Consider the following 57671-nt stretch of genomic DNA (forward strand, 5'->3'; position numbering starts at 1 on the left):
CAACATGCGTCACTGCCACCACTTCAAGTTGCAGAAGATGTCTGGCGCCTACTGGCGTGGCGATTCCAACAACAAGATGCTGCAGCGCATCTACGGTACGGCCTGGGCTGACAAGAAGCAGCTCAAAGGCTACCTGCAGCGTCTGGAAGAGGCGTCCAAGCGCGACCACCGCAAGATAGGCAAGCAGCTCGACCTGTATCACATGCAGGAAGAAGCGCCTGGCATGGTGTTCTGGCACAACGATGGCTGGACCATCTTCCGTGAGCTGGAAACCTTCATCCGTGGCAAGCTCAAAGAGTACGACTATCAGGAAGTGAAGGGTCCCTTCATGATGGACAGGGTGCTGTGGGAGCGTTCAGGTCACTGGGAGAAGTATGCCCAGGCCATGTTCACCACCCAGTCCGAAAACCGCGAATACGCCATCAAGCCGATGAACTGCCCGGGTCATGTGCAGATCTTCAACCAGGGTCTGAAGTCTTACCGTGATCTGCCGCTGCGCATGGCCGAGTTCGGCTCCTGCCACCGCAACGAGCCGTCCGGTTCCCTGCACGGTCTGATGCGGGTGCGTGGTTTTACCCAGGATGACGCTCACATCTTCTGTACCGAAGAGCAGATCATGGAAGAGGTGTCCGCCTGTATCCGTATGGTCTATGACGTCTACGGCACCTTTGGCTTTGAAAATATCGTGGTCAAGCTCTCGACTCGTCCCGAGCAGCGTATTGGCTCCGATGAAGCCTGGGATCGCGCAGAGGCCGCCTTGGCCGAAGCTCTGGTGCTGAACGGCCTGAAGTACGATTTGCAGCCGGGTGAGGGCGCCTTCTACGGTCCCAAGATCGAATTTACCCTGCATGATTGCCTTGATCGTGCTTGGCAGTGTGGTACCGTGCAGCTCGACTTTGCCCTGCCTGGACGTCTGGGTGCCACTTATGTGGGTGAAGACAACGAACGCCACGTACCGGTGATGATCCACCGGGCCATTCTGGGTTCACTCGAGCGTTTCATCGGTATTCTGACCGAAGAGTACGCCGGACTGTTCCCGACTTGGTTGGCTCCGACTCAGGCTGTGGTCATGAATATCACAGATAATCAGGCCGATTATGCGGTAAAAGTAGCCAAAGCATTGAATGATGCGGGTCTTCGCGCAAAAGCGGACTTGAGAAATGAGAAGATTGGCTTTAAAATCCGCGAGCATACTTTGAAGCGAGTACCTTTCATGCTGGTCTGCGGCGATAAAGAAGTTGAAGCCGGTAAGATTGCAGTACGGACTCGTAAAGGGGCTGACCTGGGCACTTATCCTGTTGAAGAGCTAGTGGCTCTGTTGACCCAGGAAGTTCAGACCCGCGGACAAAAGAAAGTGGAGGAATAAGCTATAAAAGGCGGAAAAAAACTGGGCAAGCAACCGCAAGCCCGCGCTCACCGGATCAATACCGAGATTCGTCTGAAAGAAGTTCGTCTCACTGGTATTGACGGAGAGCCTTTGGGTGTCGTCGAGATCCATGATGCACTGAACTTGGCCCTTGAGGCTGGAGTAGATCTGGTCGAGATCAGCCCTAACGCTGAACCGCCCGTTTGCCGGATCATGGATTACGGCAAATTCCTCTACGAAAAGAGCAAAACAACCAAAGAACAGAAGAAAAAGCAGAAAGTCGTCCAGGTCAAGGAAATCAAATTCCGTCCTGGCACTGACGAAGGCGACTATCAGGTAAAACTACGCAACCTGGTTCGCTTTCTGGAAGACGGGGACAAGGCTAAGGTCACCCTGCGCTTCCGTGGTCGTGAAATGGCCCACCAGGATCTTGGTATCAAGGTTCTGGAGCGCGTCAAAAACGATCTGGAAGAGTTGGCCGTAGTAGAGTCGTTCCCGAAAGTCGAAGGCCGTCAAGCAGTGATGGTCCTCGCACCTAAGAAGAAATCTTAAGGCCCACAAGAAATTGACTCATGGGTTCGCCCATGAGTCAGTTCGCCTTGCGATTTTGTTGTCACTCACAATGCGGAGTATGAAATGCCGAAGATGAAAACCAACCGGGGTGCTGCAAAGCGCTTCAAGAAGACTGGCTCGGGTCGCTTCAAGTGCAAGCACAACCACCTGCGTCACATCCTGACCAAGAAGAGCAGTAAGCGTAAGCGCAAGCTGGGGCCGAAGTTCATGGTTTCTGCTGCCGACCACAAACGTGTTGTCGCTTGTCTGCCGTACGCATAAGGGGGATGTGAAAAATGCCAAGAGTTAAACGTGGTGTGACTGCTCGCGCTCGTCACAAGAAAGTAATGAAAGCCGCCAAAGGTTACTACGGCGCCCGTTCCCGAGTTTACCGCGTAGCGGTACAAGCGGTAACCAAAGCTGGTCAGTATGCCTATCGTGACCGTCGCCAGAAAAAGCGTCAGTTCCGTCAGCTGTGGATTGCGCGTATCAACGCTGCAGCCCGTCAGAATGGTCTGTCCTACAGCCGTCTGATCAACGGTCTGAAGAAGGCTTCTATCGAGATCGATCGCAAGATCCTGTCCGATATCGCCGTTCACGACAAGTTGGCTTTCACCGCCCTGGTTGAAAAGGCTAAAGCAGCGCTGGTTTAATCCGGTCCTGTTATGAAAGATAAAAGGAGGCTTCGGCCTCCTTTTTTGTTGCTCGTCTTTTGCTGCCCGTCATTCTTCTATCCTGTTGTTGTGCTCACCCAGTGCGCTTCATCCCTGCAACAAGTCCCTTCATATGCCAACAAACTAGTGTTCTTTCCCCATATTTAATGCAAGTAGGGGGCAGGATAGGCTGCTTACCCGATAACAAAATGATTTCTAGGGAGAAAAGCCCACCATAACTATGGTCAGCCAAGGGGCTTTTTTTGTATTATTCTCCTCTTGACCTTATTTAGCCTAACAGGCTCCTGTTTCGGGAGTGGTGACGAGGAAGACATGCAACAGCTTGAAGAAGTAGTCGGCCAGGCCAAGGCCGAGATTGAGGGCGTCAATGACGTTGCGACCCTTGACGAGATCCGGGTCAAATATCTGGGTAAAAAGGGCTTTTTTACCGAGCAGATGAAGACATTGGGCACCTTGTCCGTCGAAGAGCGTCCCGCTGCGGGTGCCGTGATCAACCAGGCCAAGCAGCAGGTTCAGGATGCGTTGAACGAGCGTCGTGAGACCCTCGAAGTGGCTGTTCTGAACCAGAAGCTGGCAGCCGAGACCATCGACATCAGCCTGCCGGGCCGTCGTATCGAGAACGGTGGTCTGCACCCAGTGACTCGCACTGTCGAGCGCATCGAACGCCTGTTTGGCGAGATGGGTTTCAAAGTGGAGTGCGGTCCCGAGATTGAAGATGGCTTCCACAACTTCGATGCGCTGAACATTCCGGCTCACCACCCGGCGCGTACCGATCACGATACCTTCTACTTCAATCCCGATCTGATGCTGCGTACCCACACCTCCGGTGTGCAGATCCGCACCATGCAGCAGCAACAGCCGCCGATCCGCATCATCGCGCCGGGCCGCGTCTATCGTAATGACTACGACATGACTCACACCCCGATGTTCCATCAGGTTGAAGGCCTGCTGGTTGACGAGCATGCCAGCTTTACCGAGCTGAAGGGCATTCTGCACGACTTCCTGCGCAACTACTTCGAGGAAGACTTGACCATTCGCTTCCGTCCTTCCTATTTTCCGTTCACCGAGCCGAGCGCTGAAGTGGACGTGATGGGCAAGAACGGTAAGTGGCTGGAAGTGCTGGGCTGCGGCATGGTGCACCCGAACGTACTGCGTTCGGTCGGTATTGATCCGGAAAAATACTCCGGCTTTGCCTTCGGCATGGGCGTTGAGCGCCTGACCATGCTGCGTTACGGGGTCAACGACCTGCGTGCCTTCTTCGAAAACGATCTGCGCTTCCTCAAGCAGTTCAAGTAAGGGCGAGAGAACATGAAATTCAGTAAATCCTGGGTGATGGAGTGGGTCCGCACCGAGTTGAGTGACAATGCACTGGCTGAGCAGATCACCATGGCCGGTCTGGAAGTGGACGCCGTGGAAGCGGTGGCTGGCCAGTTCAACAATGTGGTCGTGGGTGAGGTGGTTGAGTGTGCCCAGCATCCGGACGCCGACAAGCTGCGGGTGACCAAGGTCAACGTGGGCGAGGCCGAGTTGCTGGATATCGTCTGCGGCGCGCCGAACTGCCGCGCTGGCCTGAAAGTGTGCGTGGCCAAAGTAGGGGCGACCCTGCCGGGTGATTTCACCATCAAGAAAGCCAAGCTGCGTGGCCAGCCGTCTCACGGCATGCTCTGCTCTTTCAGTGAGCTGGGTATCGACGTCGAAGCTGATGGCATCATCGAGCTGCCGGCCGATGCACCCATTGGCACCGATATTCGCGACTACCTCGATCTTAATGATGTGGCGATCGACGTGGACCTGACCCCGAACCGTGCCGATTGCCTCGGCATCGCGGGGCTCGCCCGCGAGATCGGCGTGCTCAACAGCGTGGACGTGGTCGAGCCGACCTGGACGCCAGCTGCTGCCACCTGTGATGCGACCTTCCCGATCCGGGTTGAGGCACCGACCGATTGCCCCCGTTATCTGGGTCGCGTCATCAAGGGGCTGAACCTGCAGGCCCAGAGCCCGCTCTGGATGCAAGAGAAGCTTCGCCGTGGCGGTATTCGCTCCATCGACGCCATCGTCGATATCACCAATTACCTGCTGCTGGAATACGGTCAGCCGATGCACGCCTTCGATCTGGCTCGGCTTGACGGGGAACTGGTGGTGCGTCGCGCCCACGCTGACGAGCCGATGACCCTGCTCGATGGCAATGAAGTGAAGCTCAAAGAGACCACCCTGGTGATTGCCGATGCCAAAGGCCCTGCCTGCATGGCCGGTATCTTCGGCGGTAATCGCACTGGCGTCTCTGAGACCACCACCGACATCCTGCTGGAGTGCGCTTTCTTTGCGCCGCTCTCCATCACAGGTCGTGCTCGTGCCTATGGTCTGCACACCGACTCTTCCCATCGCTTCGAGCGCGGTGTTGATCCCGAGCTGCAAGCCAAGGTGATGGATCGTGCCACCCGCCTGTTGCTGGATATCTGCGGCGGCGAAGCGGGCCCGGTCATCGAGGTCAAATCCGATGCCCATCTACCGAAAGCGGCCCCTATCCGCTTGCGTCGCACCAAGCTCGACAAAGTGATCGGTATCAGCGTGGCTGATGCTCAGGTGGTCGAGATCCTGACCCGCCTCGGCATGCAGGTGACGGTTGATGCTGACGGCTGGACTGCGCTGGCACCCTCCTGGCGTTTCGATATCGCCATCGAGGAAGACCTCATCGAGGAAGTGGCCCGCATCTACGGCTACAACAACATCCCGAACCTCAAACCTGCCGCCTCTCTGGCGATGGTTGAGCAGGCAGAAGGGCAGGTGACCTTGAAGCGCGTGCGTGACCTGCTGGTTGATCGCGGTTTCCAGGAAGCGATCACCTACAGCTTCGTCGATCCCAAGACCCAGCAAACCCTGTTCCCGCAGAGTGATGCTATCGTGCTGCCGAACCCGATTTCGGTCGAGATGTCCGCCATGCGCGTCTCTCTGTTCCCTGGTCTGGTACAGGCGGTGGTCTACAACCAGAACCGCCAGCAGCCGCGCGTGCGCCTGTTCGAGCAGGGTCTGCGTTTCATCCAGGATGAAAGCGCCGAGAATGGCATCCGTCAGGAGCCGATGCTGGCCGGTATCATCATTGGCAACCAGAGTGATGAACACTGGGACATCAAGAGCCGTGGTGCCGACTTCTTTGATTTGAAAGGAGACTTGGAAGCGATACTGGATCTCACCGCCGAAGGGGCCACCTTTAGCTTCGAGCGTACCGAGCACAGCGCCCTGCATCCGGGCCAGAGCGCAGCCATCTTGCGTAATGGCGAGGTCATCGGCCATATCGGCGTGATCCACCCGAGCCTCGAGAAGAAGCTGGGTCTCAAGAGCCGCGCCGTCATGTTTGAACTGGAGCTGGACAAGCTGACGCCTGCCAAGGTGCCGGTTGCAACCGAGGTCTCTCGCTTCCCTGCCAACCGTCGCGATATCGCAGTGGTGGTCGACGTTGCGGTTCTGGCTGGCGATGTCCTTGCAGTAATTAAAAAAGTTGGCGGAAATCAGGTAGTTGGAATAAACTTGTTTGACGTATACCAGGGTGCTGGTATGGCAGAGGACAAGAAGAGCCTGGCCATCAGTCTTGTATTGCAAGACACCCAGCGCACCCTGGAGGAGAAAGAGATTGCCGAGACCGTAGACAATGTCGTGCGGGCCCTTGGTGAAGAGTTGAATGCATCCTTGAGGGATTGATCTATGGCGCTTACCAAAGCCGACATTGCAGAGCACCTGTTCACCCAGCTGGGGATGAGCAAGCGTGAAGCCAAAGATATGGTGGAAGCCTTCTTTGAGGAAATCAGACAGGCGCTAGAGCGTGGTGAACAAGTCAAGATTTCAGGCTTCGGTAACTTTGACCTTCGTGAGAAGAATCAGCGTCCCGGACGCAACCCCAAAACGGGCGAGGATATTCCTATCAGCGCTCGTCGTGTGGTGACCTTCCGGCCTGGCCAGAAGCTCAAGGCCAGGGTAGAAAATGTTGAACCCAACGAGTGATAAAAAGCCAGGCAACCGCCTGGCTTTTACTTTTTCATGATAAAAAACCACCTTTTACTCACACTGCTGCTGGCAATGCCGGTGCAGGCTATGACCTTGCCTCTGTCGCCGGCCACCCAGGCCTATACCGACGCACTCAAGCCGCTGACCATCTGCTATCCGGCCCTGATCCTGCCACCCTATCTCGAAGAGTCGGGGGGCTTGCTGATCGATCAGCTGGAGCGGCTGGCCGAGCAGCTGCCGGTGCCATTGCTGCACGAAAAATTGCCAAACTGGTCCGCCGTGCAGCAGGGGCTGCTAGCGGGACGCTGTGATCTCATCCCGTATGTCGGCTCTTCACTGCAGGTATTGCCTGGCATGGCCCTGAGCCGCGCCCTGCTGGAGGCGGAATCCGCCATTGTCTATCGCGGTGAGCTGGAACGCGGCACCTTTCTGGTGTCGCCCGTCAGGCAGGCAAGCGAGGTGCTCAAGTCGCTCTATCCCCATGCAACCCAGTTGGCCCTGACCGATGTTGACAACTGGCATGCGGCGTTGGTGGCAGGCAAGGGGACTGCCTATCTCGGTGACTACCTGCAACTGCGTTACCTGATGCGCGAATACCCGGATGAGGGATTGCGGTTGCGCCGGCTGCGCAACGATGAGCTGGTGATCAGCTATCGCCTTATGATGCGGGACAAACCGGAGCTCAGGGAGCTAGTCGACACGGCGATCCGCTACATGCCCCCCGGTAGCCTCTACAAGGATCTGGGTCGCTATTTAGAACAGGGAGAGCAGGACATCAACCCACTGTACTTCACCGATGAAGAACAGGCCTTGCTGGTCGGCACCTCCCGTACCATCAAGCTGGTGGTGGATCCTGCGTTTATGCCTTATAGCGGCATCGACGAGCAGGGGCAGCTAACGGGCTGGAGCGCCGATGTGCTGCGCCGGATTAGCCTGCAGACCGGACTGAACTTTCATGTGGTGCCAGCCCGGGACAAGGAGGAGGCACTGGTCAAGCTGCGCAGTGGCGAGGCGGATATGATGGCGGGCCTGCTGGAGACCCCGGCCCTGACCCGCGAGTTCGACTTTACCCGCATCATGGTCGTGAGTCGTTACGCTCTGGTCAGCCGCAAGTCCCAGTCGTTCGAACGACTGGAAGCACTCAAGGGGGCGGTGGTGGTGCCTGCCAGCCTCTATGATCCCGACATGCTGGCACATTTTGGCCAACATGAGTGGCGCAAGAGCGAGACGATTGAGTCTGGCATTGCGAAGGTGCGGGCAGGCAAAGCCGATGCCATGCTGGCCGAGCTGTACCAGCTGCAATATCCGCTGCGCAACAACCAGTTGGATGGCCTGGACATCAAGGAGTTGCCGATCCGCTTCGGGCTTGGCTTTGCCATAGCCTCCCGCAGCCCCAAACTGGTTGGGGTGATGGAGCAGAGCCTGATGACCCTCACCGGCAGGCAGAATGATCAACTCAACCAGCGCTGGCAGCGGCTGGTGCTGACCCCGCAGGCGGGGGTCAGTTACGGTATCTGGCTGGGCTCCATATTACTGGCGCTACTGATCAGCACCAGCATCATCTGGCTGATCTGGCGCTCCCGCCAGCAGCTGGCGCGGGAGGTGAATCAGCGCCACGAGATGGAACAGATCTTGGCGCTGGAGAGCCAGTTCAGGGAGTCCCTGTTCCAGGCGCTGCCGGCCCCCGTCTTCCTGCGGAACAATCAGGGTGAGATCATCAAGCGCAACAAGCAGGCCAAACGGCTGGAGGCCCGTTATCTGACCGAACTCAGCCTGCCATCGCCCCAGTTACAGGGGACGGAAGGAACCTTGTCCCTCGGGGATCAGGTGTTCTCCTACGCCCAGATCCCGCTGCAGCTGGGCAAGCCGACACAGGCAGGGGATCTGATCGCACTGTCCGATATCAGCGCTCTGCGCGAGCGCACCCGTTTGCTGCATCAGGCCGAGCGTCGCCTGCGTGCCCTCACCAATACAGTGCCCGGGGTCGTCATTCAGTTCATTCTGCAGCAGGGCGGCATAACGCAGGTCGAGTTCATCAGCCGCGGCAGTTACGAGCTGCTGGGGTTGGCCAGCCAGCAGATCCGCCGCGATCCCGACAGCGTACTCAGCCGGTTGCTGCATCAGGACAGGCGCGAGATGCGGATGCCTATGCTGGCCATGCTGCAGGCAGGGCAACCCTTCTCCTATGCGCTGCGTTATGCCCATCCGGGCAAAGGAACGCGGTGGTTGCAGTTCTATGGTCGGGGTCGCAGCCAGCCGGAAGGGGGGTGGCGCGTTTACGGCGTGGTGCAGGATGTGACCGCCAGAATCGAGCAGGAGCATGCCCTGCAAGCCTCCCACGAGCGGGCCGAGCAAGCTGTGTTGGCCAAGGGACGCTTTCTCGCGGCGGTGAGCCATGAGATCCGTACCCCCATGAATGCCATTCTGGGGCTGCTGGAGTGGCTCGATCAAACCCCCTTATCGGCAGAGCAGCGCTCTGCGCTCTCCCATGTGAGACAAGCGGGGGACGAGCTGCTCGGCTTGCTCAACGATGTGCTCGATTTCAGTCGCAACGAGAACCGGCAGCTGGCGCTCTCTCCCCAGCCGACCGATCTGGTGGACTTGTGTGAGCATATAGCGGCGGTGCACTGGTCCAAGGCCCGCTCCAAACGGTTGCAACTGCGACTGGATATCGATCATCACTTGCCGGCACAGGTTGAGCTGGATCCCCATAGGGTGCAGCAGGTGCTGCATAATCTGCTCGCCAACGCCATCAAGTTCAGCCCTGCCGGTGAGGTGGTGCTGTGGGCCCGGCGTGAAGAGAACTGCCTGCTGTGTGGGGTGGATGATGAGGGGCCCGGCATCAGCGACGATCTGCTGCCTCGCCTGTTCCTACCCTTCGAGCAGGGAGGAGAGGAGGGCCAGCCCAGAGCTCAGGGCACCGGACTGGGGCTGGCCATCAGCCATCAGCTGATGGAGCAGATGGGCGGCGAGATCCGGGTCGAGCCGCGTCCCCTCGGGGGCAGCCGTTTCACCTGCACCTTGCCGTTGGTGTTGTTGCACGAGGCGCCGCGCTGGCAACCGAAAGTGGCCTGCGTCAATATCCAGTTGAACGATACGGAGCGTGCTTATCTCTTGCCCTGGCTTGGCGAGCTCGGCCTGAGCGAGGATCCCACCGGTCCCCTGTTGCGCGCCGCCGACGATGATCAGGGACTGCGTTACTGGGACTGGCAGGGCGAACCCTGGGTACCCGGCGCTGTGGTCAGCTTGTTGCAGCCCAGGCTGGTGTCCTCTGCTCAAGAGGAGATGAGTCTGCCGGGACAGGGGATGCGGGTGCTGCTGGTCGAAGATCACGAGGTGAATCGGGTGTTGATCAGCATGCAGCTGACCCAGCTGGGGGCCCAGGTACTGAGTGCGGCCAATGGCCAGCTGGCGCTCGACATTTTGCAGCACGAGACGGTGGATCTGGTGCTGACCGATCTGCAGATGCCAGTGATGGATGGTGCCCAGCTGTGTCAGCAGTTGCGTGACTCGGTGCGCTGGCAGCATCTGCCAGCCTACGTGATCACCGCCGATCTCAGCGAGCAGGCGGCCCAGCGATTGGCCAGTTGCGGTTGCCGGGGACATCTGGACAAGCCCCTGCTACTCAAGGATTTGGCCAACTTGCTGCGCAGCCTGCCGACGTCAGGTGACACAGTCCCGCCCCCGCTCAAGGCATCAGACGAGGATCTGGCGCCGGAATGGCCGGCACAGGCGCTGCCGCTGATGAGCGCTGAACTTGTCACCCTCTATCTGGAGGCCACTCGCCAAGATCTGGCCGACATTGATCACTACATCACACAAGGGGATGAGATGGCGCTCGATGCAGCTTTACACAAGGTGAAGGGGGCCGCCAAAATGGTCGGGGCCACCCCGCTGATCCAGGTGATCGAGCAGTGGAAACAAGACCCACGGCAACCCCTGATATCCCCACTGCGGCGCGCTCTGGATGAGGTCTGCCGGCGATTAGGTGAGAGAGTCTGACATGATCATCACAGATGAAGAGTTATTGGCGTTACTGGATTCGGAAGGAACACAAGAGCGTTTCTTCTATCCCGTGACCATCTATGCGCTGGATGGGATTGCCTATCGAGCGGCCCAGGCGGCCAGTCTGCCCGAGTTTGCGACCCTGCGCCGCACCAGGCCAGACGCCTGCTGGCACTGGGAGGGGGTGTTTGCCGCCGGTGCCATCGCCCTGTTTGACCCAGCCTCGCACGCTGGCGCCGACTACCTGCCGCAACTGGTGGCGCAGGGTGAGGGCATCTATCGGCTCTCGGATGACTGGCTAGCGGGCGTGCATGACCGTTATCAGCAGTGGCGGCAGTGGTTGGCCGGGACACAGATCTTGTTGCTGGAGGATCACCCGTTTCAGGGTGCTCACATTCAGCAAGAGATCCAGGGGTTGGGACTCTCCTGTCAATGGGTGCAGGATGGCAATGCCTGTATCCAGGTGCTGGCGGAGGGGAAGGTCACACTGCTCATCAGCGATCTCAGTCTGGTGGAGCAGGATGCCATCAGCCTGTTGATGAGCCAGCCCCAGTACCGGCAAAGCGGCCTGCCTATTATCTTGCTGTCTGCGCATGACCAGACCCTGATCGACGGTGCCCGGCGCCTGTTGCATGACGCCGGTTTCAACGTGGTGGCGGCGCTGGCCAAGCCCCTGTTGACCGACGATCTGCTGCGCTTGCTCAAAGTGCTTTACCTGGGGCCGCAGCGGCAACAGCGGCTCAGTGGCCAGCGCCGCACCATTCGTACCTGGCAGGGGGCGGAGAAGGGGCTGCTGGGGCTTATCTCGGATCCCCCCTCCAAGTTGCCTGTCTGGTTGGCGGTGACCGGCTTGCCACCACACTGGGAGCTGGTGCGGGAGTGGTTGGGCAAGCAGGGGCGAGACGCCAGTGAGCTGACGCTGGTCATTCACCGCCGTGACCACCTGCTCAGTCAGGCGGAGCGGTTTGCCCTGGTGCTACAGGCGAGTCTGGCCGGGGCCAGGCTCGCCTTGCTGCTTGACAATGATCAGCATATGCCGTTCGATCTGCTGGAACGTATGCCCCTGCAGCATCTGCTGCTGGGACAGAGCCTGCTGCCCGGGCTGGAGGCCATGACGCCGGACTCCCTGCTCGGGCGTTTCATCAACCGCGCTAGGGAGCTCGGCATCGCCCTCTATCTGGATGACCCCTTCAACCTGCTCGATAACGAGCTGTGGCGCGATCGCGGCATGACAGGGCGCTGGTAACCCGTGCCCCGCTACTTGTGTTGGCCTCCCGATAAAGCGCGCTTGCGCCACAGCCTGGCTGGCTGGCTGCATCCCACCTCGCGGGCATCCTTGCCCCTGATGATGGAAGTGGGGGGCATCCCCTGCCGGTTGCAAGAGCTGGCGGGGGCCGATCCCGAGTGTATCAAGGCGGCTTATGAAGCACTGAGCGAGCAGAGCATTTACTTGCGCTTCATGCGGGCCAAACAGCCCCCCACCGCCGATCAGCTCGCTTTTTTTCTCGATTATCCCAGAGCGCCCCAGATAGGCTTGTTGCTCACCGATGGTCTGGGGCGGCCGCTGGCCCAGGCCCAGTCCATCCGGCGGCGGCTGCACCCGGATCGAGCCGAGTTCTCCTGCCTGGTGGCGGATCACTTCCAGCACAGGGGGGCGGGCAGGCGCATCTTGTTGGCACTGGCGCTGCTGGCGCGCGCCGAAGGCATTCGTGAATGGACGGCAGAGGTGCTGGCCCAGAATCGCCCCATGCTGGCACTCCTGCGTGGGCTGGGGCTGCCGCTCACCCTGGTGACGGGGCGGGAGCTGGTGTTTGTTCGGCTTGATTTGAGCGTGCTTGATACCCTGTGACGCGGGTATCCTCATAAGACCAAGGGCGAATAGGCCTGTTTTTCACCCTGTGCTAAGGTCAGCCTTGTATGCGGTTAGAGGAAAATCATCATGGTGCAGTCAGCTAAACACATCGTCATCCTTACCGGCGCCGGGATCTCTGCTGAATCCGGCATCAAGACCTTCCGTGCCTGCGATGGTTTGTGGGAAGAGCACAGGGTGGAGGATGTGGCGACCCCGGAAGGGTACGCGCGGGATCCCACCCTGGTACAAGGCTTCTACAACGCGCGCCGCCATCAGTTGCAACAGCCGCAGATCCACCCCAACCCGGCCCACTATGCGCTGGCTCGCCTCGAGCGCCTGCTGCCGGGCACAGTCACCCTGGTGACCCAGAATATCGACAACCTGCACGAGAGTGCGGGTAGCACTAACCTCATCCACATGCACGGGGAGCTGCTCAAGGCCCGTTGTCCCGAGTCGGGCCAGGTGATCGAGTGGCGTGGCGATCTGCATCAGGATGAGCTCTGCTCCTGCTGCCAGTTTCCTCAGCCATTGCGCCCGCACGTGGTCTGGTTTGGCGAAATGCCGCTGGGGCTGGATCGCATCTACGGCGCGTTGGCCCAGTGCGATCTCTTCATTTCCATCGGCACCTCGGGGGCTGTCTATCCCGCCGCCGGTTTCGTGCATGAGGCCGGGCTGAATGGTGCCCATACCATAGAGCTCAATCTGGAGCCGAGTGAGGTGGGCAGCCAGTTTGACGAGAAGCGCTACGGACCGGCGTCCTTGCTGGTACCCGCCTTCGTTGACGAGCTGCTGCAACATTGTGGTGTGCATCAACCCAAGCAGATCGACGGTCACAACTGGATGGAGATGCGCGGTTCCTGAGCTACTGTGTCATGCCACCGCTGCAATGACCTGGTGAAATCGCCACACTGGCAACCCAAACGTGGGACTTTTTTGGCACAAATAGTCATATAACCTGCTGCTGGAACCGTTGTTGTACGCTTGGCACCGGGTGCGCAGTGAGCTGCAGGCCTTATTGGCTGCGATAAAAAGGGCGAATCAGGGGTTAATGCCAGTAAATTAAGCATTTTTGTGACTAAATATTCGAAATTTCGAATAACAGAAGCGGTACCATGGTTAAAGTGTCAATGTGGCTGACACCTTTGCCCTGACTGGCATCCAATAAAAAGAGGGAGGCATCATGCCTCCCTCACTCTTTAGCCTTATACCTCGTGGGTTGGTAATCAAACTCTCTTAACTGCCTTGCGTTAGACCCAGGGGAGACCTTTTGCATGCTGTGTTTAGAAAATCAGGGGGCGGGGAAGGGGGCGCAGGATTGTCTGATCACCAGGTCAGGATCGACAGTGATCAGGTGATTGTCCACCCTCACCCCGTTGATCCGCGCTAGCAGCCGGGTGACGGCGAGGCGTCCCAGATCCTCTTTGGGCTGATTGATGGTAGTGAGCGGTGGCGAGAGGTATTGCGCCAGCGCCACGTTGTCATAGCCGACGATGGAGATATCCTGCGGTATGTTCAATCCCGCCTGATGGGCGGCGCTGATGGCTCCCATGGCCATCATGTCGTTGAAGATGAAGAGGGCGCTCGGCCGTTTGGGCTGGGCCAGCAGCCGCTGCATGGCACTGAAACCACTGGCGCAATCAAAGTCCCCTTCCTGGATCCACTCCTGATTGACCGTGAGACCCGCCTCCTGCAACGCCTGTTCAAAACCTGCCTGCCGCTGGTTGGCGGGGGCGCGGCTGTGGGGGCCCGTAATGCAGCCGATGTCGGTATGGCCCAGTTCAATCAGATGGCGGGTGGCCAGATAGCCGCCGCGATGGGAGTTGTCGGCGATAAGATCCACGTCCTTGCTCTCCATGCCCCAGTCCATCACCACCACCGGCAGGTTCTTGAGCCAGTCGAGCTGGTTGAACACCTCTTGCTGCCCCTCGCTGCACATGATCAGCAGGCCGTCGACCCGCTTGCGCAGCATCATTTTGAGGTAGGAAAGCGCCGTCTCGGCCTGACCTTCGGTGTTGCCCAGCATCAGGTTGTAGCCCTGTTCGAAGCAGTAGCGCTCCACCCCGCGCACTACCTCGGCGAAGAAGGGGTTGCTGGAGGTGGTGACCAGCATGCCGATGCTGTTGGTCTCTTTCACCTTGAGGCTGCGGGCCACCAGGCTGGGGGCGTAGTTGAGATCGCGCATGGCGGCAAAGACCCGCTCCCGGGTCTCCTCTGCCACGAAGCGGGTTTCGTTGATGACGTGGGAGACGGTGGTGGTAGAGACACCGGCCAGCGCCGCCACCTCCTTGATGTTGGCCATCAGTGCCCCTGCGCAGTCTGGGCAAGCAGGAAGGCGTCGACTTCACCCTTCTCCGGGATCGAGCTCTGGGCCCCGAAGCGGGTCACGGAGAGGGCTGCCGCACCATGGGCAAAGAGCACAGCTGCCTTGAAATCGACTCCGGCCAGCTCGGCAGCCAGCAGGGCGCCGTTGAAGGTATCGCCCGCAGCTGTGGTGTCTACCGCTTCGACCCGAAAACCCGGGATGAGCTGTTGCTGTTGCTCGTTGCTGCAATAGACCCCTTGCGATCCCAGGGTGATCATCACATCGCTTATTCCCATCTGGTGGAAGCGGGCAGCCGCCTCGCGGGCGCTGGCCTCGTCGCACACCTTGACGCCGGTCAGCAGCTCGGCTTCGGTCTGATTGGGGGTGATGAGATCCACCAGCGCCAGCAGGTCGCCCGAGAGCGGGCGGGCGGGCGCCGGGTTGAGCACTACCCGGGTGCCGTGGGCGCGGGCCAGACGGGCCGCTTCGAATACGCTCTCGAGCGGCACTTCCAGTTGCAACAGCAGGGTATGAGCATCGGCAATCAGGACTTCGTGGCGCTTCACTATGGCAGGGGAGAGGGCACCGTTGGCCTCGGCGGAGATGCCTATGCTGTTCTCCCCCTCATCGCTCACATAGATGATGGCGATACCGGTGGGCAGGGTGTCGTCGAGCTCAACGGCACTGACGTTGATGCCATCCTGGGCAAAACCAGCTTTCATCTGGTGGCCGATGGCGTCATCACCGATACGGGCGATAAAGGAGACGGGAGCGCCGAGCCGCGCGGCGGCGACCGCCTGATTGGCCCCCTTGCCACCGGGGACAACCTGATAGCTGTGACCGGTCAGGGTTTCACCCGGACGGGGAAAGTGGGGTACGCGCAGCACATGGTCTGCATTGACACTGCCCAGAACGACGAGACGATTCATGTTGATTACTCCTGATGCATCTTGGCTTGAACACTTGGTAGGGTGAATCCAAGCCGGGAGGCACCGCGATTGAAAGGAAAAAGGGGAGGCGAACCTCCCCCGTCACCTTACTTGCTGACCACTTGCAGCGGTACCGGGATGGATTTTTCTACCGGTTGACCCTTGAGCACCTTGTCGGCGGTCTCGACGCCAATAGCACCGATCAGGGCTGGTTGCTGGGCCACGGTGGCGGCCAGTTTACCTCTGGCCACGGCGGCCTTGCCATCGTCAGTGCCGTCGAAGCCGACGATCATCACCTCTTTACCGGCGGCTTGCACGGCGCGGATGGCACCCAATGCCATTTCGTCGTTTTGGGCGAACACGGCCTGTACGGTCGGGTGGGCCGCCAGCAGGTTTTCCATCACGTTCAGACCCTTGGTGCGGTCAAAGTCGGCAGGTTGGGAAGCCAGCACTTGCAGCTTGTTGGCGGCCACGGCCAGGGCGAAACCTTCGCCACGATCACGGGCGGCGGAGGTACCGGCGATCCCCTCGAGTTGAATGACCTTGGCACCGGCACCCAGTTTCTGGGTGATGAAGTCGCCAGCCAGCTTGCCGCCGGCTACGTTGTCGGAGGCAATGTGGGCCTTGACCTCACCCTGCGCCGCGCCACGGTCCAGGGTCAGCACCGGAATGTTGGCCTTGTTGGCCAGGCGGATGGCGTTGCCCACAGCCTCGGAGTCGGTCGGGTTGATCAGGATGGCATTGACCTTGCGCACGGTGAGATCTTCCATGTTGGAGAGCTCCTTGGCCGGATCATTCTGGGAGTCCAGTACTACCAGTTGGTAGCCAAGCTCCTTGGCCTTGGCTTCAGCCCCCTCTTTCATGGTGACGAAGAAGGGGTTGTTAAGGGTGGAAACTACCATGGCCAGGGTGTGATCGGCGGCCTGGGCTGTGCCCAGCACGGACATGATGGCGGCAGCGAGCAGGGTATTGAGCTTTTTCATCATTTCATTCCTTGTGTGTGCTTACTTGCTTTTGTTATCGATCATCACGGCGAGCAAAATCACGCTGGCCTTGGCGATCATCTGGTAATAGGACGAGACGTCGAGCAGGTTGAGGGCGTTGTTAAGGAAGCCGATGATGAGTGCCCCGATCAGGGTTCCCATGATGCGACCCTTGCCACCCATCAGACTGGTGCCACCCAGCACCACGGCGGCGATGGCATCCAGCTCGTAACCCATGCCTGCAGTCGGCTGGGCCGAGGAGAGGCGGGAGGTAACGATGAGCCCGGCCAGTGCCGACAACATACCGCACAAACCATACACCGCCAGTTTCACCCTGGCCACATTGATGCCGGAGAGGCGGGTGGCCGATTCGTTGCCGCCCAGGGCGTAGATGTAACGGCCGAGGCGAGTGTGGTTGAGCATGAACCAGGCTAGCAGGAAGACGATGGCCATCAGCCAGATGGGCACTGGCAGACCGAACAGGTAACCGGTACCGAGCCAGGCGAAGTGATCGGCACCCTCACTGAAGCCGGTGGAGATGGGGCGCCCTTCGGTATAGACCATGGTCACGCCGCGCAGGGCGGTCATGGTGACCAGTGTGGCGATGAAAGCTTGCACCTTGCCTTTGGCAATGATGAGGCCGCTGACGCCGCCCAGCAGGGCTCCTGCTCCCAGAGTGAGGGGCACCACCAGCGCGATGGGCAGCTCCATGGCGACCATGGTGGCTGCCAGCGCGCCGCACAGGGCCAGCACAGATCCGACCGAGAGATCGATACCGGCGGTGAGGATGACCAGCGTCATGCCAACCGCCATGATGGCATTGACCGAGGTCTGGCGTAGTATGTTGAGCAGGTTGTCGGCGGTGAAGAAGTTGGGGCTTAAGGCCGAGACCACACCGATCAGCACCAGCAGGGCGATCAGGGATTTGTTCTCGATCCACCAGGCCTTGCTCATGATGCCGCGGCGGGAAAGGGGTTGGGTTGTCATTGGGATGCCTCTTGCTCTGCTTGCCACTGTTTACCGACTGCCGCCGCCATCAGTTTCTCCTGATTGGCGTCACGGGTGTTGAACTCTGCGCTGATGCGCCCTTCGTGCATCACCATGATGCGATCGCTCATGCCGAGCACTTCCGGCATTTCGGAGGAGACCAGGATGATGCTCATCCCCTCCTTCTTGAACTGGTTGATGAGCTGATAGATCTCCTTCTTGGCACCCACGTCGACGCCGCGGGTCGGCTCGTCCAGGATCAACACCTTGGGCCGGGTCAGCAGCCCCTTGGCGATAGCGACCTTCTGCTGGTTGCCGCCGGAGAGCAGTTTTATCAGCTGATCCTGACTCGGGGTCTTGATATTGAACAGGCGCACATAGTCGCTCACCGCCTGGCGTTCGGCCTTGCCGTCAATCTTGCCGTGGCTAATGAACTCGCCAAGGGCACAGAGACTCATGTTTTCGCGCACCGAGAGCTCCAGCACCAGCCCGTCGCCCTTGCGATCTTCGGAGATATAGGCGATGCCCGCAGCCAGCCCATCGGCCGGGCTGCGTGGTACCAGGGCGTGACCGTCAACTTCCACTTCACCGGCGCTGATGGGGCTGGCACCGTAGATGAGCTTCATCAGCTCGGTGCGCCCTGACCCCATCAGGCCGCTAAAGCCCAGAATTTCCCTCTGATGCAGGGAGAAGCTCACCCCGCGCACACCGGGACCGGCCAGTGCTTTCACTTGCAGGCTGACGGGGCCAAGCTCGCGCGCAAGGCGCGGATACTGCTCTTCCAGCCGCCGACCCACCATCATCTCGATGATCTTGTCTTCATCGAGATCGCTTACCGCCTTCTCGCCGATCCACTTGCCGTCGCGCAGCACGGTGACCCGATCGCAGATCTGGAAGATCTCTTTGAGGCGGTGGGAGATGTAGACGATGCCGCAACCCTGCTGGCGCAGCTCGCGGATCACCACAAACAGCTGCTCGGTTTCGGTGTCGGTCAGCGCATCGGTCGGTTCATCCATGATGATGACGCTGGCATCGAACGACAGTGCCTTGGCGATTTCCACCATCTGCTGTTCGCCAATCGACAGATCCCCAAGCCTTGTATCCGGCCCGTGCTTGACGCCGAGTCGGCCCAGCAGGCTGCTGGCGCGCTCGCGCAACTGCGGGTGATCGATGTTGCCAAAACGGGTACGGGGTTCGCGGCCGAGGAAGATGTTGGCGGCAATCGACAGTTCCGGCAGCAGGTTCAGCTCCTGGTGGATGATGCTGATCCCCTGATCCTGGGAGTCGCGGGGGCCCTTGAAATGGACCGGCTGGCCACGATAACTGACGCTGCCCGCATCGGCCTGATAGATGCCGGTCAGCACCTTCATCAGGGTGGATTTGCCAGCGCCATTTTCGCCGAGCAGGGCCATCACTTGACCGGGATAGACCCGCAGACCCGCTTCGTCGAGGGCGCGCACACCGGGGAAGGTCTTGACGATCCCGGTGAGCTCCAGAATGGGAGAAAGGGGCGAGGAGGAGGTTGTGCTCATTTGCAGCTTCCTTGACGAGGCTTAAAACGCCACACCGGCGCAGAGAATAATATTAGCGTAGGGGGTGACCTCGCCGCTGCGCACGATCGCCTTGCTCTGACGGGAGCGGGTCTTGAACGCCTCGTGCAGGCAGTATTCGATGGTGATGGGCTTGCCTTGGGCAGCGGCGTGCGCCTCTATCTGCTCGACCAGTGCCTGATGGGCGGCGGGGCTGATCTGCTTGATCTCGCTCGCCATGATCACCTTCTCCACCACCAGATCGGTGAGCAGGGCGGTCAGCACGGTTGCAAGGCTGGGGGTGCCCGCCATCAGCGCCAGATCGATCCGCTCAGGGCCTGCCGGAATGGGCAAGCCTGCATCGCAGACCGTGATCTCGTCGGTGTGGCCCAGCTTTGCCACCAGTGCGCTCAGGGGAGCATTGAGCAATACGCCTCGTTTCATACAGCACCTCGGCAGACTCGCGTCCGCATATCTGATGTTCATCCAGGCAACCGGTTACGCAACCGGTTGCGTCATGTGAAAAAGATAGGCCCTAAGGCGCGATCGATCCACTGTGAGAGGGTAGAAATGTGAAAACGATCTCAATGCAGAGGATAGGGAAGGGGAAAAGGGTGCCAGACAGAGCACTTGCACCCACAGGTCGCGGGATCAGAGGGCTTGCTGCACACCGGGGCGTGCCCGCATCTGTTGATAGTGGGTCGCCCCCTTGGGGAACTCGCCGATGGCCACGCCATCGCGCATGTGTTTGCGGCACCTTCTAGCATCCAACGCTCATCGCCGCGGCGGGCCAAGGCAGAGAGGTCACCCCCACGACTGCACCAGACGGCTGATGCAGATGGGAAGCATCATACTGGCGTGGTGATCAGATCCGGACGGAAGCTGTGCAGACTGCGATGGTGGCCCCTTATGAAATCAAAGACTTTTTGGCCAGCAGATAAGGGGAAAAACGGCTACGCATGCCGGGTCAAATCGCTATAATGTGCTCCCTGAATAGTGATTTCTCTGATGTTGGATAGTCAATTGAGTAATAAAATGCGGATCGGTGGTTCCCTCGAACAGTCCCTGAGTCAGGGATATCGTCTCGACCTCAAGGGGGTATTGCAGGAGAGTTGGCAACAGACGCGGCGCACCGGTTTCGGCCTGCTGCTGGCCATCGTCGGTGTCACAGCCATCTGGATATTGCTGAGCAATACCCTGCTGGCCCCCCACCTCAATCAGGAGGGGGGAATGGACATAGCCCTGGTGCTGAGCCTGCTTATCACCATCATGATGTCGCCCATGACCTCGTCCCTCGACATGCTGGGATTGCAGCAGTCGGTCGGTGTGCGTGCCCGCCCGAGCCAGGTTTTCGATTTCTTTCGCCACTTCCTGCGTCTCGGCAGCCTGAGTCTGCTCGGCAGTATGCTCACCAGCCTGTTTGGCCCCCTGTTTGAACTGGTGGGCCTGCCGGTGGTGCTGGCCTTCATCCCGTCTGCGTTGATCGGCATGGGATTGGTATTCTCGGTTCCGCTGGTGCTGGAGCGCGGCCTGTCGCCGGTGCAGGCCATTCTGGTGTCGCTCAAGCTGTTTGCCCGCGGCTGGCCCAGCATAGTGTTGCTGCACGGTGCCATGCTGGTACTGTTTTTCCTGGCGCTGATCCCCATGGGATTGGGCCTTATCTGGGTGGCCCCCCTCTACTTCAACTGCAAGGGGATCCTCTATCGGGATCTGTGCGGGGTCGCGGTCGAAGTGACGGAAGTGAGCGAAGGCCCCGATCATTTCAATGCCTAGCGAGTCTGAGGCCAGACGATGGCAAAGGCATATTTCAGCGCATCATGAGTGCGCAATGCAAAAGGATGGCATATGAAGAGGACTCGACTTGGCGCGGCGGCAGGCTTGTTGCTGTTGCCCACCCTGGGGTTGGCGCAGCCTTCACTGGATCTGCAGTACAGCACCTTCTACAGCCAGATGAAGACCTTCGCCAAGGGGGAGTTTGGTCACGCCAGGCTGGGCTTTTACCTGACCGATCAGCAAAATGGCCAGCACTGCCTGCTCACTTCGGCTCGGGTCTTTACCCTGGATCGGGACGTGGCCGCCGAGGTGACGGTAGACAGCGAGCTGCGGCTGCCCTACGACGACGATCTCAATCTGGACAAGGCGACCGTGGTGGTGGGGTTGACCGACGAACACACGGCCTGCGATCTGTCAGTGCAAGTGATGGCCGATGTGCAGCCCGTGTCAGGCAGCCAGTGGGATCTCAAGGTAGCTGAGGTGGTCAGGCGTCAGCAGGATATGCAAGCCCTGTTGAGTAAGCTGGCTGGCATGGTCGGCAAGTATTTCCTGCCCGAGATGGCGGGCGTGCGGGTGACTCTGATACAGCCGACTGGCACCGCCTATCTCGTCGACGGTGCCCGCCAGCAACCGCTCTCCTGGCAAGGGGGGCAGCTGCTGCTCAGCAACGCGCAACTGGCGGATTTCGCCGCGGGCACGCTGCAACTGCAGGGTGACATACTGCGCTTGACCCCCTGGCTGCACAAGGAGTGAGCCAGCCGCTTGCCTGTGAGATAAAAAAAGGAGCGCCAGGCGCTCCTTTTTTGTTGCTGCGGGCGTGTGTCTATCGTGCTTAGCGCACCTCAATCACATCCAGCATGTCCATCTCGTCGATGTCCAGCAGCGGTGCCTTGGGCAGTTCAGGTGGATCAAACGCCTTGTCACCACCATCAATGATGCCTGAGTCACGGTTGATGCTCTTGAAGTCGAACAGATTGTGATCGAGCAGGTGGCTCGGGATCACGTCCTGAATGGCGGTGAACATGGTCTCGATCCGGCCGGGGAAGCGGCGATCCCAATCCTGCATCATCTGCTTGATGGCCTGACGCTGCAGGTTCTCCTGCGAGCCGCACAGGTTGCAGGGGATGATGGGGAAGGCCTTGACCTCGGCATAGCGCACCAGGTCTTTCTCCTTGCAGTAGGCCAGCGGGCGGATCACCACGTTCTTGCCATCATCGCTCACCAGCTTGGGCGGCATGGATTTGAGCTTGCCACCGTAGAACATGTTGAGGAACAGGGTCTCCAGTATGTCGTCCCTGTGATGGCCGAGGGCAATCTTGGTGCAACCCAGTTCCTGGGCGGTGCGATAGAGAATGCCACGGCGCAGACGGGAGCAGAGGGCGCAGGTGGTCTTGCCTTCCGGCACCTTGTCCTTGACGATGGAATAGGTGTCTTCCTCGACGATCTTGAAGTCAACGCCCAAGGTGGCCAGGTACTCTGGCAGCACGTGTTCGGGGAAACCGGGTTGTTTCTGATCCAGGTTGACGGCCACCAGATCAAAATGGATGGGGGCGCTTGCCTTGAGGCTCATCAGGATGTCGAGCATGGCGAAGCTGTCCTTGCCACCGGACAGGCACACCATGATCTTGTCGCCCTCTTCAATCATGTTGAAGTCGGCAATGGCCTGACCTACGTTGCGCCGCAGGCGCTTCTGCAGTTTGTTGAAACTGTATTTATCTTTGGCGTTCAGCTCTTCTAGCATGCTCGTAAAACCCGGGACACAAATAAGCGCGTTATTATAGCCATGTCCCGGGGGAGGGCAAGATGCCAGGATGAAAGGCGTCTTATGATTGACTGCGCCGGCGGTCTACCGGGCTGCTGTAATCGGCGGGTTTGAGGATCAGCATGTCGCAGGCGAGACGATCCACCACATGTTCGGCGGTATTGCCGAGCAAGGCGGCAGAGAGGCCGGTGCGACCGACGCAGCCCATGATCATCAGAGTGGCCTGCAGGCTATCGGCCAGATCGGGCAACACCTCTTCCGGGAGACCTTCCGCCACCCGAGTCCACAGATGACTGATCCCATATTTGTCGGCATGGCTCAGCAGCAGACTTTCATGGTGCTTGCGAATGGCATCGTTATAGGCGTTGGGATCGAACTCGGGCAGCTCGATGGCTACGTTGACCGGGGTGCCGGGATAGGTGTTGACCAAGTAGAGGTTGGAGCCGAGCAGCTCGGCGATGGCGATCCCTTCCTCCGTGATCCGCTCGTTCAGCAGTTTCTGCTCCTGATCGTCACTGGAACAATTGATGGCAGCTATGATGTTGCCGCCCCGTTGCCAGTGGCCCTCCTTGACCAGCAGGACGGGACAGGGACACTTGCGCAGCAGGTGCCAATCGGTCGGAGTGAAGATGAAGGTTTGCAGAAACGAGTGATGGTGAGTCGCCTTGACCACCAGATCGTGGCGGTTCTCCAGCACTTCCTGAATGATGCATTCGAAGGGACGATTGTGCCAGACCACCTTGATCTCGCAGTCCAGCCCCTTGGCACGGTAGGGTGTCAGAATATCGTCGAGCCATTCACGGCGCTGGGCGATCACGCCGTGGCGCATCTCTTCCCGTTCGTCCACCGACAGCATGGCGGTCATCTCGTACGAGAAGTCGTAAATGGTGAGCAACAGGGTCAGTTGAGCGCCTTCATCCAGCTCAGCCACCTTGACCGCACGTTCGAGGGCAATTTGCCGCTCTTCTTCCGGGTTGATAACGACCAGGATTTTTCGGTACTTGACCATGTTCTCCTCCTCCTTGGCAAAAATACCAATTATGGCAGACCTTTAGCCATTACAGCTTAGCTCAGGAGGAGGGAAGGAGACGTGTGCCGGATCAAAATTCAGCGTAAACCGATCCGGCAACAAAGGGAGATTAACCGCTGGGAGGACGGGTGGCGCCAGCCATGATACCGAGGGCCACATGATCCAGCACGGTAATGTACTTGCCCTTGACGCTGATGAGCTCGGACTTTTGGAAGCGGCCAAGCAGACGGCTGATGGTCTCGACGGTGAGGCCGAGGTAGTTGCCAATATCACCGCGGGTCATTGAGAGGCGAAACTCCTTGGCGGAGAAGCCACGCTCGGAGAAACGCACCGACAGATTGTGCAGGAAGGCGGCGAGGCGCTCTTCGGCATTTTTCTTGGAGAGCAGCAGTATCATCTCCTGATCGCCCATGATCTCGTTGCTCATCAGTCGCATGATCTGCTGACGTAACTTGGGCATCTTGCCGGAGAGCTCGTCGAGCACGTCGAACGGGATCTCGCACACCATGGCCGTTTCCAGCGCCTGGGCGAAGGAGGGATGGGCATGCTTATGAATAGCATCGAAACCAACCAGATCACCGGCGAGGTGGAAGGCGGTGATCTGCTCATCGCCTTGTTCCGTGATGGTGTATGACTTGATGGTCCCGGAACGGATCGCGTAGAGCGATTTCAGCTCATCGCCTGCTTTGAACAGCTCCTCACCCTTCTGGATCGGCTTCTTTCGCTCAATGATGCTGTCGAGCTGATCGAGTTCGCTGTCGTTCAGGGTGAAGGGAATGCAGAGCTGGCTGATGCTGCAATCCTGGCAATGAATTGCACAGCCACCGCTCTGAATACGTCTGCCAGGTTTCTTTTCCGGGATCATAGGCTCATACGAATAATTGATTTATATCAAACAAGTTTACCATCAACTCATCCGTTTTGGATAGGGTTTCAAAAGGACGCAATCCCTATCCAGAGCGTATGAAGCCCATACGCGATGAGCAAAACTGCGCCGCCCTGGCGCAAACTGCGCAGTGTCAGCCAGTAGCGCAGGCGGTCTGCCAGCCCCCCCAGTGCAAACAGTGTCGGCAGGGTCCCGATACCGAAACTGAGCATGATGAGTGCACCGCTACCGGCGGAACCCGCCGCCGCACTCCAGGTCAGCATGGAGTAGACCAGGCCACAGGGCAGCCAGCCCCACACCATACCAAAGGGAAAGGCCTGCCAGGCCGAGGTGAAGGGGAGAAACTTGCCCGCCAGCGGTTTGATGCGAGGCCAGAGTCGGGCGCCGATGCGCTCAAGCAGCAATATGCCCTGCCACCAGCCGGCGAGGTAGAGACCGAGCGCTATCATCAAGAGCGCGGCCACCAGCCGCAAGCCGGCGATAGCGTGCTTGCCTGCACCCAGTTCGCTGGTCGTGGCCAGCAGGCCTCCCACCAGAGCTCCGGCTAACACATAGCTGAGGATCCGGCCCAGGTTGTAGTTGAGCAGGTAACCGAGCCGGCCCCAGAAGTGCTGCTGCTCGGGGGGGATGGCCATGGAGAGGGCGGCCGAGACGCCGCCACACATGCCGATGCAGTGGCCTGAACCCGCCAGCCCCACCAGCAGGGCCCCGATAAGATCAAGGCTGGCGGTCATCGGATGTATGCTTGCTGGTTTTCTGGGCGGGGCAGTCTTCATCGAACAGGATATTGGAGCCCTGGCGGTCGAGATCTTCAAACTGCTCGGAGCGAATGGCCCAGAAGAAGAGGGCGCCGGCGATGATGACAAACAGGATGGCGATGGGGATAAGGACGAAGATGATGTTCATGGTGCAAGCCTTGCGATGAGAGTGGTCATGATATATCCGTTGGTGGCCTGGGGCCCGGCGAGCCCGGCAAACGCGGGCTCCTTTTTATCGTGCGTATGCATGCGCCCATGGCTCAGCGATTGAGCCGCATGGAGTTGGTGACCACGATGAGGGAGCTCAGAGACATGCCCGCCGCCGCCACATAGGGTGGCAACCAGCCGCTGGCCGCGAGCGGCAGCACCAGCAGGTTGTAGCCGATGGACCAGGCGAAGTTCTCCTGGATGATCTTGCGGGTGCGAATGGCCAGGGTGCGCGCTTCCAGCAGGCGGGAGAGATCGTCGGCCAGCAGTATGGCATCGGCGCTGTTCTTGGCCAGATCCGTGCCGCCTGCCATGGCGAAGGAGGCGTGGGCACCGGCCAGCACGGGGGCATCGTTGATGCCATCCCCCACCATGATGTTGATATCGCCGCGGGCCTCATGTTCCTTGAGATAGGCCAGCTTGCCATCCGGCGTGACCCCTTTCACCAGTTCATCGACCCCGAGTTCGCGGGCCACCTCGTCGGCCTGGGCCGAGCTGTCACCCGTGAGTATGGTGGTCTGCAGACCGGCGGCCTTGAAAGCCTGGATCAGCGCCCTGGCATCCGGGCGCAATGTATCTGCCAGGATGAAACGGGCCAGCAGCCTGGATTCATCGGCCAGATAGATGGCAAGGCCCTGGCTGGCCGTCTGCCCGGCGGGCAGGGACAGCCAGCGTGCGCTGCCGATACGGTAATGCTGGCCTGCGATCTTGCCCTGAATGCCGTGACCTATGACGGGCGTCACCTCACTTGCCGCCAGCAACACAGCTTCGTCCGCCGCCTTGCTGCGAAAGGCGCGAGCGATGGGATGTTCTGAGTAGGCTTCCAGCGCGCGGGCGATGGAGAGGCACTGGGCCTCGCTCAGCTCGGCCAGCGCCGTGGTGCTGATCAGGCTGATGTTGCCTGTGGTCAGGGTGCCTGTTTTGTCCATCACGATCCGGTTAGCCTTGGTCAGCACGTCCAGCACATGGCCACGGCGCAGCAGAATGCCGTTGCGGGTCAGATTGGCGGTGGCCGAAGTGAGCGCAGTCGGCGTGGCCAGCGACAGGGCGCAGGGGCAGGTGGCAACCAGCACGGCCAGGGTGACCCAGAAGGCCTGCTCCGGCTGATGGAAGTGCCAGAAGGTCCAGACCGCAGCGGCAATGATCAGCAGCACCAGAATAAAGTGGCGCGACAGCTGATCCGCCATCTGTGCGATGGCCGGTTTGTCATCGAGGGCATGATCCTGCAGTCGCATGATCTGGGCGATGCGCGACTCCTCGATACGGTGGCTGACCCGGATCTGGAGCGGTGCATCCGTGTTGATGGTACCGGCATAAACGCTGTCACCCACCTGCTTGAGCAGCGGCAACTGTTCACCGGTCAGCATGGATTCATTAAGGCTTGCCTGTCCCTCGACGATGAGACCATCGGCCGGCAGGGTGGCGCCGGCCAGTACCCGTATCCTGTCTCCTACCTGCAGCATCTTGGCTGCCACCTCATGCTCGCCATCTTCATCGATGCGCGTGGCCATGATGGGCACCAGCCGCGCCAGGTTGGAGCTGGACTCGGACGCCTTGCGCCGGGCCCGTAACTCCAGAAAACGTCCCAGCAGCAAGAAGAAGACGAACATGGTGATGGAGTCGAAATAGACCTCGCCGGTGTTGAAGACGGTGGCCCACATGGAGGCGACGAAGGCGCCAATCAGTGCCAGCGATACCGACACGTCCATGGAGAGGTGGCCCTGTTTCAGGCTGCGCCAGGCTCCCACGTAAAATGGCTGGGCCGAATAGATCATGATGGGGGTGGAGAGCAGCAGGCTTATCCACTTGAAGTAGACCATGAACTCATCCTCGACGCTGATGAAGAGATCCATGTAGAGCGCCACGGCGCACATCATCACCTGCATTGACCCCAAGCCCGCCAGTGCCAGCCGGAACATGTAGCTGCGCACTTCTTTGGCGTAGAGCGCTTCCTGGGTGTGGGTCTGGAATGGGTAGGCACGATAGCCTATTTTGGCGAACCCCTTGAGGATGTCGCTCAAGGCAAGCCTGTCCGGATCCCACTTGATGCGCGCACGGTGAGTGGTGGTATTGACGTTGATGTAATGCAGGCCGGCAAGGCCTGTCAGATGACGCTCGATGAGCCAGGCGCAGGCGGCGCAAGTTAGCCCTTCCACGCTGAGCAGGATCTCGCGCATCCTGTGGCTGCCCGTGCCGCTGTCGGTGACGAAATCCTGCTGTACCTCGGTCAGATCGTAGTGGGTGAGGGCAGCCAGCTCTTGCGGGACCAGTTCACCCTTGATACCGGGCGCTGTGCGGTGCTCGTAATAGCTGGAGAGGCCACACTCCATGATGGTTTCTGCCACCGCCTGACAGCCGGGGCAGCACATGGGTTGGACTATGCCCTTGATCTCGAGTGCATAGCGACTGCCGGCGGGTACCGGCTCACCGCAATGGAAACAAGCGTTGATGGCGTCTTGCCCTGGGAGGCAAGGTAAGCGATCTAGGCATGGGGCGTGCTGGCGGGAAGCTGCGTCGCCAGGGTGAAAACCGCCAGTCATGGCTTAACGTCCTTTGGGATCGAGTTCTACGGGCGCCTTGGTCGGGAGCTGGACTGTCTCTTGCAGACGCCATTCGTGATTGAGGGCATCGACCCGGATATGCCATTTCCCATTCAATGGTTTATCGAGCGGCAGGCGATAGACGCCGCTGGCGTCAGCCGTCACCATGTGCTCGCTGTCCATGCCGGCCAGGGTCGGATGGAATAGGGAAAGGTAGAGGGCCTGACCGGGGGCAATCTCTCCCGAGAGGGGTTTGAGGGTCAGCTCCTTGTCATTCACTTCCAGCGCGATGTGAATGTTGAGGGCTTCGGAGCGACGGAACTTGCTCAGGTCCTGATTAATCTCTTTGCCTTGCTTGTAATAGTCTTCGGCGACCAGGTTGACGCCATCCTTGCTGGCGATGATGCCAGTGCTGATGCTGGCGATCACGGCGGCGGCCGGGAGGGTGATGATGAACCAGGGCCAAAATTGGCGATACCAGGGTTGGGACATAGTGAGTGCTACCGAAACGTATGATTAACAGAATGGAGGCTTTCCAGCCAACACAAGATAACAAAAAGCCTCGAAGAGTCGAGGCTTTTTGCTGAGTAATCACGTGCTTATCACATGTTACTGCTTATTTTACATGTTGTTGTGGGACAAACTATAAACGTAGGAGGCGAGCAGGTGCACCTTGTCTTCGCCCAGAATATCCCTCCAGGCTGGCATGACGCCGTGACGACCGTGGGTGATGGTCTGCTCGACCACCTGACGGGAACCGCCATACAGCCAGATATTGTTGGTCAGATCCGGTGCCCCGACGGCGATACCGCCCTTGGCATCGGCCCCGTGGCAGGCTGCGCAGATAGCAAAGCGGGCTTCACCTTTCTTCGCTTCCACCAGATCGACCTTGCGACCGGAGAGGCTCAACACATAGGAGGCCACTTCCTGAACGCCGTCCTTGCCGAGGATTTCACCCCAGGCAGCCATCACACCATGACGACCGTCCATGATGGTGGTCTTGATCTGATCCGGTTGACCACCCCATTGCCATTCGCTGTCGGTCAGGTTCGGGAAACCGCGACCGCCGCGGGCATCGGAACCGTGGCACTGGGAGCAGTTCTGCAGGAACAGACGCTGACCCACCTTGCGCGCTTCTGGATCGGCGGCGATCTCTTCAATGGCGCGATAGGTCTTGCCATCGGCCTGATAGGCCAGCTCTCGGAACTTGGCGCCGTAGATCTCGTCAGCCTTGACCAGTTCGCGGTCAAACTCCACCGCCCGACCTTCAGCCTTGGCGGAGGCCGCCGCAGCCTTGGACTCGGCCAGCGAGCGAACATCCTGGTTGGAGCTCTGCCAGGCCAGCAGACCCTTCCAGTTACCCAGCCCCGGGAAGGCCAGCAGATAGAGCAGACCGGTGACGATGAAGAAGAAGAACATGTAGGTCCACCACTTCGGCAGCGGGTTGTTCATCTCTTCGATACCGTCGAAGGAGTGTCCCATGGACTTGCCCTCCTCCACGCCCATTTTGTCGCGCAAGCACCACACCAGCAGCAAGAAGCAGCCAAGTATGGTCCCCAGGCTGAGGACGGTCACAAAAATGCTAAACAAAGTGCTCATTATTGTTTCGCTCCTGCGTTCTTGTTATCAGCACCGGGTTGCTCGTCGTCGGCAAACACCAAGTTGGCAGCCTCGTCGAAAGAGGCCTTGCGGCGCTTGCTGTATGCCCAGACGATGATGCCGATCATGATGGCCATCAACAGCAGGGTATAAAGGCCGCGAAATGTGCCGTAATCCATATCCTGACTCCTTTATTTCAGGGCATGACCCAGTGATTGCAGATAGGCTACCAGTGCATCCAGTTCGGTTTTACCCTTAACGGCTTCAGCTGCACCCTGGATGTCAGCGTCGCTGTAAGGCACGCCGAAGTGATCCCGGAACAGCGCCAGTTTCTTCCCGGTCAGTTCACCGGTCAGGACATTGGTGTCGAGCCAGGGGAAGGACGGCATGTTGGACTCGGGTACCACATCGCGCGGGTTGATCAGGTGAGCGCGGTGCCAGTCGTCTGAATAGCGACCGCCCACACGGGCCAGATCCGGGCCGGTACGCTTGGAGCCCCAAAGGAAGGGGTGCTCCCACACGCTTTCACCCGCGACCGAGTAGTGGCCGTAACGCTCAATTTCAGCGCGAAGCGGACGGATCATCTGGCTGTGACAAACGGAGCAGCCTTCGCGGATAAAGATATCGCGGCCTTCCATCTGCAGGGCAGAGTAGGGCAGGAGGCCCTCTACCGGCTCAGTGGTCTGCTTTTGGAAGAACAGGGGGGTGATTTCGACCAGGCCCCCCAGGCTGATGGCAAATATGATGCCGACCACCAGCATGGGAACGCTCTTTTCAAAGATCTCGTGACGGTTTTTGTTGCTCATGCGTTGACCTCTTCAATCATGCTGGCTGTGCGACAGGTTCCAGGGAACCCTTGGGCGCAGTGATGGTGCGATAGGCGTTGTAGGCCATCAGCAACATACCGGTGACAAAGAAGCAGCCACCCAGGAAGCGCACGAAGTAGAAGGGATAAGAGGCCTGCAGCGATTCCACGAAGCTGTAGGTCAGGGTGCCGTCGTCGTTGACCGCACGCCACATCAGACCCTGCATCACGCCGGAAATCCACATGGATACGATGTAGAGCACTGTGCCCACGGTGGCCAGCCAGAAGTGCACGTTGATCAAGCGGATGCTGTACATGCGACCCTGATCGAACAGGTTCGGGATCAGGTGATACACGGCGCCGATGGATACCATGGCAACCCAACCCAGTGCGCCTGAGTGGACGTGACCTACGGTCCAGTCGGTGTAGTGGGAGAGGGCGTTGACCGTCTTGATCGCCATCATGGGGCCTTCGAAGGTGGACATGCCGTAGAACGACAGGGACACGACCAGGAAGCGCAGAATGGGGTCATAACGCAGTTTGTGCCAGGCGCCGGAGAGGGTCATGATGCCGTTGATCATGCCACCCCAGGAGGGGACGAACAGGATCAGGGACATGACCATGCCCAGCGACTGGGCCCAGTCAGGCAGCGCGGTATAGTGCAGGTGGTGCGGACCGGCCCATATATAGAGGGAGATCAGCGCCCAGAAGTGCACGATGGAGAGGCGGTAGGAGTAAACCGGACGACCCGCCTGCTTGGGCACGAAGTAGTACATCATCCCGAGGAAGCCGGCGGTCAGCAGGAAGCCTACCGCGTTGTGGCCATACCACCACTGCACCATGGCATCCATGACACCGGAATACATGGAGTAGGACTTCATGCCGGAAAGCGGCACGGCCATGCTATTGACGATGTGGAGCACGGCCACCGTGATGATGAAGGCGCCAAAGAACCAGTTCGCCACATAGATGTGGGAGGTGGTACGTTTGACCAGGGTGCCGAAGAAAACGACGGCGTAGGCGACCCAGACGATGGCGATGGCGATATCGATCGGCCATTCCAGCTCTGCGTACTCCTTGGAGGTGGTGTATCCCAGCGGCAGCGAAATGGCGGCAGACAGGATGATTGCCTGCCAGCCCCAGAAAACGAAGGTCGCCAGGGGGCCACAAAACAGTCTGGTTTGACAGGTGCGTTGCACCACGTAAAACGAGGTGGCCATCAGTGCGCTGACGCCGAAGGCGAAGATCACTGCGTTGGTATGGAGGGGCCGCAGACGACTGTAAGTCAGCCACGGGGTCTCGAAGTTGAGGGCAGGCCAGATCAACTGGGCTGCGATCAGTACGCCAACCGACATGCCGACAATTCCCCAGACAATCGTCATGACGGTGAACTGGCGAACAACGGTGTAGTTGTACTCAGGATGGTTAGTTATATGGCTCATCGTTGTATTCCGCTTCCGATGCTGCTGTTGTTTGATTTTTTGTCCAGTGACATGGACCGACATCATTGGCTACTGCCAACCTTCTGTTAACAACTGTTAATAAAAGGAAAAGCAAAAAGTAGCTAAATGAAAATTCGTTGGGAATGATACTGAAGTGACAGGTAAAATAACAGTATAAACAGTGATATATTTGGCTCCGACTGGTCTCGCCTGCTCAATTATTTACCTTGCGCGAGATCACGAAAATGTCATTTTTAAGGCATCTTAAAAGGTTGTTTTTTCATGAAAGAGAGACTCACTTCACGCAAAATTGCCCATTTGGCGATCGTTCTGGCCATTTTGCTCGGATTGGTTGCTTATCGAACCTGGTTTGGCGGGGGGCAGACGGCGGTGGCAGGGGCAGAAAAAGATCAGATTTGTGATCTGTCCCACGCCTCCTGCAGCCTGTTGGTGGGCGACAAACCGATGACCGTCAGCGTCGCCTCCTTGCCGGTGCAGGCCGAACATGACTTCGTGATACTGCTTCAGGGGGGGGATCCCGCCTTGAAACCGGTGAAAGCCTGGCTGGAGGGGCGAGACATGTTCATGGGTACCATACCGGTCAGTTTCGAGCCTGCAGATCGCGGCTGGCAGGGGTCGGCCCTGGTGGGTTCCTGCACCTCGGCAGTGATGGTCTGGCTGCTCAATATCGAGTGGAACAATGGCCAGCGCCAGCAGTTGGAACTCTCGGTCAGTCGTTGAATGGCTGCCTTTATGAAGAAAAGGAGGGGGGTGAAGGTGAAAATAGATTTGAAATTTTCAGGCAGGGCGTTACCTTGCACAGATTATCAGGGAGTGAAGTTCATTTAATCATGATTGAAAAACAACCGTTTTATCGCACCCTCAACCAGCAGGCCAAGGCGTTGCTGGAGGGGGAAACCGATCTGATTGCCAATCTGGCCAACCTGTCCGCGCTGCTTAATCAGGAGCTGGCCGAGATCAACTGGGTGGGTTTTTACCTGTTGCAGGGAGATACCCTGGTGCTCGGTCCGTTCCAGGGCAAACCGGCCTGCGTACGTATTCCGGTCGGCCGTGGGGTATGCGGCACTGCGGTTGCTGAGGGGCAAACCCAGCTCATTGACGATGTGCATCAATTTGAAGGGCATATCGCTTGCGATGGCGCCAGCAACTCGGAAATCGTGATCCCGGTGCGCCGTGGTGGCGAGATCATTGGCGTGCTGGATATCGATAGCCCAATTTTCAACCGTTTTGACGCAGAAGACCGGATTGGGTTGGAAGAAACAGTGCAAATTTTGGAAAGCATGCTCTAAGTCATTGCTTGATGGTTCGCAAAAGGCCCCAAGCTCTCTATAATGGGGCCTTTGTTGTGCTCGGGCGTGCCCGCGCGTTTATATGAAAGCCAAGGTTATACATGGAAAACACTGAGAAGCTGAAGAACAGTAAAGAGATCGTTGCCTACCTGGTCGAGAAATTCCCGGCCTGCTTCATCGCTGAAGGAGAGGCCAAGCCACTCAAGATTGGCATCTTCCAGGATTTGGCCGAGCGTCTTGCTGACGACGCCAGAGTATCCAAGACCATGCTGCGCTCTGCACTGCGTCAATACACCTCCAGCTGGCGTTACCTGCATGGCCTTAAGGCTGGCCAGGCCCGTGTCGATCTGGACGGAAATCCGGGTGAACTGCTCACCGAAGAGCACATCGAACATGCCAAGCAAGCCCTGAAAGAGAGCAAAGAACGCGTCTTTGCCAGCCGTCGTACCAATACTAAAGAAGAGAAGGCCAAGCAGCCCCGTCGTCCTGCCCCGCGCAAGGCTGATGCTGTCGCCAAATCTGACAAGCCCAAAGCCGCACCCAAGGCCCCCGTTGCCGATGCGCCGCTGGTGAAGGTCGATGCTGCTAATCTGAAAGTGGATCAAGGCGTCAGGGTCGTGCTGGGCAAGTCTCCTGTACCGGCGACCATCAAGGAAGTGACCAAGGATGACGTTCAGGTCCAACTGCAGACCGGCATGATGCTGCGGGTCAAATTTGAGCATCTGGTTCTCTAAGGAGACAAATGTTGAAGCATGGCGTAATTCGTTTTTCCCTCGTTGCCTGTAGCCTGGCGCTTGCCGGGCTTGCACAGGCCATCGAGCCGGTGCTCAAGGAAAGTGATTTGCCTGTGTTGGCTCAAGAGAGCCAACATGCTACGGCTAGCAAGCGAATTGCCAATCTGTTTACCCGCTCGCATTACAAGCAGTTCAAGCTGGACGATACCTTTTCCTCCGTGATTTACGACAAGTATCTGGAGAATCTGGACTACAGCAGAAACCTGTTTTTGGCCTCTGATATCAGCCGCTTTGAAAAGTACCGTAACGGTTTTGACACCGACTTCGAAAGAGGACGGCTGGCACCTGCCTACGAGATGTTCAATCTGAGTCAGCAGCGGCGTTATGAGCGGTTCGAATACGCCCTCAAACTGCTCGATACTCCTTTCGATTTTACCCAGCCCGACAATTACATCTTTGATCGGGAAGGGGTGGCTTGGCCCAAAGACGAAGCAGAACTCAACGAGTTGTGGCGTCAGCGTGTCAAGTTCGATGCCCTGAGCCTCAAGCTCAGTGGCAAGGAGTGGCCCGAGATCAAGGAGTTGCTTGGCAAGCGTTACAACAATGCCATCAAGCGGATGTCCCAGACCGAGAGCGAGGACGTGTTCCAGCTATTCATGAACTCCTTCGCCCGTGCCATCGAGCCGCACACCAGTTATCTATCCCCGCGTAATGCCGATCGCTTCAACACCGAGATGAACCTCTCGCTGGAAGGCATAGGTGCCGTGTTGCAGGCGGATGATGATTTCACCGTGATTCGCTCCCTGGTACCGGGTGGCCCGGCCGCCAAGTCCAATCACCTCAAGCCCGATGACAAGATAACCGGGGTAGGGCAGGACGATGGCAAGATTGTCGATGTGATCGGCTGGCGTCTCGATGACGTGGTCGAACTCATCAAGGGGCCAAAAGGCAGCAAGGTGAAGCTGGAGATCCAGCGCGGTAAAGGCGCGACCGTCAAGACCGAGCAGATTGAGCTGACCCGCGACAAGGTGCGCCTGGAAGACAGAGCCGCCAAGTCCAAGGTGATTAACGCCGAAGGCAAGAAGATTGGCGTCATCGAGATCCCGAGTTTCTACGTCAATCTGCACGACGACGTGATCAAGGAGCTCTCCAGCCTGAACAAGCAGAATATCGATGGTCTGATCATCGATCTGCGCGGTAACGGCGGTGGTGCGCTGACCGAAGCCTCCGCCCTGAGCGGTCTCTTCTTCGCCAGCGGTCCCGTGGTGCAAATTCGTGATCACATGGGCCGCATCACGGTCAATGGCGATGACGATGGCAACGTCTACTACGGCGGCCCCATGTCGGTGATGATTGACCGCTACAGTGCCTCGGCCTCCGAGATTTTCGCAGCTGCCATGCAGGATTATGGCCGCGCCCTGATCCTGGGTGAAAACTCGTTCGGCAAGGGCACAGTGCAGCAGCATCGCAGCCTCGCCAAGGTCTATGACTTCTACGAGCAGCCACTGGGTCACGTGCAGTACACCATCGCCAAGTTTTACCGGATCGACGGTGGCAGCACCCAGAACAAGGGCGTGGCACCTGACATCCGCTTCCCCACCGCGGTCGCCCCGGAAGAGACGGGCGAGAGCCGTGAGTTCAACGCGCTGCCGTGGGACAAGATAGCCTCGGCCAGCTACGAGAAGCTCGGTAACTTCGTCAGTGTGTTGCCCAAGCTACAGTCGGCGCACGATGCGCGGATCACCAAGGATCCCGAGTTTGCCTATGTGATGCAGGACATCGCCGACTACAAGGAGGAGAAGGACAAGAAGTCGGTCTCCCTCAACGAGGCGGAGCGTCTGGCTGATCAGGCCAAACAGGACGAGAAGGCGCTGACGCGCACCAATGAGCGCCTGGCTCGCCTTGGCAAGCCTGCGGTGAAGAGTCTCGACGAGTTGCCGGCGGATTTTGAAGCCCCCGACGAGTATCTGGTTGAGGCTGCCAATATCACGGCGGATCTGGCCAGACTCAGCAAGCAGGGCTGACGTTGGTTTGTGAAAAAGCATGTATACAAGGGCGACTCAGGTCGCCCTTTCTTTTGGCTGAATGCAAACTATTTGACCCTGCCAACCGGTTGTGACAGCCTCTGACACGTCAATTACAAGCGTGGAAGCAAACAATAATGACCGATCACTCCCAGGCCATGACGGCCAAATATCGCCAGGATTATCAGGCTCCGCTCTACTGGATCGACAGCATAGATCTCGATTTTCAACTGCAGGAGCCGCTGACCCAGGTCACCGCCATCTCCCGTCTGCGTCGCAACGGTGAACACAATGCGCCGCTGGTACTGGATGGGGAGGGACTCTCCCTGCACAGCGTCAGTGTGGATGGCGTGCCTTATCAAGAGTATGAGCAGGGGGAGAGCAGCCTGACGCTGTTCAACCTGCCGGCCGAATGCGTGCTGACAGTCGTTACCCTGCTGGATCCTGCCGCCAACACTGCCCTGGAAGGGCTTTACAAGTCTGGCGATGCCTACTGCACCCAGTGTGAGGCCGAAGGATTCCGCCGGATCACCTATTACCTGGACAGGCCCGACATCCTGGCGCGCTACAGCACCCGCATCACTGCCGACAAGGCCAAATATCCCTTCCTGCTCTCCAATGGCAACAAGGTCGACAGCGGTGAGCTCGATGGCGGCCGCCATTTCGTGCAGTGGCAGGATCCCTTCCCCAAACCGAGCTACCTGTTTGCGCTGGTGGCCGGTGATTTCGATGTAGAGCGTAGCCACTACACCACCAAAAGCGGCCGCAAGGTCGCCCTCGAGATCTTCGTCGACAAGGGCAATCTGGACCGTGCCGGCTTTGCCATGGAGAGCCTTATCCACTCCATGCGCTGGGACGAACAGCGCTTCGGCCTCGAATATGACCTCGACATCTACATGATCGTGGCGGTGGATTTTTTCAACATGGGCGCCATGGAGAACAAGGGACTCAACATCTTCAACTCCAGGTTCGTGCTGGCCAATCCGGCTACCGCTACCGACGTCGACTACCACGGTATCGAGCGGGTGATCGGCCACGAATACTTTCACAACTGGACCGGCAACCGCGTTACCTGCCGTGACTGGTTCCAACTCAGCCTCAAAGAGGGGCTGACCGTGTTCCGGGATCAGGAGTTTTCCTCCGATCTGGGTTCACGCGGGGTCAACCGCATCAACAATGTGCGTACCGTGCGTGGTCCGCAGTTTGCCGAGGACGCCGGTCCCATGGCACACCCCATCCGCCCGGATGGGGTGATAGAGATGAACAACTTCTACACCCTGACCGTTTACGAGAAAGGCTCGGAAGTGATCCGCATGCTGCACACCCTGCTGGGGGAAGCCAACTTCCAAGCCGGGATGAAGCTCTACTTCGAGCGCCACGATGGCCAGGCGGTCACCTGCGATGATTTCGTGCAGGCGATGGAGGATGCTTCCGGTGTGGATCTCGGCCGTTTCCGCCGCTGGTACAGCCAGTCCGGCACGCCGGAGCTGACCGTCACTGACGAGTACGATGCCGCCAGCGGCGTTTATCGCCTCCATGTGAGCCAGCACACCCCGCCGACCCAGGATCAGCCGCAAAAACTGCCGTTGCACATCCCGCTGGACATCGAGCTCTATGACGAACAAGGTGCCGTCATTGCGCTGCAATATCAGGGCAAGGCCATCGGTAACGTGCTCGACGTGCTGGACGAGGTGCAGACCTTCGTGTTCGATCAGGTGCCGGTCAAGCCGGTTCCCTCCCTGCTGCGGGACTTCTCCGCACCGGTCAAGCTGCACTACGACTACAGCGATGAAGCGCTCGCCTTTCTGATGCGCTTTGCCCGCAACGAGTTTGCCCGCTGGGATGCAGCCCAGATGCTGTTCAACAAGGCGGTCATCGACGGGGTGGCACGGGTCCAGCACGGGCAGGGGGTTGAGCTCTCCCAGACCCTGCTGGCAGCTTTTGTCGCCATTTTGGACGATGACGAGCTGGACCCGGCTCTCAAGGCGGAGATCCTGGCGCTGCCGGGGGAGGCTACCCTAGCCGAGTTGTTCGAGGTGGCCGATATCGATGCCATCCATCAGGCGCGGGATACCATTCACACCTCGCTGGCGCAGGCGTTCGGTGCCAGGCTGACGGCCACTTACCAGCGCCTGCGTTTGACCGGTTATCAGGTGGTGCACGCCGATATGGCCAAACGGGCCCTCAAAGGAGTGGTGCTCGGTTATCTGGCGGCACTGAATACCGGGCATGCCGATGCGTTGGTGCGCGAGCAGTATGCGGATGCCGACAACATGACGGATACCCTGGCGGCGCTGCAGGTGGCCAACGGCTATCTGCTGCCATGTCGGGCTGCCTTACTGGCGGACTTCGAGGGCAAGTGGGCCAGGGATGGACTGGTACTGGACAACTGGCTGCGGCTGGTGGGCAGCAAACCTGCCGCCGACGTGCTGGTCGAGGTGCGCCAGGCGATGGCCCACCCCACCTTCAGCATTCGCAACCCGAACCGGCTGCGTGCGCTGATCGGCAGCTTTGCCATGAACAACCAGGTACAGTTCCACGCCGTCGACGGCAGTGGTTACCGCTTCCTGACCGACCTGCTGATCGAGCTCAACGAAGTCAATCCTCAGGTGGCGTCTCGCCTCATCACCCCGCTCATCCAGTTCAAACGACTGGATGAGGCACGCAAGGCGCTGATCCGCGCAGAGCTGCTCCGGCTGTTCAACCTGGACGGGCTGGCACGGGATCTGTTCGAAAAGATAAGCAAGGCGTTGCAGCAGTAATCGAGTGGTGCAGGGCAGGGGAGCCGGCTCTCCTGCCCTGTTTGTCGCGCAGGATGTCAAGGTACCGGCGCGATCGCTCTGTGGTGGCCGTCCATAGGTGTTTTTTATCAGGAGTCACAGTGAAGCAGTTTACTTTCCGGCTGTCGCTCAACAGCGATGAGATCATGCTGATGTATCAGGGCCATGCCAGACGGCTGGTGGTGCGTACCGAGCAGGGTCTGACCATAGAGTTGGCCTTGGAAAAAATCCGGCCATTCGTCGCTATCAATGGTGTATACGGCTATTTTCGGCTGAACACCCAGGATGATTATCGCTTTATCAGCCTGGAACGCATAAATTAACAAAATCTGAACAGGATCCCGAGTAATTATCTGCTTTCAATCACTATCTATCTGGTAAATTCGTGTTCATCCAGTGGGATTTTCTGTTTTTTGCTAAATTGGCAAAATTTTTCACAGCTCAAGCCGTGATCTGCCCCTTGTTTTTAACATCTCCTTATCACCTTTTCTCGCCTTCCTTGATCCAAGACATTACACTGCGCAGCAACTCTGTACCGGTGGGCATCTAGGGTGGATGTCTTTCCGTCGGTGGTTAATGTCGTCCGATAAGGAATATAGCAATGGCATTGAAAGACGCCCCTACCTCAGTTCTGCTCGAAAACGTTCTCAGCCTGATCCATCAGAAGTTGCCCAAGAAGAGTGCCTCCCTGGTCGAGTGCTTCGTTGCCAAGTTCTACGGCAACATGGCCAGCACCGATCTGCATGATCGCAATGACAGCGATCTCTACGGCGCCGCGCTCAGCCTGTGGAATGCGCTCAACCAGCGTACCAGCACGGAGCCCTACATCCGGGTCTACAATCCCGAGCTGACCCGCCACGGCTGGCAGTCTCCCCACACCATCGTCGAGATCATACTGCAGGACTCCCCCTTTCTGGTGGACTCCATCCGCATGACCCTCAAGCGCCTCAACATCACGGCCCACATGATGTTGCACCAGCCGCTGCACCTGATCCGTGGTGCGGATGGCAAGATCAGCGCCATTCTGGATCTCGACAACACGGCAGGGCAGACATCGGTCGAAACCGCCTTCCTTATCGAGATCGATCACTTGACCAGTGACGATCAGATGGAGGCGTTGGCCGCCGAGCTCAACTCGGTTGCCGGTGAAGTGGCCCTGGCGGTCGGCGACTGGCAGCCCATGCTGGGTCGCCTGAACGAGATCATTGACGAGCTGCCCAAGCGCAAGAGCCCGGTCAGCAAGGAGGATGTCGCCTCCTGTGTTGCCTTCCTCAAGTGGGTGGCCGCCCATAACTTCACCCTGATGGGCTATCGCCGCTACGACGTCAAGGCGGTGGAAGGGGATCACGAGATCCTGCCGTTGTCGGACTCCAGCCTGGGACTGATGAAGAATTCCATCAAGGATGAGAGGCAGCGCCTTGGCAACATGCCGGCCAGTGCTCGTCATGCGGCCCTGAGCTCTGATTTGCTGATCCTCACCAAGTCCAACAGCAAGTCCCGGGTTCACCGTCCGGCCTATGTGGATTACATCGGCATCAAGCGTTTTGACGAGCACGGCAAGGTAGTGGGGGAGGATCGCTTCATCGGTCTCTATGCCTCTTCCATCTACAACACCAGTGCGACCCAGATCCCGCTCATCAGCCACCGGCTGGCGCGCATCATGGCCTCGTCCGGTCATGAGAAGGGCTCTCACGCCTACAAGGCCCTACTCAACGTGCTGGAAACCTATCCCCGCGATGAGCTGATCCAGGCGCGCGAAGAGGAGCTGCTGGCCACCGGTCTCGGCGTGCTGGAGATGCAGGAGCGGGACATGCTGCGGCTGTTCGTGCGCCGCGATCTCTACGGTCGTTTCTTCTCCTGCATGGTCTATGTCACCAAGGAGCGCTACAACACGGCGCTGCGGGTCAAGACCCAGCAGATCCTGCAGAAGTATTTCGGCAGCAGCGAAGAGGTGGAATTCAACGTCTACTTCTCCGAAGGCGTGCTGGCGCGGACCCATTACATAGTAAGGGTCAACAATAACAACGTGGATGTGGACGTGAACGAAGTACAGAACAACCTGATTGAAGCGGCCCGTAGCTGGGACGACCGACTCGACTCCGTGCTGCTGACCCATTATGGCGAGGCCCGTGGCAATGCCCTGCGTCGTCGTTTCAGCACCGCCTTCCCCCGTGCCTACAAGGAAGATGTATTGCCGGGCTCCGCCGTGGCCGACATCATTGAGCTGGACAATCTCAGTGAAACCCATTCCCTTGGCATGCTGTTCTACCGTGCCCAGGAGGAAGAGAACGATCGCCGGGTCCGCCTTAAGCTGTTCCACCGCACCGAACCCATTCACCTCTCCGATGTGCTGCCCATGCTGGAAAACATGGGGCTGCGGGTAATTGGCGAGACCCCGTATCAGGTCCGTACCCCTGCTGGGGATGTGTTCTGGATCCTCGATTTCTCCATGCTGCTACGTGGCGATCAGCCGTTTGATCTGGAACAGAGCCAACAGCGCTTCCAGCAGGCATTCGCGGCCGTCTGGAGCCGGGAGTTGGAAGATGACGGTTTCAACCGTCTGGTCCTGGGTGCCAGCCTGACCGGCCGTCAGGTCTCGGTGTTGCGTGCCTACGCCAAGTACATGCGCCAGACCGGTGTCTCCTTCAGTCAGTCTTACATCGAAGAGACGCTCACCCGTTATCCCGACATCGCCCAGCTGCTGTTTACCCTGTTCGAGCAGCGCCTCGACCCGGCTGGCAAACAGGATGCCAAGGTACAGGCCAAGCTCCACGAGCAGCTGGCCGCCAAGCTGGATCAGGTAGCGAACCTGGATGACGATCGCATCATCCGCCGCTATGTGGAGATGATTGACGCCACCCTGCGTACCAACTACTACCAGCTGGACAAGGATGGTCAGGTCAAGCCGTACGTCTCCTTCAAGCTGGCGCCCTCCAGCATCACCGACATGCCGCTGCCGCTGCCGAAATTCGAGATCTTCGTCTATTCACCTCGGGTGGAAGGGGTGCATCTGCGCTGGGGCAAGGTTGCCCGTGGTGGTTTGCGCTGGTCCGATCGCAAGGAAGATTTCCGTACCGAGGTGCTGGGTCTGGTCAAGGCGCAGCAGGTGAAGAACACAGTGATAGTGCCGGTCGGTGCCAAGGGCGGCTTCTATTGCAAACAGATGCCGGTGGGGGCGGCCCGCGCCGTCATCCAGGAGGAGGGCAAGGCCTGCTATCGCCTGTTCATCCGTGGTCTGCTCGATGTGACCGACAACATCATCCAGGGGGAGGTGATCCCGCCAACATCCGTGGTACGCCACGACGAGGATGACTACTACCTGGTGGTGGCGGCCGACAAGGGCACCGCTACCTTCTCCGACATCGCCAACCAGATAAGCCAGGAATATGGTCATTGGCTCGGCGATGCGTTCGCCTCCGGCGGCTCGGTCGGTTATGACCACAAGAAGATGGGTATCACGGCGCGCGGCGCCTGGGAGTCGGTCAAGCGCCACTTCCGTGAGATCGGCATCAACTGCCAGACCACCGATTTCACCTGCGTGGGCATCGGCGACATGGCGGGGGACGTGTTTGGCAACGGCATGCTGCTCTCCGAGCACACCCAGCTGGTGGGCGCCTTCAACCACATACACATTTTCATCGACCCGACGCCCCATGCGGCCAAGGGCTTTGTCGAGCGCAAACGGCTGTTCGAGCTGCCGGGTTCCAGCTGGGATGACTATAACCGCGACCTCATTTCGGCAGGAGGCGGCATCTTCCTGCGCTCAGCCAAGTCCATCAAGCTGAGCCCGCAGATCCAGACCCTGCTCGGTACCGACAAGGCCAGCATGGCGCCGAACGAGCTGATCAAGGCGCTGCTCTGCCTGAATGTGGACTTGCTCTGGAACGGGGGCATCGGCACCTATGTGAAGAGTTCTCGCGAGAGCGATGCCGAAGTGGGGGATCGCAGCAACGACGTGCTGCGGGTCAATGGTCGTGATCTGCGTGCTCACATAGTCGGTGAGGGTGGCAACCTGGGTTTTACCCAGCTCGGCCGGGTGGAATACGCCAGTCAGGGCGGTCGCATCAACACCGATTTTACCGACAACGTGGGCGGGGTGGATTGCTCCGACAACGAGGTCAACATCAAGATCCTGCTCAACCAGCTGGTGGCCGCTGGCGATCTGACCCTCAAGCAGCGTAACCAGATGCTCTATGAGATGACCGACGACGTGGCGCAGATTGTCATCACCAACGCCTACCGCCAGTCCCAGTCCATCTCGGTCACCAGTTTCCGGGGTACCGAGCAGCTCAAGGAGCAGCAACGCTTTATCCAGGGGCTGGAGCGCGAAGGCAAGCTGGATCGGGGGCTGGAGTTCCTGCCCTCTGATGAGGAGCTGTCCGAGCGGATGGCGGCAGGGCAGGGCCTGACCCGTCCCGAGCTGGCGGTGCTGGTGGCTTACGGCAAGATGGTGCTCAAGGAGCAGCTCAACTGCTCGGAGGTCACCGAGGAGCCCTTCCTGGCCAACATGCTGGTCACCAGCTTCCCGACCAAGCTGCAGCAGCAGTTCGGTGCCCAGCTGGCCCAGCATCCGCTGCGGGGCGAGATCATTGCGACCCGGGTGGCCAACATGCTGGTCAATGACATGGGGCTCAACTTCGCCAGCCGGATGAAGGACGAGACAGGCGCCTCGGTGGCCGAAGTGGCCTGCTGTTTCGCCATGGCCCGCGAGGTGTTTGGCTTAGGGGCCCTGTGGCGTGACATCGAAGGGTGCGACAACCAGGTGGATGCCCAGATCCAGCTCGAACTGATGTTCTACAGCCGTCGCATCGTGCGCCGCGCCACCCGCTGGTTCCTGCGTGCCCGCAATCGCAGCTGGAGCATCGCTGAGAACATCGCGTTCTTCCGCCCGGCGTTCGAGACCCTGGCGACCCACCTCTACGAGGTGATGGACGAAAGCGAGGTCGCCGAGCACCAGCAGGCAGTCGCTGCGCTGGTGGCCAAGCAGGTGCCGGATGCCATCGCCCGTCAGGTGGCCCATATGAGCAGCCTCTTCTCCAGCCTGGATTTGGCACAGATTGCCGCGGAGCACAAGACCGACATATTGCGCGCCGCCAACGTCTACTATCGCCTCGGTGCCAAGCTCGATCTGCACTGGTTCCTCGAGCAGATCAACCATCAGCCGGTGGGCAACCACTGGCAGGCGATGGCACGGGCCTCCTTCCGTGAAGATCTGGACTGGCAGCAACGCAGTCTCACATCTGTGGTACTGGAAGGGTGCAAAGATCAGGGAGAATGCGCTACCATACTGGCCGACTGGATTTCGGAGCATGAGCAACTCTTGTCCCGTTGGACCCATATGTTGGCCGACTTCAAGACCACGAGCACCCACGAGTTCGCCAAGTTCTCGGTGGCCTTGCGAGAGTTGAACCTGCTCCAGTTGAATTGCCGAACCTCGGCATAACCCCTAAAGCCCCGGCCAGTTGCCGGGGCTTTTTTAAGGAGCAAAAATGTTGTACCCCCTCGCCAGGCATTTCTTGTTCAAGCTCAATCCTGAACAGGCACACGATCTCTCCATCAAATATTTGCCCCGCCTTCTCGGTACGCCACTGGATTGTTTCTTCCGCCATTCACTGCCCAAACGCCCCGTCACTGTCATGGGGCTTTATTTTGCCAATCCGGTCGGACTGGCTGCGGGTCTGGATAAGGACGGGGAGTGTATCGATGCATTTGGTGCCATGGGGTTTGGCTTTATTGAAGTAGGTACAGTGACCCCCAAGCCCCAGAGTGGCAATGACAAACCTCGTCTGTTCCGGGTTATTCCGGCAGAGGGGATCATCAACCGGATGGGATTCAACAACAAGGGTGTTGACCATCTGGTCGCCCAGGTCAAGAAAGCCAAATATCAGGGTGTCATCGGCATCAATATCGGCAAGAACAAGGACACCCCGATAGAGCAGGGCAAAGACGACTATCTGATCTGCATGGACAAGGTTTATGATCATGCTGGCTATATTGCCGTCAATATTTCTTCCCCCAATACCCCGGGTCTGCGCCAGCTGCAATACGGCGATGCACTCGATGAGTTGCTGGCCGCGCTCAAGGTCCGTCAGCAGGAGCTGGCTGCCCAATATAAGAAGTACGTGCCGCTCGCCGTTAAAATTGCACCGGACTTGAGTTTGGATGAAATTAATCAGGTGGCCGCGTCCTTGATCAAAAACGGGATCGATGGCGTGATAGCCACCAATACTACCCTGGAGCGGGAGATGATCTATGACATGCCCCACGCCGGTGAGGCGGGTGGCCTCAGTGGGCGTCCGTTGCAGCACAAGAGCACAGAGGTGATCCGTCAGCTGGCCAAAGCACTGGACGGCGCACTGCCCATCATAGGGGTGGGGGGCATAGACAGCGCCATGGCAGCGCGGGAGAAGCTGGCAGCGGGTGCCAGTTTGGTCCAGATCTACAGCGGATTTATTTATAAAGGCCCGAATCTGGTCAAAGAGATTGTGACCCATATTTAAGAAATAAATGGGTGCCCTTTATTTAAAGTTGCTGAAATTCTCGACATGGAATAAAGTCGAGTAACGACTTTCAGTAAGGGCGCCCCCATGTGTATCCAACCCAATGACAATTGGCAGTGGCATTATGATGCTCATCATGATCGTCTGATGCTGGATTTATCCGATCGCATGATATTCGCTACCGAATATAAAGGGCGCCAGCTTGTACCCGGTTCCTTCACTACCCAGCCTTTTTGCGTGGACGATGCTGCCCTCTATTATCAGTTAATGGACAAGGCTGTCGAACTCGACTGGAGCACCCCCCATCAGGTCCAGTTGGTACTCAATGCCATCGCTGTCAGTCGCTTTTATAAACCCATGATGCCGCAAAGCTGGTTCTTTGGTGAAGTGCATCCCTTTATTATTCCTGAGACCGGAGCCTTGGTGTGCATGACCACCCTTCATGGCAAGGGGGAATTCATGGTGATCGAGGCGGGTGAACAGGCCAGTGTCTGTCTGAATCTGACGGATGATCTGATGTTGACCGCCAGCAAGATCCTGCCCCGTTTCGGGGTGATCAAGGTCATGAACAACCGCATGATCGCCAGAGTACCGGCCCAGACACAATACCGTCAGGTGGGCTGATGTTTCGCTCTTGTCTTCTGTAGGAGGGTGTAAAATAACCTGATGTCATCCTGACTCAGGGTATTTCTCTTCATTATGAATGCAACATGACAATTCCTGCCTGGTCACACTGATATTTTTTCTCGTTCACCGCTATTAACCTTGCAAATGTGAGCTGTGCCACTTGAGGCTCACCTGTAAACGCCGTAGTCTCAAAATTGTGCTGTGTAATAGATGTGTATCCGGTTGATACGTGTCAGCAACATGATCAGGGAAACGACTCATGACAATAAACAAGTATCTACTAACTAGTAGTCTATTATTTTTGCCTTTCACAGTCTCTGCGACAGAAGATCTGTCGGTCCTCATCTATGGAGCATCAATCCACAGTGATTGCCAAGCGGCAAAAGGACCGCACGGAAAAACCTGTGACTTCAACAATATCAACCCGGGCCTCGGGATAGATTGGGTTTTTCTGGGGGATAGCGATACCGGCAAACTCTCATTGCGTGGTGGCGGTTATGAGGACTCTTACGAAAAGTTTGCGGTCTATGCAGGCTTTATGTATCGCAAGGAGTGGTATCTCACCGAGAGCTTCTTCGCCGGTCTGGGGCTGCAGGCTGGTTATCTTGATGGCTCAGGCATCAATGGCTTTGCGGTATTGCCGGTAGTCAGCCTGGGGTATAAAAATCTGGCTCTGGAAATCGGGTATGCCCCCAAGCTGGATAATGTGCCCGGCAGAAAACACGTGGCGGTGACATCATTCGGCCTGCGTTGGGCAATTTGATGCCATTTTTATGGCTCTAAAAGACCCGCGAGATGCGGGTTTCTTATATTTGGCTTATGGCCAAGTCAGTCTGAATAGATCACGAATGATAAGTATCCAGTGACATCATCCAAAGCAAGCGAGTTTTTTCAATCCAGATGTCGGCCATGGCCAACAGCATTATTTTCATACTCTAATGCAGCTAACAAAAATGCCCTCGCATCAAGAAGATGAGAGGGCGCAAAAACACTCTACAGGAGGGATAAGCTGTTATTCCAGCCACCAAACTAGTCTAAGGCTTATGGTGGTGCCTGAAACCTGATAGATATGACAGTCTGGCAGTTTAACAAATGGGGGAAGCGGACAGTAAAAAAATAGCCCTCCTGTATACGGACGATAACGGGAGGGCAAAACACGGGGTAACGAAAGTACATGCTTTGTCGCAAGGACAATAACTCAGAGAGCCTTGTTTGGCGCCTGTCAAATATGGCAGTCATGATGTGTTTATATCCGCCGCGTCACGGATGTTGATGATATTTGCCTGCTGGCAAGGGAAGTCTAGCTCGACGCAGGTTGCCGCGAGTGTGCGGCGATACCCTGTCACCCCATCAGCTGACCTTGCTCAAGGCATCATCGGATGCCTGGCATGGCTGACCTGGTATCAAGGGATGGCAGAATGGGCGGGGATAAACGCCCTGTTTCTGGCGTCATCACCAAGCTTTTGCTGCTCCGGATCGGCTCTTAAGGTATAATGCGGCACTATTTTTATGGGTTCCCCGTGAGCGTGATGAAAGAATTTTTTGCAACCTGCCCCAAGGGGCTGGAAAACCTGTTGGCCGACGAGCTGACCACCCTGGGCGCAGAGCAGGTCCGTGAGACCGTTGCTGGCGTCCACTTTAAAGGCGAACTGGCGATTGGCTACAAGGCCTGCCTGTGGAGCCGTTTTGCCTCCCGTATCGTGCTGGTGCTGTCCGAATTCCAGATGAACGACGATCTGGATCTCTATCTGGGCGCCCACACCATCCCCTGGGAAGAGCACTTCTCCGGTACCTCCACCATAGCGGTGGACTTTACCGGTACCAACCCCGCCATTCGCAATACCCAGTACGGCGCGCTGAAAATCAAGGATGCCATCGTCGATCGCTTCACCAAGCGGGGTCACGTGCGCCCGGATGTGGACAAGAAGTCGCCGGATATCCGCATCATGGCGCACCTGGGCAAAGGCAAGGCCAATATCACGCTGGACTTGTCAGGCCCGGCGCTGCACCAGCGTTTCTATCGTCAGGGCACAGGCGAAGCGCCGCTCAAAGAGAACCTGGCCTGCGCCATGATAGCCCGTAGCGGCTGGGCTGGTGAGTCCATGATGGATCCCATGTGCGGCTCCGGTACCTTGCTGATTGAAGCTGCCTTCATCGCCGCCGACATGGCGCCGGCCCTGCGCCGCGAGCGCTTCGGTTTTGATCGCTGGCTGCAACACGATAGCGAGCTGTGGCAGAGCCTGATGATGGAAGCCCAGGTGCGCGCCAAGCGCGGCATGCAGCGCTGCGAAGTGAAGCTGTTTGGCTGCGATGCCGACCCCCGCGTGCTGCTGAAGGCCCGCGATAACGCCAAGGCGGCCGGGGTGGCGCACCTGATTACCTTCAAGCAGGCCGAAGTCAGTGCACTGGATAACCCCTTGCCGATGGCGAGCGTCGAAGGGGAGGCCCGTCAGGTCGGCATGCTGATCTCCAACCCGCCCTATGGCGAGCGTCTTGGCGAATTCCCGGCGCTGCTGGAAGTGCACCAGGCCCTCGGCGATGCCCTGCGTCGCAGCTTCCAGGGCTGGCGCGTCTCCATTCTCTCTGCCTCGCCCGAGCTGTTGAGCTGTCTGCGTCTGCGTGCCGACAAGCAATATCGTCTGTTCAACGGGGCGCTCGAGTGTCAGCTGCGTAACTATCAGATCGCGCTCGACTCCGTGGCATCCCAAAAAGAGGTGGCGCAGGACTTTGCCAACCGCCTGCGCAAGAATCTTAAAACCCTCGAGAAGTGGGCCAACAAAGAGGGCATCGACTGCTATCGCCTCTATGACGCCGACTTGCCGGAATACAACGCCGCCATCGACCGCTATCAGGACTATCTGGTGGTGCAAGAGTATGCCGCGCCCAAGGACATCCCCGCTCAGAAGACCCGCCAGCGTCTGCTCGACATGGTGCAGGCCGCCATCAAGGTGACCGGCATGGACGGCGAGAAGGTGATCCTGAAAGTGCGCGAGCGTCAGGAGGGCAAACAGCAGTATCAGAAGCTCGCCGCCGAGCAGCACCGGATGGAAGTGCAGGAGTACGGTGCCCGTCTGTGGGTCAACCTCTACGACTATCTGGATACCGGCCTGTTCCTCGACCACCGTCAGACTCGCCGCATGCTGGGTCAGATGGCCAAGGGAAAACGCTTCCTGAACCTGTTCGCCTATACCGGCAGTGCCACTGTGCACGCAGGTCTTGGCGGTGCCAGCGAGACCACCACGGTCGACATGTCCCACACCTACCTGAATTGGGCGCAGGACAACATGCGGCTCAACTCGCTGGTGGGCCGTCAGCACAAGTTTGTGCAGGCCGATTGCCTGAAGTGGTTGTCGGAAGCGGATGAGCAGTACGACCTCATCTTCATCGATCCGCCGACGTTCTCCAACTCCAAGCGGATGGACGAGAGCTTCGATGTACAGCGCGATCACCTGCTGCTGATGCAGCACCTGAAGCGTCTGCTGGCGGCCGATGGCACCCTGGTGTTTTCCAACAACAAGCGCCACTTCAAGATGGATCTGGCTGGCCTTGAGGCCGCAGGTCTCAAGGCTCGCAACATCACCCAGCAGACCCGACCGAAGGACTTCGAGCGTAACCAGCATATCCACAACTGCTGGATCATCACCCACGCCGAGGCGCCAGCAGAAGCTTGATGCTGACCCTGTTTCACACCGACGGCTGCCATCTGTGCGAACAAGCATGGGGGCTGGTGGAGGAGGCCGGACTGGCTGACCAGACTCGCCAGTGCGACATCATGGACGATGCCCAGTGGCTTGCCGCCTATCGGGTGCGTATTCCGGTGCTGCGGGATGAGGCAGGGCGTGAGCTGGGCTGGCCCTTCACACGGGTTGAGTTGAAGGCCTGGATTGCACGTCAGGATTAATGCTGATTTGACGATGAAACGGGAGCAGACCCAGTCTGTCGCCCGTTTTTTCATATGAAATAAGGAACGAAAATGGCTCTTTTAACATTGCACGGCGCTTGCTTGTCGTTCAGTGACTTCCCGTTGCTCGACAATGCCGAGCTCAGCATAGAGCGCGGTGAGCGTCTCTGTCTGGTCGGGCGCAACGGGGCAGGCAAGTCCACCCTGATGAAAGTCATCGCCGGCGAACTGCCGCTCGATGATGGCCGCATGGTGCAACAGCAGGATCTGAAGGTCACTCGCCTCGAGCAAGATCCGCCCGCCTCCAGCGATCTGACCGTGTTTGACTACACGGCCGAAGGGCTGGCTGGTGTCGGCGAGCTGCTCAAGCAGTATCACCATATCTCCATGGAGCTGGCCCACGATCCCAGCGATGCCAACATTCGCATCATGAGCGAGCTGCAAGAACAGCTCGATTATCAGAATGGCTGGCAGTTCGAAACCCGTATCAGCCAGGTGCTGACCCTGCTGAACCTCGATCCCGACGCGACCCTGGATAGCCTCTCCGGTGGCTGGTTGCGCAAAGTCGCACTGGCCCGGGCACTGGCCTGTGACCCCGATCTGTTGCTGCTGGATGAGCCGACCAACCACTTGGACATCGAAGCCATCAACTGGCTTGAAGAGTTCCTCAAGGATTTTCGCGGCGCCATCGTCTTCATCTCTCACGATCGGGAGTTTATTCACAAGCTGGCGACCCGGATCATCGATCTGGATCGCGGCGAGATCACCTCCTGGCCTGGCAACTACGATCAGTACCTGCTGGGTAAAGAGGAGTGGCTGCGGGTCGAGGAGCTGAAAAATGCCGAATTCGATCGCAAGCTGGCCCAGGAGGAGGTGTGGGTGCGTCAGGGCATCAAGGCGCGCCGCACGCGCAACGAAGGGCGTGTTCGTGCCCTCGAGGCGATGCGAATGGAGCGTTCCCAGCGTCGCGAGCTGCAGGGCAAGGCCAAGCTGCAAATGGACGATGTGAATCGCTCCGGCAAGCTGGTGTTCGAAACCGAAGGGCTGGGGCTGGACTTTGGCGATCGTACCCTGTTCCAAGGGCTGGATCTGCAAGTGCTGCGCGGCGACAAGATTGCTCTGGTGGGCCCTAACGGTTGCGGCAAATCCACGCTTATCAAGTTACTGCTCGGTCAACTCGACCCCAGCCGTGGCCTGGTCAAGGGCGGCACCAAGCTGGAAGTCGCCTACTTTGACCAGTATCGTGATCAGCTTGATCCCGAGCAGACGGTGATGGAGAACGTGGGGGAGGGCAAGCAGGAAGTGATGGTACGCGGTCGTTCCCGCCACATTCTGGGTTACCTGCAGGACTTCCTGTTTGAACCCAAGCGGGCACGTACCCCGGTGAAAGCCTTGTCAGGAGGCGAAAAAAACCGTTTACTGTTGGCCAAATTGTTCTTGAAGCCCAGTAATTTACTGATCCTTGATGAACCAACCAACGACCTGGATGTCGAAACGCTGGAACTGCTGGAAGAGCTGCTGGCTGACTATCCTGGCACCCTGTTGCTGGTGAGCCACGATCGTCGGTTTATCGACAACACTGTGACCGGCTGCTGGCTGTTTGAAGGGGATGGCCGTATCAGTGATTACGTGGGGGGGTATGCCGACATGATGGCGACCCGTGCCTTGCAAAGCACGCAGCAGGCGGCGAAAGTGGCGCAGGCCAAAACGCCAGAGCCTGCCGCTGTGGCGAGCCAGGCGGTCACAAAAACCAAAAAACTCTCTTACAAGTTGCAGCTGGAGCTGGATAATCTGCCTGCACGACTGGAACAGCTGGAGACGGAGCTTGATGCCCTGCAGGCCGAGGTAAACCATCCCGGTTTCTTCGCCCTGCCGAGCGATCAAACCCAGCTCAAACTGGATGCCCTGAATGCAGCAGAGGCTGCATTGGAACAAGCCTTCTCCCGTTGGGAGGAGTTGGAAGCGTTGAAACATCAGGACTAAGGAAGTAGATGAAAAAGCAATTATCCATGCTGGCCATTCTGGTCAGCGCCAGCCTGCATGCCCAGGCGGCACAAAGCCCCTTTTTCACCATTGTCGACGGGTCTGACAAGGGATATGCCAGCGGGATCAGTGCCGATGGCAACGGGCTCATCGGCATCAACACCAAAAACAACATGGCCGAGCACTTCTCGACCGTGCAGTTTGCCGACTTCCTGGTCGATCGTTTCCGTTTTGAGCAGGGCTGCATGCTCTCCAACTCGGTCTGCAGCGCCTTCTGGAGCGACAACAGCAACTTCGCCTTCCAGTGGCGTCGTGACTTCCTGGATGCTGTCGATCAACGCAGCAACGTGGGTTATGTCGTTCGCAGTGAAGTTGACGGTCTGGTGACTGCACTGGGTGACGTGCCTGGTACTCAGGTCGGTTACAAGATGAATGGCAAGCTGCGCACCGCATTTGCCGTCGTTAATGACGGCAACAGTGTCAACCTCAAGGATGGCGCCAGCAGCCACAGTCTGAGCGTGCCGACCAGCATCAAGAAGCTGGACAATGGCCAGTATCTGGTGACCGGCACCGCGGCCACCGGCAAGAACATCGCCGTCAATTCCGAGCCCTATAACTGGTGCTTCGCCGGCAACGATGGTCAGTATGGTGACTATCGCTACTGTCCGGGTCTCAACACACAGGCCAGTTTCTGGCTGCTCGACAGCGCCGGCACCTTCAACAAGCTGGTCCAGGCCAATGAATATGCCCGTGGTCGCAACGAGGTGGTGCAGACCGCCTCCGCGCTCGCCGTTGGTGAATTCAACGGCAGCCTGTACGGGGTGGGTTACTCCTCTACCGGCGAGATAGGTACCAACTACCTGGATGGCCGCAATCTGGCGGCATACTGGACGCTGGATCTGGATAACAGCAAGGTGGGCACCACCCAAATCATACCGCTGGCCGAAGGCGAGCCGGGCAAGGATGACGCCAAGCTGCAACACAGCTGGGCTGTGGGGGTCAATGACAACGGTTATGTGATTGGCAACCAGCTCTATCGCATCAACAAGGGCCAGAACCGCCCGGTCGAGATGTTCGTGTTCAACTTGAACACCCAACAGACGGCGAGTGTGCCGTTACAAGATCGCCCAATCAGCGGTGCAGGCTCAGAAGCTGCTGCCATCAACAACCACAATATGGTCGTTGGCTGGCGTGATTCTCGTCACCAGACCCAACCTGTGGTCAATGGTACCAACCGCATGCAGGAAGGTTTCCTGCTCAACGCGGCGACCGGCAACAACTGGTATCTGAACGACCTCATCTGTGGTCTGGACGATGCCGGTGCCAAGCAGTGTGCCCAGAACGGCTACTACTATCACATCGTTTATGCCAGCGGCATCAGCACAAATGGTACCGTGGCGGCGACGGCTTATCGCTACAACAGCGAGAGCGATCTCAACAACCGCAGCAATGCTACTGTGGTCAGCGTGAAGCTGGCACCGGTTGTGAAAGATTTCAAAAACGATGAACCTGCCAACTACGTGGTTGCCAATGCGCCGGTCAATAACCAGACTGGCCAGGATGGCGGCAGCGGTGGTGGCAGCCTGTTCTGGTTGACTCTGCTGGCTCTGCCGTTTACCTGGCTGCGTCGTTACCAACGATAAAAAGGCATGTCACTAAAAATTAATGTGGTTCAGTGTCTTGTGTCACAATGACCGGATAGCATGGAATTTTTTGTTTGACCCTGTCCACTCTGTGGGGTAAAGATGAAAGCGACCGATGAAAAATTGGTCGCTTTTTTTGTTCCACGAAGAGGGTCGTAGATGATGAAGAGACAGAAACGGGACCGTCTGGAAAGAGCTCGTGCTCGTGGTTATCAGGCTGGCGTTGTCGGCAAACAGAAAGAAGCATGTCCGTATCAATGTCTGGATGCCAGAGGGCATTGGCTTGGTGGTTGGCGTGACGCCATGGAAGGGCGGGGCTCAGGCCTCTTCATGAAGTAGTAGGTACTTCATCACTCATTACAAAAGGAAAGGGGCCATCGCGGCCCCTTTACGTTATCTCTGTCTTACCACTGGATCAGTTGATCAGAATGCGGTGGTATCTTTAAAAAGGCCCACTTTCAGGTCGGTGGCGCTATAGATGGGGCGGCCATCTACTTCCACCACGCCATCGGCGATCCCCATGACCAACTTGCGGTTAATCACACGCTTGAAGGTGATTTTGTAGGTCACTTTCTTGGCGGTCGGCAGGATCTGGCCAGTGAACTTCACTTCGCCCACACCCAGAGCACGACCTTTACCCGGGCCACCTTTCCAGCCGAGGAAGAAGCCGACCAGTTGCCACATGGCATCCAGCCCCAGGCAGCCAGGCATCACGGGATCACCCGGGAAGTGGCAATCGAAGAACCAGAGGTCCGGCGTAATGTCGAGCTCTGCCAGGATCTCGCCTTTGCCATGCTCGCCACCGTTATCGTTGATCTTGACGATGCGATCCATCATCAACATGTTGGGGGCGGGCAGCTGACTGTTACCCTCACCAAATAATTCGCCACGGCTGCAGGCAAGCAACTCTTCACGGGTAAACGAGTCTTTACCTTGTTCACACAGGGAAAGGCGGGCATCAATGGCGGTATTGTCTAGGGTCACGCTGTTTATCCTTCATATGGGTCAAAGCCGAGCCAATTTAGCGTACACTTGTGCGCTAAACAACTCCGATCACTTCTTTTATTATAAGCCGAACAACCGGCCCAGCAGGCGACGGAGCAAGCCCCCCTTGAACGCCGTGCCATTGAGCTCGTCCAGGCGCTGCTGAATTCGACCGAACAAGGTATCCGGCATATCCGGTTCACCCGCCACGCAGCCGGTCAGCAACTCGATAGCCTCTTCCACATGATCCACTGGATGAATGTGGAACTGACCTGCCTCGACTGCGGCAATCACCTCGTCGGAGAGGTTCAACTGCTGGATGTTGGTGCCCGGTAGAATGATGCCTTGCTTACCGGTGATGCCGTGGATCTTGCATACCCGGAAGAAGCCTTCAATCTTCTCGTTCACACCTCCCACGGCCTGCACATTGCCGAACTGATCGACGGCGCCAGTAACGGCAAAATGCTGATAGATGGGCTGGCGGGCGAGGGCGGAGAGCAGGGCACACAGGCCGGTCAGAGAGGCACTATCACCATCGATTTCGTGGTAGGACTGCTCGAACACCAGATTGGCAGAGAGCGGCGAGGGGGTCTCTGCACCAAACTTGTTGGAGAGATAACCGTGGATGATCATCATCGCCTTCGCGTGGATATGACCAGCCAGCTCCGCTTTTCGTTCGACATCCGCAATGTCGCCATCGCCCAAGTGCACGGTCGCGGTGAGACGTACCGGTTCGCCAAAATCATAAGGGTGGCCCGAGACTTGAATGACGGAGAGGCCATTGATCTGACCAATCTCCTCATCATCGGTTTGCAGCAGGATCTGGCCATCAATGACACCCTGATCAGATTGCTCCACCAAGTAGTTGAGGCGGTAGTCCTGCTCTTCCTGCGCCAACCGGATATGCTCATCGGTCACGGTGTCGGCTTCCATCTCGCGGGCTAGGCTGTCAGCCATGCGCATGATGGCACCAAGCTGGATCTCGGACAGAGAGAGCCACTCCTGATGGTCACACAGGCGGCTGGCATGACGACAGAGGGCGGCGAGGGCCGCCGGGGTGAAGTCCAGCAGAGCCCAGCGTTCACGGATCCAGGCGAGGTATTGCAGGAACTCTGGCAAGTCTTCCTCAATATTGACTTCTGACACCAGATCCGCGCGCAGAAAGATACGCTCGGACATGTCCCTGTCCAACATCTGGAACTCGGATACCTCTAGGCGATCGCCAACCAGGATCAGCTTCAGCCGGATAGGGGTCGCTTCGGGGGTAAAGAAGGGGGTCAGGGTTTTGCCTTCCTGATAGGCGTTCCAGTCCAGTTCGCCTTTCTGGATGGCATTTTTGAGCTTGAACCAGAGGTGGGGCTGATCCAGCAACTCGTCGAGTTGCAAAATAAGGTAGCCACCGTTGGCCTGGCGTAACAGGCCAGGTTCAAGCAGATGCTGGTTGGCATACACTGAGCCTTGCTCTGTCTGATAGTTGATGGAACCAAACAGGGTATCCCAGTTCAGATCCCGGCCATAAATCACAGGGGCTTCCTGCTCTTCATGATGGATCAGCAGGTTGATCAGCACGGGATGCTGGAACTCGAGTCCCTGGGCAACATGAGCCGCCAGATCGGAGAGAAAGTCATCGATCTTGGGGTCGTTGTTCTGCTTGCGCATGATGCGGGTGACCAGGCGCTCGGCATCCAGATGGTGGCTCATCAGCTTGAGCAGCTCGCCAACCATTTCACAAAACTCGACGCCGCTACCGGGCTGCAGACGCAACCAGATTGGTTTGAACGGGTTGTTCAGGTTCTCCGTGTAACAGAGATCGAACAGGTCACCATCCCTGCCATTTGAGGCGGCAATCAGCGTCTGACACACACCTTCATAATCCGCACCGGGGAAGCCGTTGAGCAGCATGACCGGGCAGTCGCCATCAAAACTGGCGAGACGTTTGATGCCAGAAATGGCTCTGGGTTGCAAGGCGGCGAAAGGTATGGGTTCGATCTTGCTGAGGGCAGTGAACTGTTCAATCGAAAAAGCGGGTTTTAGTTGTTCTGATGTTAATTCAGCCACTTAAGACATCCGGTCAGAGATAGGATCAATTGTTGCCATTATACACAGTTCAATTAGTGGGAACAGGAAACAAGATATCGCATTTAACATAATATGCATTATGCGCGGTCAGGCTTGGGGGTAAGGCAAAGGGCCGGTAGGCCCCTTGACTTCTCCTTGTTGCTAGGCCGGTGAATCGCCCCCAGTTCCCTAGACACCTCACAGCCTTAAAATGAGACAACTATTTGGGTGCCTACTTCTTGCCCGGCTCAATTTCAGATGCTCCGGTAACGAAACTGTTGCGGTTGTGGCAAGTCAATCTCCCCTTCGCAGAAGGACACCGGCACATCCAACCCATTGAGCATCAGCAAATTGGCATGCTTGTGTGCCTTCACATCCTGGTGCGTGAGGTTGAATGCACGGTACACCGGGGCTCCCGATTTGATTGCAGAGTGGAACGAACACTTTACCCGCTCCGCAATGTGCACTGTCGCGATCTTCATGGCGATTATGCAGGTTTCCGCAGAGGGCAAGTCGCCTATCGTCCTGGCCCCGCGCAGAGCATCCTGGGCCACTCTCAAGTGTTGGCTGGCCATCAGATCAGGGTCGCTTTACCGTCGATGAACACGAGGCGCTTGCCGTCTTCACGAGGAGCGACACGTGGCAGGATCGTGTTAGTGCCACCGAGGACATATGAACCTTCTTCCATATAGAAATAAGCGTCGGGCGCATCCTTCTTCGGGGTCAAGACACCACCCTTACCGCTACTAATTAAAAAGACACCGTAGTTTCCTTTGTCCAGTGGCATTACCTGCGGAAATTCATTGCCCGTAGCCGGTCGGATGGCCCGCACATAGAGATCAAAGCCCTCGTAAGCCGGATCGAAACAGCTGTAATCCCAAGAGCTAAGCATCGTCGGTTCACAGACATACGCATCCAGACTTGGATTTTCGAAGAAACCGTTCAAGTCTTCGAACTCGTCTGCATCCTTTGCCCTTTTCTGGTAATTCTCCTTCAGAACCCGCAGCGCGGTAGCCGCCGATCTGTAGTCCTCACCTGGCTGTAGTTTGGCTGTAAATACTTTCGCCTTATCAAGCGGATACTGAGCAACCAAACCAGAAATCAAGCCCAAACCCGCACCGAGCGCTCCACCACCGATGGAGCCCAA

48 protein-coding genes (2 of these 48 cut by a window edge) are annotated in these 57671 nt (G+C 58.2%); 28 read left to right on the top strand and 20 right to left on the bottom strand.

The annotated features are described in order from the left end of the window. From thrS to cobB, 11 genes are all read left to right on the top strand, one after another. On the top strand, positions 1-1366 hold the 3' portion of the coding sequence (gene thrS, locus WJM78_RS09510; protein ID WP_339015331.1) for a threonine--tRNA ligase. 563 nt of this gene lie to the left of the window's left edge; 1366 of the gene's 1929 nt are visible here — the last part of the coding sequence; its start codon lies beyond the left edge, outside the window; the stop codon is at positions 1364-1366. A 21-nt stretch (positions 1367-1387) separates the two neighbouring features. Continuing rightward, a complete protein-coding gene (gene infC, locus WJM78_RS09515; protein WP_155603220.1) occupies positions 1388-1918 on the top strand; it encodes a translation initiation factor IF-3 in 531 nt (176 codons plus the stop codon). 84 nt (positions 1919-2002) lie between these two features. Continuing rightward, complete coding sequence (gene rpmI, locus WJM78_RS09520) at positions 2003-2200, top strand: 50S ribosomal protein L35 (protein ID WP_005315535.1); 198 nt, start codon at positions 2003-2005, stop codon at positions 2198-2200. Between the two features lie 14 nt (positions 2201-2214). Continuing rightward, complete coding sequence (gene rplT, locus WJM78_RS09525) at positions 2215-2571, top strand: 50S ribosomal protein L20 (RefSeq protein WP_005300683.1); 357 nt, start codon at positions 2215-2217, stop codon at positions 2569-2571. A gap of 333 nt (positions 2572-2904) precedes the next feature. Next, the gene (pheS, locus tag WJM78_RS09530) at positions 2905-3888 is read left to right on the top strand and encodes a phenylalanine--tRNA ligase subunit alpha (protein ID WP_339015334.1); all 984 of its coding nucleotides are present in this window, start codon (positions 2905-2907) and stop codon (positions 3886-3888) included. A gap of 12 nt (positions 3889-3900) precedes the next feature. Then, positions 3901-6288 (top strand): phenylalanine--tRNA ligase subunit beta, encoded by a 2388-nt coding sequence (gene pheT, locus WJM78_RS09535; protein WP_339015336.1) that lies wholly within the window; start codon positions 3901-3903, stop codon positions 6286-6288. Between the two features lie 3 nt (positions 6289-6291). Further along, positions 6292-6588, top strand: coding sequence for an integration host factor subunit alpha (gene ihfA / locus WJM78_RS09540; RefSeq protein WP_005300715.1), 297 nt, complete (start codon positions 6292-6294; stop codon positions 6586-6588). 36 nt (positions 6589-6624) lie between these two features. Continuing rightward, positions 6625-10593 (top strand): ATP-binding protein, encoded by a 3969-nt coding sequence (locus WJM78_RS09545; protein ID WP_339015338.1) that lies wholly within the window; start codon positions 6625-6627, stop codon positions 10591-10593. 1 nt (position 10594) lies between these two features. Further along, complete coding sequence (locus tag WJM78_RS09550; RefSeq protein ID WP_339015340.1) at positions 10595-11842, top strand: response regulator; 1248 nt, start codon at positions 10595-10597, stop codon at positions 11840-11842. A 3-nt stretch (positions 11843-11845) separates the two neighbouring features. Beyond that, positions 11846-12445 carry a GNAT family N-acetyltransferase gene (locus tag WJM78_RS09555; protein WP_287146651.1) on the top strand — a complete coding sequence of 200 codons (600 nt, stop codon included), beginning with the start codon at positions 11846-11848 and terminating at the stop codon, positions 12443-12445. Positions 12446-12535: 90 nt separating this feature from the next. After that, positions 12536-13309 carry a Sir2 family NAD+-dependent deacetylase gene (cobB, locus tag WJM78_RS09560; RefSeq protein WP_339015343.1) on the top strand — a complete coding sequence of 258 codons (774 nt, stop codon included), beginning with the start codon at positions 12536-12538 and terminating at the stop codon, positions 13307-13309. 427 nt (positions 13310-13736) lie between these two features. On the opposite strand, the gene WJM78_RS09565 is transcribed toward cobB, so the two are convergent. The 6 genes from WJM78_RS09565 to rbsD form a co-directional block, all read right to left on the bottom strand. Next, on the bottom strand, positions 13737-14747 hold the full coding sequence (locus WJM78_RS09565) for a substrate-binding domain-containing protein (RefSeq protein WP_339015345.1): 1011 nt from the start codon (positions 14745-14747) through the stop codon (positions 13737-13739). Next, a complete protein-coding gene (gene rbsK, locus WJM78_RS09570) occupies positions 14747-15679 on the bottom strand; it encodes a ribokinase (protein ID WP_339015347.1) in 933 nt (310 codons plus the stop codon). The genes WJM78_RS09565 and rbsK overlap by 1 nt, the downstream gene beginning before the upstream one ends. 107 nt (positions 15680-15786) lie before the next feature. Further along, positions 15787-16662 (bottom strand): ribose ABC transporter substrate-binding protein RbsB, encoded by an 876-nt coding sequence (gene rbsB, locus WJM78_RS09575; protein WP_042037830.1) that lies wholly within the window; start codon positions 16660-16662, stop codon positions 15787-15789. A gap of 21 nt (positions 16663-16683) precedes the next feature. Continuing rightward, positions 16684-17649, bottom strand: a complete 966-nt coding sequence (gene rbsC, locus WJM78_RS09580; RefSeq protein WP_339015349.1) for a ribose ABC transporter permease — start codon at positions 17647-17649, stop codon at positions 16684-16686. Then, complete coding sequence (gene rbsA, locus WJM78_RS09585; protein WP_339015351.1) at positions 17646-19181, bottom strand: ribose ABC transporter ATP-binding protein RbsA; 1536 nt, start codon at positions 19179-19181, stop codon at positions 17646-17648. Before rbsA ends, rbsC begins: the two co-directional genes overlap by 4 nt. Before the next feature lie 21 nt (positions 19182-19202). Further along, positions 19203-19622 (bottom strand): D-ribose pyranase, encoded by a 420-nt coding sequence (gene rbsD / locus WJM78_RS09590; RefSeq protein WP_042037825.1) that lies wholly within the window; start codon positions 19620-19622, stop codon positions 19203-19205. 591 nt (positions 19623-20213) lie between these two features. Between rbsD and WJM78_RS09600 the strand changes: the two genes are divergently transcribed. Further along, positions 20214-20951: a hypothetical protein gene (locus tag WJM78_RS09600; RefSeq protein WP_212513234.1), complete on the top strand. Its 738-nt coding sequence runs from the start codon at positions 20214-20216 to the stop codon at positions 20949-20951. Positions 20952-21023: 72 nt separating this feature from the next. Next, a complete protein-coding gene (locus WJM78_RS09605; RefSeq protein ID WP_339015353.1) occupies positions 21024-21704 on the top strand; it encodes a DUF2987 domain-containing protein in 681 nt (226 codons plus the stop codon). A 79-nt stretch (positions 21705-21783) separates the two neighbouring features. Here WJM78_RS09605 and ttcA read toward each other — a convergent pair whose 3' ends face one another. From ttcA to ccoN, 11 genes are all read right to left on the bottom strand, one after another. Further along, entirely contained in the window at positions 21784-22692 is a 909-nt protein-coding gene (gene ttcA / locus WJM78_RS09610; RefSeq protein ID WP_339015355.1) for a tRNA 2-thiocytidine(32) synthetase TtcA, read from the bottom strand. An 82-nt stretch (positions 22693-22774) separates the two neighbouring features. Beyond that, a complete protein-coding gene (gene uspE / locus WJM78_RS09615) occupies positions 22775-23722 on the bottom strand; it encodes a universal stress protein UspE (protein ID WP_108535424.1) in 948 nt (315 codons plus the stop codon). A 130-nt stretch (positions 23723-23852) separates the two neighbouring features. Continuing rightward, complete coding sequence (locus WJM78_RS09620) at positions 23853-24608, bottom strand: FNR family transcription factor (protein WP_042037817.1); 756 nt, start codon at positions 24606-24608, stop codon at positions 23853-23855. Positions 24609-24676: 68 nt separating this feature from the next. Then, complete coding sequence (locus tag WJM78_RS09625; RefSeq protein WP_339015358.1) at positions 24677-25363, bottom strand: sulfite exporter TauE/SafE family protein; 687 nt, start codon at positions 25361-25363, stop codon at positions 24677-24679. Continuing rightward, positions 25347-25535: a cbb3-type cytochrome oxidase assembly protein CcoS gene (gene ccoS / locus WJM78_RS09630; RefSeq protein WP_339015360.1), complete on the bottom strand. Its 189-nt coding sequence runs from the start codon at positions 25533-25535 to the stop codon at positions 25347-25349. Before ccoS ends, WJM78_RS09625 begins: the two co-directional genes overlap by 17 nt. Before the next feature lie 112 nt (positions 25536-25647). Then, positions 25648-28044: a heavy metal translocating P-type ATPase gene (locus tag WJM78_RS09635; RefSeq protein ID WP_339015821.1), complete on the bottom strand. Its 2397-nt coding sequence runs from the start codon at positions 28042-28044 to the stop codon at positions 25648-25650. A gap of 93 nt (positions 28045-28137) precedes the next feature. After that, positions 28138-28626, bottom strand: a complete 489-nt coding sequence (locus WJM78_RS09640; protein ID WP_042037814.1) for a FixH family protein — start codon at positions 28624-28626, stop codon at positions 28138-28140. Positions 28627-28755: 129 nt separating this feature from the next. Further along, positions 28756-29733 (bottom strand): cytochrome-c oxidase, cbb3-type subunit III, encoded by a 978-nt coding sequence (gene ccoP / locus WJM78_RS09645; RefSeq protein WP_339015362.1) that lies wholly within the window; start codon positions 29731-29733, stop codon positions 28756-28758. Next, positions 29733-29912, bottom strand: a complete 180-nt coding sequence (locus tag WJM78_RS09650; protein WP_005315611.1) for a CcoQ/FixQ family Cbb3-type cytochrome c oxidase assembly chaperone — start codon at positions 29910-29912, stop codon at positions 29733-29735. The genes ccoP and WJM78_RS09650 overlap by 1 nt, the downstream gene beginning before the upstream one ends. A gap of 12 nt (positions 29913-29924) precedes the next feature. Continuing rightward, entirely contained in the window at positions 29925-30539 is a 615-nt protein-coding gene (gene ccoO / locus WJM78_RS09655; RefSeq protein WP_042037809.1) for a cytochrome-c oxidase, cbb3-type subunit II, read from the bottom strand. A gap of 16 nt (positions 30540-30555) precedes the next feature. Beyond that, positions 30556-31980 carry a cytochrome-c oxidase, cbb3-type subunit I gene (gene ccoN / locus WJM78_RS09660; RefSeq protein ID WP_042037808.1) on the bottom strand — a complete coding sequence of 475 codons (1425 nt, stop codon included), beginning with the start codon at positions 31978-31980 and terminating at the stop codon, positions 30556-30558. A 282-nt stretch (positions 31981-32262) separates the two neighbouring features. On the opposite strand from ccoN, the gene WJM78_RS09665 reads away from it, so the two are divergent. The 15 genes from WJM78_RS09665 to rmf all read left to right on the top strand — a co-directional run bounded on the left by WJM78_RS09665 (position 32263) and on the right by rmf (position 53821). Beyond that, positions 32263-32721 (top strand): hypothetical protein, encoded by a 459-nt coding sequence (locus WJM78_RS09665; protein ID WP_339015366.1) that lies wholly within the window; start codon positions 32263-32265, stop codon positions 32719-32721. 110 nt (positions 32722-32831) lie between these two features. Continuing rightward, positions 32832-33290 (top strand): GAF domain-containing protein, encoded by a 459-nt coding sequence (locus tag WJM78_RS09670; protein WP_042037805.1) that lies wholly within the window; start codon positions 32832-32834, stop codon positions 33288-33290. Between the two features lie 101 nt (positions 33291-33391). Next, entirely contained in the window at positions 33392-34024 is a 633-nt protein-coding gene (gene proQ / locus WJM78_RS09675; RefSeq protein WP_042037804.1) for an RNA chaperone ProQ, read from the top strand. Between the two features lie 8 nt (positions 34025-34032). After that, positions 34033-36048, top strand: a complete 2016-nt coding sequence (prc, locus tag WJM78_RS09680) for a carboxy terminal-processing peptidase (RefSeq protein ID WP_339015368.1) — start codon at positions 34033-34035, stop codon at positions 36046-36048. Positions 36049-36185: 137 nt separating this feature from the next. Then, positions 36186-38810 carry an aminopeptidase N gene (gene pepN / locus WJM78_RS09685; protein ID WP_339015369.1) on the top strand — a complete coding sequence of 875 codons (2625 nt, stop codon included), beginning with the start codon at positions 36186-36188 and terminating at the stop codon, positions 38808-38810. A 119-nt stretch (positions 38811-38929) separates the two neighbouring features. After that, complete coding sequence (locus tag WJM78_RS09690) at positions 38930-39151, top strand: DUF2835 family protein (RefSeq protein ID WP_042037798.1); 222 nt, start codon at positions 38930-38932, stop codon at positions 39149-39151. A 278-nt stretch (positions 39152-39429) separates the two neighbouring features. Next, a complete protein-coding gene (locus WJM78_RS09695) occupies positions 39430-44271 on the top strand; it encodes an NAD-glutamate dehydrogenase (RefSeq protein ID WP_339015370.1) in 4842 nt (1613 codons plus the stop codon). Positions 44272-44317: 46 nt separating this feature from the next. Beyond that, positions 44318-45328 (top strand): quinone-dependent dihydroorotate dehydrogenase, encoded by a 1011-nt coding sequence (gene pyrD, locus WJM78_RS09700; protein WP_212513194.1) that lies wholly within the window; start codon positions 44318-44320, stop codon positions 45326-45328. 87 nt (positions 45329-45415) lie between these two features. Beyond that, positions 45416-45952 carry a cell division protein ZapC gene (locus WJM78_RS09705; protein ID WP_339015373.1) on the top strand — a complete coding sequence of 179 codons (537 nt, stop codon included), beginning with the start codon at positions 45416-45418 and terminating at the stop codon, positions 45950-45952. Between the two features lie 262 nt (positions 45953-46214). Continuing rightward, positions 46215-46718 (top strand): hypothetical protein, encoded by a 504-nt coding sequence (locus tag WJM78_RS09710; RefSeq protein ID WP_287147326.1) that lies wholly within the window; start codon positions 46215-46217, stop codon positions 46716-46718. Positions 46719-47448: 730 nt separating this feature from the next. Beyond that, the gene (rlmKL, locus tag WJM78_RS09715) at positions 47449-49626 is read left to right on the top strand and encodes a bifunctional 23S rRNA (guanine(2069)-N(7))-methyltransferase RlmK/23S rRNA (guanine(2445)-N(2))-methyltransferase RlmL (RefSeq protein WP_339015375.1); all 2178 of its coding nucleotides are present in this window, start codon (positions 47449-47451) and stop codon (positions 49624-49626) included. After that, positions 49626-49856 carry a glutaredoxin family protein gene (locus WJM78_RS09720; protein ID WP_108536998.1) on the top strand — a complete coding sequence of 77 codons (231 nt, stop codon included), beginning with the start codon at positions 49626-49628 and terminating at the stop codon, positions 49854-49856. Before rlmKL ends, WJM78_RS09720 begins: the two co-directional genes overlap by 1 nt. 72 nt (positions 49857-49928) lie before the next feature. Beyond that, positions 49929-51839: an ATP-binding cassette ATPase Uup gene (locus WJM78_RS09725; RefSeq protein ID WP_339015377.1), complete on the top strand. Its 1911-nt coding sequence runs from the start codon at positions 49929-49931 to the stop codon at positions 51837-51839. Positions 51840-51847: 8 nt separating this feature from the next. Beyond that, complete coding sequence (locus WJM78_RS09730; RefSeq protein ID WP_339015379.1) at positions 51848-53482, top strand: DUF3466 family protein; 1635 nt, start codon at positions 51848-51850, stop codon at positions 53480-53482. A 159-nt stretch (positions 53483-53641) separates the two neighbouring features. Continuing rightward, on the top strand, positions 53642-53821 hold the full coding sequence (gene rmf, locus WJM78_RS09735; RefSeq protein ID WP_005315693.1) for a ribosome modulation factor: 180 nt from the start codon (positions 53642-53644) through the stop codon (positions 53819-53821). 84 nt (positions 53822-53905) lie between these two features. Here the strand turns inward: rmf and fabA are convergent, their stop codons facing one another. The 3 genes from fabA to WJM78_RS09750 all read right to left on the bottom strand — a co-directional run. Further along, positions 53906-54466: a 3-hydroxyacyl-[acyl-carrier-protein] dehydratase FabA gene (gene fabA, locus WJM78_RS09740; protein ID WP_042037785.1), complete on the bottom strand. Its 561-nt coding sequence runs from the start codon at positions 54464-54466 to the stop codon at positions 53906-53908. A gap of 81 nt (positions 54467-54547) precedes the next feature. Next, a complete protein-coding gene (locus WJM78_RS09745) occupies positions 54548-56524 on the bottom strand; it encodes a Lon protease family protein (RefSeq protein WP_042037784.1) in 1977 nt (658 codons plus the stop codon). 574 nt (positions 56525-57098) lie between these two features. Next, on the bottom strand, positions 57099-57671 hold the 3' portion of the coding sequence (locus WJM78_RS09750) for a hypothetical protein (RefSeq protein ID WP_339015382.1). The gene runs 243 nt beyond the window's last position; only the last 573 of its 816 coding nucleotides appear in the window; its start codon lies beyond the right edge, outside the window — the gene reads right to left on this strand; its stop codon occupies positions 57099-57101.

Source organism: Aeromonas popoffii (assembly GCF_037818705.1).
Taxonomy (GTDB): Bacteria; Pseudomonadota; Gammaproteobacteria; order Enterobacterales; family Aeromonadaceae; genus Aeromonas; species Aeromonas popoffii.

Bases quoted from the DNA above. Each gene is read 5' to 3' on its own strand.
- rpmI (WP_005315535.1), top strand. From the start codon at position 2,003: ATGCCGAAGATGAAAACCAACCGGGGTGCTGCAAAGCGCTTCAAGAAG.
- rplT (WP_005300683.1), top strand. From the start codon at position 2,215: ATGCCAAGAGTTAAACGTGGTGTGACTGCTCGCGCTCGTCACAAGAAA.
- pheS (WP_339015334.1), top strand. From the start codon at position 2,905: ATGCAACAGCTTGAAGAAGTAGTCGGCCAGGCCAAGGCCGAGATTGAG.
- pheT (WP_339015336.1), top strand. From the start codon at position 3,901: ATGAAATTCAGTAAATCCTGGGTGATGGAGTGGGTCCGCACCGAGTTG.
- ihfA (WP_005300715.1), top strand. From the start codon at position 6,292: ATGGCGCTTACCAAAGCCGACATTGCAGAGCACCTGTTCACCCAGCTG.
- WJM78_RS09545 (WP_339015338.1), top strand. From the start codon at position 6,625: ATGATAAAAAACCACCTTTTACTCACACTGCTGCTGGCAATGCCGGTG.
- WJM78_RS09550 (WP_339015340.1), top strand. From the start codon at position 10,595: ATGATCATCACAGATGAAGAGTTATTGGCGTTACTGGATTCGGAAGGA.
- cobB (WP_339015343.1), top strand. From the start codon at position 12,536: ATGGTGCAGTCAGCTAAACACATCGTCATCCTTACCGGCGCCGGGATC.
- WJM78_RS09565 (WP_339015345.1), bottom strand. From the start codon at position 14,747: ATGGCCAACATCAAGGAGGTGGCGGCGCTGGCCGGTGTCTCTACCACC.
- rbsK (WP_339015347.1), bottom strand. From the start codon at position 15,679: ATGAATCGTCTCGTCGTTCTGGGCAGTGTCAATGCAGACCATGTGCTG.
- rbsB (WP_042037830.1), bottom strand. From the start codon at position 16,662: ATGAAAAAGCTCAATACCCTGCTCGCTGCCGCCATCATGTCCGTGCTG.
- rbsC (WP_339015349.1), bottom strand. From the start codon at position 17,649: ATGACAACCCAACCCCTTTCCCGCCGCGGCATCATGAGCAAGGCCTGG.
- rbsA (WP_339015351.1), bottom strand. From the start codon at position 19,181: ATGAGCACAACCTCCTCCTCGCCCCTTTCTCCCATTCTGGAGCTCACC.
- rbsD (WP_042037825.1), bottom strand. From the start codon at position 19,622: ATGAAACGAGGCGTATTGCTCAATGCTCCCCTGAGCGCACTGGTGGCA.
- WJM78_RS09600 (WP_212513234.1), top strand. From the start codon at position 20,214: ATGCGGATCGGTGGTTCCCTCGAACAGTCCCTGAGTCAGGGATATCGT.
- WJM78_RS09605 (WP_339015353.1), top strand. From the start codon at position 21,024: ATGAAGAGGACTCGACTTGGCGCGGCGGCAGGCTTGTTGCTGTTGCCC.
- ttcA (WP_339015355.1), bottom strand. From the start codon at position 22,692: ATGCTAGAAGAGCTGAACGCCAAAGATAAATACAGTTTCAACAAACTG.
- uspE (WP_108535424.1), bottom strand. From the start codon at position 23,722: ATGGTCAAGTACCGAAAAATCCTGGTCGTTATCAACCCGGAAGAAGAG.
- WJM78_RS09620 (WP_042037817.1), bottom strand. From the start codon at position 24,608: ATGATCCCGGAAAAGAAACCTGGCAGACGTATTCAGAGCGGTGGCTGT.
- WJM78_RS09625 (WP_339015358.1), bottom strand. From the start codon at position 25,363: ATGACCGCCAGCCTTGATCTTATCGGGGCCCTGCTGGTGGGGCTGGCG.
- ccoS (WP_339015360.1), bottom strand. From the start codon at position 25,535: ATGAACATCATCTTCGTCCTTATCCCCATCGCCATCCTGTTTGTCATC.
- WJM78_RS09640 (WP_042037814.1), bottom strand. From the start codon at position 28,626: ATGTCCCAACCCTGGTATCGCCAATTTTGGCCCTGGTTCATCATCACC.
- ccoP (WP_339015362.1), bottom strand. From the start codon at position 29,733: ATGAGCACTTTGTTTAGCATTTTTGTGACCGTCCTCAGCCTGGGGACC.
- WJM78_RS09650 (WP_005315611.1), bottom strand. From the start codon at position 29,912: ATGGATTACGGCACATTTCGCGGCCTTTATACCCTGCTGTTGATGGCC.
- ccoO (WP_042037809.1), bottom strand. From the start codon at position 30,539: ATGAGCAACAAAAACCGTCACGAGATCTTTGAAAAGAGCGTTCCCATG.
- ccoN (WP_042037808.1), bottom strand. From the start codon at position 31,980: ATGAGCCATATAACTAACCATCCTGAGTACAACTACACCGTTGTTCGC.
- WJM78_RS09665 (WP_339015366.1), top strand. From the start codon at position 32,263: ATGAAAGAGAGACTCACTTCACGCAAAATTGCCCATTTGGCGATCGTT.
- WJM78_RS09670 (WP_042037805.1), top strand. From the start codon at position 32,832: ATGATTGAAAAACAACCGTTTTATCGCACCCTCAACCAGCAGGCCAAG.
- proQ (WP_042037804.1), top strand. From the start codon at position 33,392: ATGGAAAACACTGAGAAGCTGAAGAACAGTAAAGAGATCGTTGCCTAC.
- prc (WP_339015368.1), top strand. From the start codon at position 34,033: ATGTTGAAGCATGGCGTAATTCGTTTTTCCCTCGTTGCCTGTAGCCTG.
- pepN (WP_339015369.1), top strand. From the start codon at position 36,186: ATGACCGATCACTCCCAGGCCATGACGGCCAAATATCGCCAGGATTAT.
- WJM78_RS09695 (WP_339015370.1), top strand. From the start codon at position 39,430: ATGGCATTGAAAGACGCCCCTACCTCAGTTCTGCTCGAAAACGTTCTC.
- pyrD (WP_212513194.1), top strand. From the start codon at position 44,318: ATGTTGTACCCCCTCGCCAGGCATTTCTTGTTCAAGCTCAATCCTGAA.
- WJM78_RS09705 (WP_339015373.1), top strand. From the start codon at position 45,416: ATGTGTATCCAACCCAATGACAATTGGCAGTGGCATTATGATGCTCAT.
- WJM78_RS09710 (WP_287147326.1), top strand. From the start codon at position 46,215: ATGACAATAAACAAGTATCTACTAACTAGTAGTCTATTATTTTTGCCT.
- rlmKL (WP_339015375.1), top strand. From the start codon at position 47,449: ATGCGGCACTATTTTTATGGGTTCCCCGTGAGCGTGATGAAAGAATTT.
- WJM78_RS09720 (WP_108536998.1), top strand. From the start codon at position 49,626: ATGCTGACCCTGTTTCACACCGACGGCTGCCATCTGTGCGAACAAGCA.
- WJM78_RS09725 (WP_339015377.1), top strand. From the start codon at position 49,929: ATGGCTCTTTTAACATTGCACGGCGCTTGCTTGTCGTTCAGTGACTTC.
- WJM78_RS09730 (WP_339015379.1), top strand. From the start codon at position 51,848: ATGAAAAAGCAATTATCCATGCTGGCCATTCTGGTCAGCGCCAGCCTG.
- rmf (WP_005315693.1), top strand. From the start codon at position 53,642: ATGATGAAGAGACAGAAACGGGACCGTCTGGAAAGAGCTCGTGCTCGT.